Source organism: Proteus faecis (assembly GCF_003144395.1).
GTDB classification, from domain to species: domain Bacteria; phylum Pseudomonadota; class Gammaproteobacteria; order Enterobacterales; family Enterobacteriaceae; genus Proteus; species Proteus faecis.
Window position 1 is genome coordinate 1 of sequence record NZ_PENZ01000047.1, and the last position, 57,671, is coordinate 57,671.

Sequence of the window (57,671 nt, forward strand, 5' to 3'; positions counted from 1 at the left end):
AGGATCAGTAATTTCCGCAGTAACTGAATAGTTACCGTCTGCTGTCACTTTATCCGCTGGAATAGTCACATCCGCTTTACCTGCAGCCACTTCATCCGCTGTCAGTGTGTGTTCAACAGTATCAGTGCTACCATCAGGTTTGGTGATTGTTAGAGTGAGTTTATCCCCTTCAGCGCTACCACCCGGTACAGTCACTTCGGTTTGCACGCCGTCTTTTAACTCATCAGCATTCACACCATCTGCCGCTTCTGGAATAGTCACTACCGGTGTTGTATCTACCACACCGTCACCGTCGGTATCCCCCGGAATTTGTTCATCAACAGCAAATTCCACTTTATTCCCTTGTTTTGGAGGATTACTTCCTTGAGTTATACTAACATCAACACTGTTTTGGCCGTTTTGTACTGCGTCTTTCGGAATATCTATTGACACTTTGCCTGCCACGACTTCATCTTTCGTAACAGTATGTGTAATAGTTTCAGTGGTGTTATCTGGACGAGTGATGGTTAGCGTAATTTCTGCGCCTTCCACGGTACCTTCTGGCAAGGTGACTTCTGCTTGTAAACCGTCTTTCAGTTCATCCGCATTTGCATAGCCATCCTCTACTTCTGGAATACTTAAAACTGGTACATCTGTTACAGGATCTGGTTTTGCTGTTACAGTAACGTCATCACTTTTATTACCGCTCGGATCTTTTGCACTTGCGGTAACGTCGCTATTATCTTTTATCTTGTCATTAGGAATAGTGACATGATCGTTATCTGTATCAGGAATTAAGTCCGGATTGCTCGATGTCCAGCCATTATCATCTTTCTCTAATGTGACAGTATTTGAGTTACCATCTTCATCTTCAAAAGTAACATCTACAGAATCACCTTTGTTTGCATCTTTTGGTAAATCGATAGAAACAGAACCATCATCTTCAGCAGTTAATCCCGGTTTACTTGGTGCAGTGACATCTGCATCATTACCTTTATTGTCACCACCATGATTTTTATTAGCTAAAAAGATCGCTAATGCACTACCGATAGAACCCGCAACCCATAAAAATAGGCCAATTCCATCATCATTATCAGAAAGAGTACCTGTTTCACCAGCAACTAAATGCTCTAAAACAGGACCATCTTGAGTAATAGTGGCTTCCCCCATTACCCCATTTTGATCTAAGACATTTAAAGTTGCATAACACTGTTGCTCTCCTGGTTTGCATTCTTCCCAGAAATCTTTAATTACAACTTCAAGATCTTGTTCTTTACTAGATAAAATAAGATCATCCGATTTACGAAGTGCTTTAATATCTAGTGGTGAAAGATTTGTTTCAGAATCAAATAATTGATAAACCTCATTTGGCTTTGCCGTTATTACATGCTTTGCATGCGGATTTAACTGCACTTGTATATCTGAATTTTTTTCAGAAAAGATAAATTTCATAATAATTACCTAGCATTAGAATAGAACCTCTAAACAGAAGATACTTGCTGTTTATTTAAAAATTTCTTTATTAAGAATTAGTTACAAAACGATATTCTTTCCTTTTTCATTCTCCTTACATTTACATTTTTTTATCTTTATGAATATATTCACAATTACAATCAATAATTATTCTCTTTTTACTGTCTAATATTTTTATAAAATGAAGGATGGAAATATTTAAAATAAAGCAAACTTCTACTAGTGTAGAAACACTCCATTTAACATCACCTCGTTCTAGGCGAGAATAATGTTGTTGACTTATATTCATTTTCTTTGACATATTAATCCCTGTCAGTTTTTTAGCCTTCCTTATAGCTTTAACCTCGTTTCCTATTACATAATTAATATTCCAGCCATACATCTTAATTACCTAATTCAGGGATAAAGATAGAAATACTACAAATACAATTTCACTTAAGTTCAGTGTATCACCTAGCCTCACGCCCCAAATCAAACAAACAAATAAATAAATGCCACAAAATAACAAACAAGATATCTATCAACAAAATAGCTCACAGAAAAAAAGATAAATTGCCACAACTTTTAATTAAATCGCCAAAAATGTTAAAACAGATCCTTATAATCAAAGTTATACTCACATTCATGTAAGTAACCTTGAAAAAATTAGTCTTTAACCACGCTGCTTTACACAAAAAATAACACTAAAAGATAAATAAATATCACTATTTGCTACCCTGCGATAAATGTAATTTCATTTATAAAAATAAAACCATAGACTGATCATTAATATTTATCATTACTATTTAACTAATTTAATTTGGATTAAAGTGAGTCTATTTACATGAAAGATTACTATTTTCATTTAAAAAACTTAACCCTATCTAATTACATTATGCTACTAACAAAAGACAGCGAAATACGAATAGAAACAAATAATTTTAAAAAATCAATAAATAAAAACAGTATTGCTCTAATATCAAAAGATATAAAGTTCGATGTATATTTTTCTAATATAAATAAACCAACATTACTTTATTTATCTTGTGATGTTCTTAGAGATGCGTTAAAAATAAATCTTGCCTCTAACCATCTTAGATTAAAAGAGAATGCGCAGAATATTGAAAATAATATTTTAATAAAAAAGGCTCAACCAGAAGATATTCTATTATTTAATAAATTAAAAAGTAAATTTAACAATGAAATTGTCACGTCTGATAAAATAGAACATGAATATATATTAAAAATAGCATGCTTATTGAGTGGATTAGAAATAAATATGATGGGTTTTATCTATGAGATGTATAACTCATCATATACAAATAAAATCATCAATATCATTAGTGAAGATTTAAGTTATGAGTGGACAATAAAAGATATTAGTAAAAGGCTATATATTGGAACATCATCTTTAAGAAAAAAACTCGAGGCTGAAAAAACAAGCTTTACTAAAATATTAACAAAAACAAGAATGGAACATGCTATAAGTTTATTAACAACAACAAATTTAAATATCAATACTATATCAAATAAATTAGGGTATAAAACAACTTCATATTTTATAAAAAAATTCAAAGAATATTACAATACAACACCTAAAAAATTACTAAAAAATCATACTACAGGAACGAAATAATCTAATGAACATATATTACTTTTATCTTTCATATCGTTGATATTAAAAACTTCAATATCATAGCTATCTCTTTTTTTAGCCTTTAACTTTGGTAGCTCTCTAAAATAAATAACATTAGATAATATGAGATATTCATCCCATGTACCATAAAATGAAAATTTATAATACCTATCACCATTTGTAGAAACAAAGGTTTCATGTTTATTAGTAAATTCAAAAAAATTATATACAGCTAAAATGTTCTTAGTGGAGGTGGTTCTTTCACATCTATAATATACGTTTAAATAAATTTCAGAACTATTTTTTATTAAGTTTTTTAATTTATCTATTTTATTTTTATTCTTAAAACCTAATCCCGTTCGAGCAACTTTTGCCTTAAGCTCAAAAGGAATATCAACATAAAAAACACTTTCCTCATTTTCAGAAGGTAACAGACAAACAAAGCTCTCACTATTCATTAAGTTAGGGAAAGTTAAATATTTGTGTTGCGGTATATAATCAGTAAAATCCCAGTATGCACAGCTCCGGTAAGCACTTGGTGTTATTTTAAAGTATCTTTTAAAAGCTCTTGAAAAATTCTGTTGAGAATTAAATTGATAAGTGATTGATATCTCTAACACAGAGAGATTTGTTAATCGTAATAAAGTTGCAGACAACGATAACCGTCTCGCGAGGATATACTTAGCAATCGTATTGCCAGTACAACTATAAAATAAATCTTGAAAATGCCTTTTACTGTATCCTGATTTTTTTATAACATCATCTTGAGATAAAGGGCTATTTAAGTTTTCTTCTATCCAATCTAGGATAGTCTGCAAAATATTTTCTTTCAAAATTTAGCCTTATACTAGCTATAAGATAGTAATATTCATTACATTAGCACAATAATTATTTTTATCATGCAAAATAAATAAAACAAATTACTTATTGAAGTATCCTTCACATATATTCCGTCATTGTGATAAAAAAGTCATTAAAATTTCAAGATTTTCCTAAAAAATCCGTTCTAGTGATACCTAACAGGAGCAGATAGCCAAGAGCTGATTGATAAACGCAACTTAGGGGTAACAACGTGATGCTGTATGTGGATAATACTCTACGCTAAAGGTAGAAAATAGCTCTCTTCAGCCCACTATTTTAGTGGGCTGTGTTTATCTAGACTATTTTATAAATTAAGTAATTTAATAAACTAATATAGTTAATAAAAATTAAAATTTAAAAAACTCGTCACTATTAACATTTAATTATGATAAAAAAACAAATCTGTATATAATATACCACTGCATTAATATCAAAAACCAATAATTATATAATTAAACCTAATTACTCATTATATTTTAACCATAAAATATAAAATATTTTAACAATCAATTATATTCAGTACATAAAATCCATATTAACTCATACTCTGAAAAGAATGAAATAAATGAGATATTAATAAGAATCACTCTTAATCTATTTATGCGATCTCTCTCTAAAGATAGGAAATTAACTTAGGATTAATAGTGTAGAAATGATAGCATAAAAAATGCTATAAATTAACTTTATAATTTACATGACTTTAGTTTAAATTAATTAAAAAATTTTAAATACATTGTATTCAATTTATTAACAAGCAAGATAATACATATCTTCATTAATAATTATTTAAACGTACTACTCTAATGTTTAGATTAAAGTTATCGAAAAAATTATTCTATTTCTGTCTGGGTTAAGTCATTTTTATACTCGACAAGTAGCTACACAACAAAATACTTTCAATAAAAGTGGGCGTACTATGAAAAGCATGTTTACGACTCGGGAGCTCCCTGACGTAGATCGGTTTTCCGTATTCAGGGATACAATAAAAGACCGCTTTTTATCGTCTTATGAATGCAATGAAGTCGAATTACCTCCTCATTCTCGATTTTATGCCAATATTGTCGAGCAGAAGGTGAAGAATATTCGCTTTATTCAGTTAGAGTCTAATGGTCACTGGGCAAGTAGCACCCCTTTAAGTAATAAACTCAGTCTCGAGGAGCATTTCCAAATAGAGCTACAACGCTCTGGTACAAGCCATCTTACTCAAGATGGAAGGACGGCATTTCTACGACAAGGTGACTTTTGTATTTTTGATATGGCAAGACCCGTATCATGGTCTTTTGATAACGATTACTCATTATTTAAAATTTTGATCCCAAGAGAAAAACTGGCTCCACGTTTAGGAAATACCCAAAATCTTACCGCAAGAGCAATACGAGGAAATAGTATCACTGGCTCATTAGTGTATAGCTTTGTGATGCGTTATATTCCCTTCTTAGATTCAATGCCACAACAACATGCACAACAACTTGCCGATATTTTATTAAATTTAATTACGTCAGCTTTCAGTGAATACAGTATTGCAACGCCACCTCAAAGCTTAGGAAGATCTACACTGTTTTATTTTGCTCAGCACTATCTCGAGCAACATCTTTCTGATCCTGATCTCAGTGTGAATGAATGCGCAAATGCCTGTGGGATCTCCGTGCGCTATTTACAGATGTTATTTAAAGAACAAAATACATCTGTAGTTCGTTGGATCTACCAAAAACGTCTTGAGAATTATAAAGCAGCTTTAGTTAATCCTCTCTTGGCAGAAAAAAACATTACACAATTAGCTTATGAATGTGGATTTAGCGATATTTCCAATTTAAGTCGAAAATTTAAATCCGAATTTTTTATGACACCATCAGAATATCGAAAAATACATTCTTTAAGATAAATGAATTAATTATCGCCCCCCTCTAATGAAAATTTTGGAGGTTATTCTAGAGGGGGAGGATAGCGTTATCACATCAGCCGTAACGAAATTCAATGCCTAATGTTCCACACGGATATTCCCATTTTTTTAAAATCGTCTCGCCACATAACACACGGCAAGTACCGCATTCTAAACACCCAGCATAATCAAAAAGGTATTGTCCTTTCTCATCTTTTTTATATAACCCGGCGGGACAAGCTTTCATTAAGATTTCAAATTGTGCAGGATCAATATCATCCTTTAAGATGATATGCGGGTTTTCTTCGTCCACATTAAATTTATTGACGCCTAATTTAACGTCTACGTTAACTTGACTCATAAAGAACGTACTCCCTTAAATCCATCTTTAATTAAGTTCATGACACCGACTTTCTTAACTTGAGACAGTATTTTCTTACGAACAGGTTTTTCAGGGCCATTAATCACGAATAAGTCGTGCATCACGTTAGCTGCCATTTGCGGATAATCGGTGAAGAATCTGGTGTTATCAAGGAAAGATGGTAAATCTTTGTATAGCTTCATATCTTTCATAACAAAGCTGTCATTTAATAAAGATTGATAGCAACTTAATTCTTTTTGACTATAGCTGTTTTGCTCTTTCGCCATTAATACCGCTTTTGCAGCCGCCTCACCTGACGCAATCGCTAAATCCATCCCTCTTACGGTATAGCCAACATTAAGGCAAAATCCAGCCGCATCTCCCGCAACCAATACGCCATCTTTGACTAATTCAGACACCATATTCATGCCACCTTCTGGCACCATATGCGCTGAATACTCTAATAATTTACCCTCTTTGATAAGTGGCGCAACAACAGGATGCTGTTTAAAATCTTCTAATAATTGAGGAACCGTTTTTTCGAATTTATCGACATTATGTAGCCCCAAAACAAGGCCTAAAGAAACGGTGTTTTTGTTGGTATATAAGAATCCACCACCTAAATATCCACCTGATGGAGCACCGGCAAAAAGCCAAGCTAAACCTTCATCATTAGTACAACCAAATCGGTCTTCCATTTGTTGTGGTGTGAATTCTAATAACTCTTTAACCCCTACAGCCACTGTGTGAGGATTAACTTTTTGTGTCATTCCTAACTGTTTTGCTAATAACGAGTTAACACCATCAGCAAGGATAACCACATGGGCTTCAATTTCATCATCACCCGCTTTTACACCGCACACCTTGCCCTCTTTCACCAGCACTTCATCCACACGAACACCGGTGATCACTTGTGCGCCAGCGTCTTCTGCTTTTTCCATTAACCATTGGTCAAATGAAGAACGTAATACAGTATAAGAACGCGCGGCTTCCTCTTCTTGCTGAGTATGTTGATAATCTAAAGTGACCCCATCAGTTTCCGTTAGCATGGAAATTTTTTCACGTGTCACAAGGCGTTCAACTGGCGCTTCTTGGGCAAAGTTGGGAATGATTTTTTCAAGACTATGCGCGTATAAACGTCCCCCAGTCATATTTTTACTGCCAGCGAAATTACCTCGCTCTACGACTAAAACATCACACCCTGCTTGTGCTAATACATAGGCAGCAGTACCACCAGCAAGTCCACCACCCACAATAATGGCGTCAAAAATATCGTCTGACATATATTCCTATCCTTTTATTATGTGTGGTCGCTTAGCAAATTATCACTAAGCGACCTACGGTGATTAGCCGCCGAGCTTCGCGGTTAATGCAGGTAACACTTTATAGAGATCGCCAACAATACCGTAATCCACCATATTGAAAATTGGGGCATTTTTATCTTTGTTGATACCAACAATGATTTTTGCTCTATCCACCCCCACCATATGTTGAATTTGTCCTGAAATACCGACAGCAACATACACATCCGCACCTAAAGTCACGCCTGAAACACCAATGTAGCGATCATGTTCCATCCAACCTTCGCCTTCAGCAATTGGACGAGAACAACCCACTTCACCTTGAAGCGCCTTCGCTAATGCTGACGCTAATGTAAGATCATCTGCCTTACCAAAACCGCGTCCAACGCCCACAACACAATGCGCTTTACCTAAATCAACGGTACTGCCTTGTTTAGGCTTACGAGCTAATACTTTTAATGTATGTGCGGGGGCGATAAAGGCACTTTGCACCACTTGTGCATTGGGTGCTTCTTTGATGGCTTCTACATCTAATGCACTGCCCACAGTGGCAATAGCATAAGGTGAGCGAATTTCTGCTTTCGCATGCGCTAAACCGCCATAGACTTGATGTGTAGCAATCACACTATTATTTTCAATCGCAAGACTTAATGCATCACTAACAACGCCCGCTTTTAACGTCACACCTAAACGAGCTGCAATCACTTTTGCACGTTTTGATGCAGCAAGTAGAACCAATGTATTCTCACCTGCCTCCTTAATAATTGCGGCAAAAGAGGCTGCATAATCTTCAGCAATCACACCGTCTTGAGGAGTAAAGCAATAAACACAATCAGCACCTAAACTGACACACTCGCGCGTGCTTTCATCATCACCAATAAACAGCACATTAACCTTTTCACCAAGACCACGAGCAAACGCAATCAGTTTTGCTAAATCATCCGCTTTTTCGGCATAAACAAAGGTAGTAGGTAGTAAACTAGCCATTTTTAATCTCCTTATTGATTAACCGCTTGGCGTAAATATTCAGCAAAAGTGGCAATGTTTTCATCTGAATCACCTTCTAAAATAATACCAAGACGTTCAGACTGTTCTGGCACACAAACTTGTGTTTGCACAACTGTCAGAGCAGAAATATCAACACCAATATCGCCTAATCCTAACTTTTCAACTGGCTTTTTGTTCGCCGCTAAAATGGCTTTCATTGAAGGGAGTTTTGGTGTGTTTATACTCGAAGTTACACACACAACAGCGGGTAATGTAAGTTCAAGTTCTTCAGTGATATTTTCTAAATCGCGTTCAACAATGATTTTGTTGCCTTCAACGGTGATTTTGTTTACGGCATTCACACAAGGTAAACCTAAATATTCACCAACAGCTAAACCTGTTTGTTGTGCATATAAATCGCCAGAACCTTCACCAAAAACTAATAAATCAAAACCTACTTTTTGTGCAGCTTGCGCAATAATATTAGCGGTATCCGTCGAATAGAGCGCATGACATGCATCATCAGCGACCAGTGTTAATGCATCAGGGCCACGCGATAAAATATCTTTTTTGATTTTCGCGTTTTCAACCATGGCACCTGTTCCCACACTTAATGCCGTTACAGTGCTATCACCAAGGGTAGACGCAATTTCTACCGCGGTTTCAATTGCATTTAAGTCATACAAACTAATTTTTAACCCCGCATTATCGGTTGCGAGTGTACGATCAGGCCGTGTTGTGATGTCTTGTTCGTCATGAACAACCTTACAGCAGGCAATAAGTTTCATAATTCACATTCTCCGTTTTGCACAATGCAACAAATTAATAAGCTCAAATCTCATTACGCTAAAATATGTTTAGCAATAACCATGCGTTGCACTTCACTTGTGCCTTCAAAAATCTCAGTAAGTTTTGCTTCACGCATCAAACGTTCAACAGGATAGGATTTGGTGTAACCCATACCGCCATGTAATTGAACGGCTTTTTGAGTCACATAAGTGGCGGCTTCTGCTGCATAGAGTTTGGCTTGAGCAGATTCACGAGTATAAGGAAGCCCCGCCATTTTGGCGGCAGCTGCGCGATAAACCAACATACGTGCGCAATCAACACGAGTTGCCATATCCACTAATACCCATTGGATCCCTTGATTAGCAGCAATAGGTTTACCAAATTGAATACGTTCTTTGGTGTAAGCAATCGTGGCATCTAATGCACTTTGCGCGATCCCCAGTGCAAGCGCAGAACAACTTAAACGTCCACCATCTAAGGTTTCCATCGCGATATTAAAGCCTTTACCTTCTTCGCCTAACATCGCGCTAGCTGGAACCACACAATCACTGAAACTTACAGAGCAGGTTTCTGAGCCGTTCATTCCCATCTTGTCTTCAGGTAATCCGATGCTGATACCTGGGTTATCACGCTCAACTAAGAATGCAGTGATCCCTTTTACACCTTTGCTTTTATCTGTCATCGCAAATACGATAAAGAAAGCACCTTGAGGCGCTGCGGTGATCCACAATTTAGAGCCATTAATCACATAGTTATCACCTTGGCGAACGGCAGTGGTTTCTTGAGCCGCAGCATCACAACCTGCACTAGGCTCTGACAAACAGAAGCACCCTAACTTTTCACCAGAAACCACTCCCGGTAAAATGCGGGCTTTAGTCTCTTCATCAGCATATTTTTGAATAATTGGCCCGGTTAAAGAACATTGTGATCCCATTATCATGGCGTGAGAGGCGCTCACTTTTGCCATCTCTTCTGTGGCTAATACATAGCTAATTGCATCGGCTTCTGTACCGCCATAAGCTTCATCAATATTGAAACCAAAGAGTCCTAATTCAGCCATAGGGGCGACGCTTTCACTTGGAAAACGGTGCTCTTTATCAATTGCACCCGCAATTGGTTTAATCTCGTTTTCAACAAACTCTCTGACCATATCGCGGATCAGGACTTGTTCTTCTGTTAGCTGAAAATCCATGTTTATTTTCCTCTGAGAATATTTATGGTTATCTCTATGGCGTGCGATTTCACGTTTGTCGCCTTATCGCACGCATTAATCGGTTAACGCTATTGCTACATCGTCGCTATAGATGCGGGTAAAAAGGTGTACAGCAGCAACATAAACATCATGGCTAATAAAGGGATAGCGAGGGTTAATGTCCCCACAGGGCCGTATCCCTCTTTATGGCTGACACCGCAGACGCTAAAGACCGTAATAATCAATCCGTTAAATGGTGGTGTTGTACTCATAGATGCCATTGTGGCGACACGGTGTAATGAACCTTGATCAACGACGGTGGCAGGGAACATCGCAGCAATCATTGGCATGGCGATACTTAACGCACCCGAGCCTGAGCCACTGATAAATACCAGAGCACCAACGGAAATCGCCGTCACGACAAGGGGATTAAGACCGGATTGCGCAATCGCTTGGAATGATTCTTTGAACGCAGGTAGCGTCATGACTAACGCCCCAAATCCAACAATCACTGCCGTGTTAAAGAGGGAGGTCACCCCTTCCATCGTCCCAGCGGCCAAATTAGGGACAAGTTTTTTCCAATCGAGATAGCGTATGTACACAATCAAGGCTGCAATAATGGCGCAGAACAGTGCAATAGCCGGATCCCATTTCAGGATATTCAGCACAACAAGCAAGATCAGCATAGGGAGTAATGCAACGATCACATTTGGTAATTGACGATCTTTTTTACCCTCTTCTGCTTTCGCTGTTTTTTCGTCTTCAACCCAGCCTTCACCTTTTGCTTTTACACGCTTAAATAACCAAGTGAGATAAATAATCACTAAGGTGACTTGGAACAACGCGGTCAACATCCCCGGTACTAAACCGGCTGTTGCTGATGTACCTAAGAACTTCATTGGGATAAGGTTTTGGATCTGAGGCGATCCCGGCATTATCATCACAAACGTACCCGCACCTGCAAAATAGACGGCCGGAATAAGTCTGCGAGGAAGATTCGCTTTGCGGAATAAACTCACCATCATTGAATAAACGGTAAACAGTGCAACAAACACAGAAACACCGCCGTAGGCTAAAATGGCACAAGCCGCAACTAATGAAGGAATAACAGCTCTTTCACCAAATTTACCAATAATAAAAGAGGCAACACTATCAGCAGCGCCACTGATAGCGGTTAATTTGCCAAAAATCGCACCAAGTACGAAAATGAAGAAGAAGCTACCAAAATAACCACCTAATCCGCCGGTATACACTTGTAATAGTGCGTCAACAGGATTAAGCATATCTGGTGATACAAGCCATGCAGTCACAGCAAGAAATAGGCTGGTAGTAAAGACAGAAATGAAGATATGTATACCTTTCATACACATGATCATTAATATCGCTAGCCCAATGATTAAACAAATAATACCCATGATTGCCCCACTTATATGTGTTAGGGTTCAATTGACCTGCGTCAATCACGCAGGTCTTTTGTGACTATTAATTAATGTTGTTAAGCAGAAAGCACATCAGCAAAAGTTTGCAGCGCCGTTCTTGCCTGTTCATATGTTTTAGTTTGCTGATCGATTTCGATAATGATGGAAGGAATGCCTTCTCTATCGAGGAATTTCTTCACAATAGGGGCATCAAACTCTTCAGGATCACAGAACTTCGTTAGTAAATAGACGACACCATCAGCACCCGTTTTTTTCACCATATCGGCAATTAAACGACCACGTTTTTTCTCTGGATCATACAAAAGTGAGCATCCTTCAAGCTGAGCAATTTGCTCAGCCATCGCTTCATAAGGTGCTTTGTTTTCAGGGATATCTTGGCGAAACTGACGAGATTCGTGCGCCACTTCATCAGCCACAATGGCCATCTTGTTATCCGCTAAGATTTGTAAAATAGAAGGGCTATCGGCAATAATGCCTGTCACGACAATTTTGTGCCCTTTCCACGGTTCAGGAGATAAGGCTTTGCATTGTCTAACGATGGTTTCAACCACTTTCGTATGTTCAACAACATCCATAAAATAACCACTTTTGATCACGGTATTACGACGTTGTGGTGTGATTAAGTTAGGATGAAGCGCCGCCATCTCTGAAAACTCGCGTAACGCAGCGCGACGCTGATTAAACAGATGAATGGCATTTTTTAGTGCCTCATCTGTCACAGGTTGACCTGAAATTTCCCCTAATTGCAGTGCAATTTTTTTGTATTGTTCGGTTAAGAAAGCAATACCTGCTGGGGTTTTACGATTTTGTGGATGCACCAATTGGATAAAGGGCACGTGTGGCACACCGGCTTTCCAGTTTTGTCCTAAGCATTTTAAGGTGTCACAAAGAGAAGGAATTAAGGCAGCAGACAATTTATTTAATGCCCCATCTAATCCCATCTCAAGTGAAGAAAGTGCCAATGCGCAATAAAATGGAGGAAAATATTTCTTCGCTTCTGAGATCTCACGTCCTTCCGCGCCCCAAATACCAAAAGGCACCATACCTGCCGCATAGACAATTTCATTTGGGGTATATTCAGGAAAACAACCAACAACCTTTTTACCACTACGAATAAAATCATCTAATTGAGCAACAGGGTTATCCACCACGGCTTGCAATTCATCAAACAATTCCGTTAATGTTTTCATTAGATGTCTCCCTTTTTCATTTCTGCTTTGTTAGCAGCCATAATTTCAGTCAATGCTTCAACACGGGTGACATACTGCGCTTCAGAGAAAACTCGAGGATCTGCTTGGTCGCCATCAAAAGTCACGGTTGGGATCTTAAGTTCATGACGAATACGGCGCTCAATTTCAGGCATAATGCCACTCCAGAGCTTGCAACTACGGTTAACGTGAATAATCGCACCATCAACTTTATTCTGACGGCTCACATCAATACGCATATCAGCTGCACGCTCAACAGAAACACAATTAGGGACGTAAGAGTAAGCACGCATCATCTCGTCACTGTTTTGATAAATCACCCCAAATGCGGTGGCGTAAACAGTGGCAGTCACGTTAATACCTTGTTCTTTTAACGGGGTAGATGTAGCACGCAAGTAAGGCCAGCAGGCAATACCTTCAAAGAGAACGCGGTATTTTTCTTCACCGCGATAAGTTGATTTTTTCTCTTTGATATTCTGTTCCATCTCTTCACACAGTTGCTCAAAAGCCAGTGCGGCTTCTAATTTGCCGCGCGCACAAACAGCAACAGCCATGTGATTAAACAGATCAAAACCATTCATTGGAGAGGGCTCATATTGGCAATATTCTGCCGCTTTTAACCATGCACGCCCTGTACGTTGTGAAATTTCACAGACTTGTTTAAATTTCTCTTCGGAGAACACTTTGCCAGTGACTTTTTCAAGTTGTTTAATCGCATCATCAAATTGAGCTTGAACGTATTTCACCGTGACATCATCGGTGTCATAGTCATTTTTATAAGGAATATCGATCAGGATCATCGGGATATTCAGCTCATAAGCGATATTTTCATACCATTTGATCATGCAGTTACAGATGTTGTTACAGCACAGTAAGAAATCTGGCTGTGGCATATCCATCTCTTCACACTGTTTAATATCCATGTAAGAGAGACTGATACGAGCATAAGCACAGATATCGTTGGAATATCCCATGCTTTCTGCATGCTCACACATTTTTAAACCCGCGCCTTTCGCTGCAATCGCAGCTGCTTGGTTTTCAGGGTAAACTACACATAAACCTAATGTTTCAGCGATTTCTTGAGGGAAGTTAGAGGCACACCACCCTATTTTTTCACCGCTATTTTTTGCATCCCACGCACGCTGATATGCATCAGCGGCAATTTTTTGCAGTCGTTTTTTCGCAGGAATATAATCCGGCGCATTCATATCTACATTGCTCATTTTGATGTTCCTATTGTTAACGCATCGTCTTCCAGTTGATGGCGGTACGCTTCAAAGGCATAAATGGCGGCACCTATCGCCCCGTTGTATTGTGATAATGGTGAGGTGGCGATAGAGGCGTTCAGCTCTTCGCTAACATAACGAACAACTTCAAAATTACTGGCAACACCGCCTGTCATAACAACAGGGGCTTCAACGCCGACTCGTTTTGCAAGACCGGCAATACGACTAGCCACAGAGCGGTGAATGCCATTAATCACGTCGGGTATTGTTTCGTTATTCGCGAGATGGGAGATCACTTCCGATTCAGAGAACACGGTACAGGTTGAGCTAATCGTGACTTTTTTCGTGGACTTAGCGCCCTCTTGAGCGAGATCGGAAATCTTGGTTTCTAATACTCGCGACATCACATCTAAAAAGCGTCCTGTACCCGCAGCGCACTTGTCATTCATCACAAAGTTTAATAAGCGACCGGCACCATCCATATGAAGTGCTTTAACGTCTTGGCCGCCGATATCAATCACCGTTTTCACGCCCGGAAAAAGAAAGTGCGCGCCTTTTGCATGGCAGCTCAGTTCACTCACTTCTTTGTTGGCTTCTTTCAGAGAATTACGGCCATATCCTGTTGCGCAGATCCAGCTGATCTGACTGAGATCGCCACCAAATTGACGCAATACTTCAGCAATCGCTTTTTCAGGCCCAGACGTTCCTGCACCCACTGATGCCAGCGATTTAGCGACAATTGCGTCACCATTTTTCATGATGATGCATTTTGATGCAGACGATCCGATATCAACGCCCATTGTGAAAATGTCTTGTTGCATGCCTTTGCTCTCCTGAAAATTAAAAAAATAAGTGGGTTATTCTTTCCACGTCATCACATCTTTATTGGCTTCAAGGTTGGCAATTTCTTCTGCGCTATACCCTAATTCAGCTAATACAGACGGAGTGTCTTCACCCAACAAAGGACCACGGCGGTATTCAGGTAAACCACTTTCTAAGAAATCAATCGGTGGACGAACTAAGGCTTTTTCACTGCCATTTTTGTATTTCATGTTGTAGAAGGTGTTGATTGCCCAAGCTTGTTTATCTTCCAACACCTCTTCCCAAGTTTGCGCAATACTGAATGGAATATCGTTTTGGGTGAAAATATCAGCCCACTCTGACGCCGTTTTTTGCTCAACTTGTTGCCAAATCAGGTCATATAATTCAGGGGAACGATTATTTTTCGCTACTTCCTGTAGACGTGTATAACGAGCGTCTTCCGCTAAATCTGGACGACCAATACATGAAATAAAGGTTGGATAATAAGCATCGTAAACAGGCATACAGACTTGAATAAAACGATCATCTTTCGTTTTATAAGCCAAAATAAATGGACTGGTTGTTGTACGACGATCAATTGGATAAGCTTGACCATAATCTGGGTATTGTGCCGCTTGGATCATAATCGCTTGGGTGTAAATAGAGGTATGCAGCAAGTTTGTTGAAACGTACTCGCCTTGGCCGATATTTTTAGCGCGAATATAAGCGGCTAAAACACCTGAAACCAAACCTAATGCACACTGGTGATCACCAAGACCGGGGATCACATTCATCGGTACTGTGCCCTTTTGGTACAGTGAACCTAAAATACCGCCACGAGCAAAAAATGCGGTGTAGTCAAAACCGGGTAAATCTTTGTCTGGCCCTTCATCGCCATAACCCGTCACGCTGGCATACACTAATTTGGGAAAACGTTTTTTCAGTGTTTCATAATCAAGACCGGCACGTTCTCTCGCGCCAGGACGCCAGTTAGTTAAGAAAATGTCTGCTTTTTCTAACAGTTCAAACAGGATTTTTTTCCCTGCTTCTGTTTTCGTATTTAACACAATCCCACGTTTATTAGCGTTTTCTAAATCAAAACTGGTGTTTTCATGTTGATCTAATGGGCGACCTTCTGTTGGTGCTGTATAACGTAAGTTATCGCCACTTGGAGATTCGATTTTGATTACATTCGCGCCCATATCAGCTAAAATACGTCCCGCTGCAGGTACTGCGATAAAGGTCGCCAACTCAACTACAGTGACGCCTTCCAGTGCTTTATGACTTGTCATTTCTTCTCCTAATTATTTTTAGACTTCATACTGCTGTTGTCAGAATGTGGATAAATCCGTTGTCACTTAACTCGCTACTTTGTTTTTTTCATCCTTGATTGAAACGCGATAACCCAGTTGCGATTTCAGCGCTTGCACATCAATTTTTCCGCAAGGGGTATGAGGAAATTCTGTAAAGAAATGGAGCTCTTTGGGGGTTTTGTAGCGAGCAAGTCGCTCTTGTAGAAATTCACGTAATTCACTTTCACCAATGCTGTAGCCTTTTTGCACACAAATGGTGGCAATCACCTCTTCACCTAAATCAGCAGATGGGATCCCAAAGGCTTTTGTCGCATCAACACCCGCATATTCAGCAATGGCTTCTTCTATTTCACACAGGCTGATATTTTCGCCACCGCGCACCACAATTTCTTTCATACGATAGGCGTAGTGATAGTTGCCTTGTTCATCGACATAACCGATATCACCCGTATGTAACCACCCCTCTTCATCTAATGCCTCTTTGGTTTTTTCAGGTGTATTGTCGTACCCCATCATGACGTGAAAACCACGCGTGCAAATTTCCCCTAATGTGCCAACGGGACAAGTTTTTCCACTCTTAGGATTGATAATTTTCATTTCAACAAAAGGCAGGGGTTGCCCTATGGAGCCACGTTTTATCGCTAAAGGATCGTTAGGTAATGTTTGTGTACAACAAGGTGAGGATTCTGTTTGGCCATAAGAGACAGTGATCCCTTTCATACCGAGGGTATTTTCAATGTCATCGATTAATGCGGGAGGAAAACTCGCGCCGGCAATAATGCCTTTATTAAGGCTAGATACATCATAGTGAGAAAATTGTTCATGTTTCATTAAGCGACTAAAAATTGTCGGCACACCATGCATAACCGTGCAACGATAGTTTTGGACGGCTTTTAAAACATCTTCAGCACAGTAATTATCTAACAGAACTAATTGGCATCCCGTTGTTAAGGCAAAAAAGAGGCAAGAAGATAGCCCAAAGCAGTGGAACAGAGGAACAGCAAGACAAATCACATCATCATGTGTAACGCCTAAACGCTGTGCTGACAGCATTGCATTATTAATGACATTATATTGGCTTAACATGACCCCTTTAGGCATTGCAGTACTACCTGAGGTCATTTGAATAGTCAGTAAATCTTTTACGCTAACTTGAGCAACCGCATGTTGATATTCTTTATCTGATATTTGTTGGCTAATTACTTTTAATTGAGATAAAGAGAGACTTTTTTCTGCATGTTCATTTCCCATGCTAATAAATAATTGAGGTAATACATCTTTATTTTCTGATGCTTTTTTAGAAAGACAATTAATCACCTCAACAAAATGATTACTTTTAAAACCATCAGAAAAACAGAGTGCTTTAATTCCTGTTAATCGACATAAATCTAATAACTCTCTTTTTTTAAAATGAAAGTTAATACAAACAACGGGCACACCAATTTGAGCCGCGGCAAGGAAACAGATTATCCATTCTTTACTATTAGCAGACCAAATACCTAAACGATCACCTTTTTTTAAACCAATCGCTAAAAATCCACGAGCAACGCTTTCCACTTCTTGTTGTAATTGTTGCCAAGAAAGTGTCTTTTTACTTTGATTTTCAATTAAGGCAGTTTGTGAAGCATATTGCTTCACTACATTGTTTAGACATTCTTTAACTGTCGTTTCTAATAAGGTCATAAATACCTACTCAACCGCTTCTTTGCTAGTGTTTACTTCTGTAATGACCTTATTCTGGGTAGGGGAAATTATTCATTCTTGGTAAATAACGAACTGTTTTTCGTCATTTGAATAGTCTGAGAGAGATTTGTGATTGAGCTCTAGATTTGGTGAGTTAAATATAATTTGTAATTGGAGAGTAATTAATAACAATGAGATAAATTTGAAACTAAGGCGTTATAAAGGTGTTATTATTAATAAAGAAAAAAGAGAGCGATTTTATTTAAATAGAAAAACAAAACCACTCTCTTTTTAATATAAATATACTCAGATAATTTTAAGATATAAACAAACCTTATCAATAATAATTAATGTAATAATTAAATAAAAATAATTTAAAAACAAATACAATAATGATTAAGTTTGATAACATCTAAATAAAAAATAATTTAAATCACTTAACTTATTTTATTAATCATGGATTAAAGCGATTATTTACCTCGTCGCATTGGCATGGTTGAGGTTTGATTAAGCGTTAACCCTTTGGTTTCTGGTGCAAATAACACGGATACCATCATACCAAATAAAGAAATTGCAGCCCCCACTAGCATCGTGGTGTTAATACCATAAGTAGCAATAAAAGCAGGAAGAGCACACGTTGAGATAACTGTACCAATACGGCTTATTGACATAATAATGCCCACTGCCGACGCACGAATATCTGTCGGAAACAATTCATTAGGATAGAGCCATTGTAAAATTCCGGGGCCACCAGAAAAGAACGCGTAAGTCGCAAACGCTAAGATAACAAATAAGATAGGTAGATCAGGAAAGACACCTAGCACCAATAATGCCAATGTCATCATGCCAAAACTACCAATCAATAATGGACGTCGACCTGTTTGGTTTAGCCAGAACATAGCGGGAATACACCCAAACATAAAGAACAAGCTGATCACGACATTACCCAATGCCGCACTTCTTCCCGCATCCCATCCTAATAAACCGACAATTTGTGGTCCAAAGGTATAAATGGCAAACATTGGGATAACTTGGCAAGTCCAAATCACCGCAACAAATAGAACAAAAGAGAAGTGACGTTTATTAAATAACTCGATAAAACGTGTTGTTTTGGCATCTTCCGCTTCAAATACCACTGGTTCACCAAAGAGTTTTATCATCATCTCATTACACTCTTTAATACGCCCTTTGCGTATTAACCAAAGCGGAGATTCAGGTAAATCAAAACGACCAATTAAAATAATAACACAAGGAATAAAGGCACTGCCCAACATCCAACGCCAACCATCTTCAATATCATATAGAAGATAACCAACTAAGTTGGCACAAGTTGCTCCGATATACCACATCGCAGCAATAAAACCGACAGCAAAAGCACGCTGTTTTTTATTGGAAAACTCAGTGATCATTGAAGTCGCAATAGGATAATCGGCACCAATCACAATCCCAATAAGAAATCGCATAATCAACAAGCCCACTGGCGTTGAAACAAACATCGTTGCGATAGAAATAATGGCAATAGCCACAATATCCACAAGGAACATTTTACGGCGCCCGACTTTGTCACAAATATAACCAAAGAGGGATGTACCAATAAAAAGCCCTGCTAATGTTGCAGCCCCAAGCAGACCAATCCATCGAGCATCAAGTTGTAGTAATGGTGTGAGTTGCTCTAACGCCACACCAATAATCACTAATACATAACCATCAAGAAAAGGGCCACCACTCCCCCATAACATCACCCGACGATGTACAGAGGTAAAACGAATATCATCAAAGTTTCTGGGTTGCATGACTGCGTCCTGGTATTTTTCTAAATAAAACAAAAAAGAAAAGCTCCCAGGCCGGAGCAGCACTGGGAGAAAAGTAGCGATACATCATCCGTAACGATATTCCACGCCAAACGTGCCACGTGGGTATTCCCATTTTTCAAGCGCACTGTCTAAACCGAGAATTCGACAAGTTCCACATTCCAAACAACCTGCATAGTCAAAACTGATGGTGCCATCTTCTTGTTTTTTATAAAGACCGGCTGGACATGCTTTGACTAAAGTTTCTAACACCTGCATATCAGGCTGCTCTTTAACGACGATATGTGGATTTTCCTCATCGACATTAAATTTATTGATGCCTAATTTGACATCGACATTGACTGGAGAACTCATATTGCTTTTACTCCTTTGATCCCATCTTTAATCAGATTCATCCAACCTACTTTTTTGGTATGACGTATCATGGTTTTACGCATTGGTACTGGTGCTTCACCCGTTACGGTAAAGAGATCTTTTGCAATACCAACCACCATTTCAGGGTAAGCAGTGAACATACGAGGGTTATCAAGTAAATCAGGCATACGCTGATAGGCTTTCATATCGCGTAACGGGCCATCTTCTAAATGTTTGAGATATTCATTTAGCGTTTGTTGGCTAAAATCGTTTTTCTCCATTGCCGATAGCACGGTTTTGGCTGCAGCCTCACCGGATGCCATCGCTAAATCCATACCTCGGATAGTAAAGCCGAGGTTCATGCACATTCCTGCAGCATCACCGGCAATCAATACACCATCGCGTACTAATTCGTTTTGCATTCTTAATCCAGCTTCAGGAACGACATGCGCCCCATATTCCACCATTTTTCCGCCTTCAATTAGCGGAGCAACAACAGGGTGCTGTTTAAAATCTTCCAGCATTTGTGGTACTGATTTTTTCGCATCTTTAATATGGTGAAGCCCACACACAAGGCCTAAAGAAAGTGTGGTTTTATTGGTATATAAAAAACCGCCCCCCATTAATCCATCAGTTGGCGAACCGGCAAATAACCAAGCGGTACCTTCGTTATCTTTTAGGTTAAAACGATCTTTAATGACACTTTCAGGCAGTTCGATGATCTCTTTTACGCCCACAGCCACATTTTCAGCCGCAACACGTTTTGTCATACCTAACTGTTCAGCCAAAATAGAGTTCACGCCATCGGCGAGGATCACCGCTTTCGCCTCTAGCACATCGCCATCGGCTTCAACACCGACAATCTTGCCATCACGCTCGACGAGCTTATCAACACGAATACCTGTAATACACTGCGCACCCGCGTTTTCGGCTTGCTCCATTAACCATTGGTCAAATTCACCCCGTAATACAGACCAAGAGGCGGTTTTTGGGTTCTTCTCTTCACTATTTTGGTAATCAATCGTCATTGCACCTGTTTCGGTCATAAATGACAATTTTTCATGAGTAATAACACGTTCAACAGGCGCTTCTTGCGCAAACTCAGGAATGATGCGCTCAAGAGTATGTGCATACAGACGCCCACCGGTTACATTTTTCCCGCCAGCGTAGTTACCTCTTTCTATTAGCAATACTTGTGCGCCTTCCCTTGCCAAAACAAGTGCAGCCACAGATCCAGCTAATCCTGCGCCAACAATAATGGCATCGAAAATATCTTCGGAATCGGACATAACATCTCCAGAATTTGCGATAAACAGCAGAGAAGTCTCCTTCCCTGCTTAAATAAATCAGTTAGATAATTGACGAGTTAATGCAGGTAAAATCTTCATTAAATCACCGACAATACCGTAATCAGTAAATTGGAAGATTGGTGCATTTTTGTCTTTATTAATAGCAACGATCGTTTGTGCGCCATTCGCGCCAACCATATGTTGAATTTGCCCTGAAATACCGGCAGCCAAATAGAGTTCTGGTTTCAGCATCAGGTTAGAGATACCGACATAACGCTCGTGTTCCATCCACTTCTCATTTTCAGCAACAGGACGAGAACAGGCAATTTCAGCACCAATGGCTTTCGCTAACGCTTCTGCAATAGCAATATTTTCTTTACTGCCGATGCCACGCCCCACGCTGACAACAAAACGCGCCTTGTCTAAATCAACGGCATTGATTGCACGTGGTTGTACTGAATGGTGAACAATAGTTTGAGCAGGGGCAACCCATGAGACTTTTTGTGCATTCCCCGTAGCGCCAGTTTCTGGTGCAACATCAAAAGCCCCCACGCTTGCAGTGACAACACAGTAAGGGGTTTTTAGGGTTTCATCACCAAAAGCAAGGCCACCGTAAACCATGTGTTTGGTGACTAATGCATCACCCTCTACATTTAAAGATTGTGCGTCGTTAGAAACAACCGCGTCTAAACGATGACCTAAACGTGCTGCAACTAGTTTTCCGCGACGTGTATTAGGCAGTAGCACTAAACCTGCATCACCTTTTTGTTTGATGGTTTCAACCATGCTTTGTGCATAGTCTTCAATAATGCGATCGTCAGGTTTACCTTCTAATTGAAAAACTTCAGTTGCACCTAATTTAAAAGCAGCCACACTTTGTTCATCATTCAATGTAAATACATTGATAGATTGTCCTAATGAAGAAGCCCCCCCCATTAATTCTGGTAAACGGGAAAGTGCATCACTAAATACCCAAACAGTTGAAAACTGGCTCATAACTCCCCCTATTACTTAAGAATTTTGCGTAAATGTTCTGCCAACTCAGCAATCTGATCATCGCCATCACCTTCAATGATGATGCGTTGACGAACTTTCTGTTTCGGCGCTGCCACTGTTTGCTCTGAACGCACAGTAATTGCATCTAGACCAAGATCGGCAACACTCCATTGCTGAACAGGTTTCTTGGCAGCGCCAAGAATGGCTTTCATCGAAGGAATTTGAGGTGTATTAATATCGGTAGAAACCGCAATAACAGCAGGTAATGGAATGATCAGTGTTTCGATTTCATTTTCTAATTCACGCTCAACCGTTATTGAATCAGTAGAAAGAGAAACAATTTTGTTAACACCATTGATCGCAGGTATATTTAAGACCTCACCCAGCAGCAAGCTAACTTGTTGTGAACTGAGATCCGCAGAGCCGTCACCACAAAGAATTAAGTCATAACCTTTTTTAGCCGCAGCTGCAGCCAATGCAACCGCCGTTTGGTAAGGCAAAGAGGCTTCAAATTGGTCATCAACTACTACCACTAACTCGTCAGCACCACGAGAAAGAACGTCTTTACGTGCCTTCGCATTTGTCAGTGCTTTGCCACCAACACTCATTGCCGTGATGTGAATACCATCAAGTTGAGCCTTAAGCTGATTAGCGGTTTCAATCGCATTTAAATCATATTGGCTAATTTTGGTGTTAGCTCGGGAAAAATCTAGCGAATTGTCTGCGCTATTTACCGTAATATCCTGCTCATCGGGAACACTCTTATAACATGTAATAATATTCATTACATCTCCTGAAATTAATAAATAATGTCATTTACTCTGGCAATGTAATATAGAATTAACATAATTAAGCGATTAAAAAATTAAACCTAGGTCACCAATATTGAACATAGATAAATAAAGAATGGATAGCTTTCAATATTGCTAAACACATCACCAATATTGAAATTAGTTTTAATTGAAGTGAACAACTTTCAATATTGCTACATCGATCAACAATATTGAAAATAATAAATACAATGCTATTTAACGTTCAATATTGCCACTAAGATCAACAATATTGAAAGACGTAATATAACAACCCTATTACATACAGCAATATAGATATAATTTTCATGCAGTTACAATGAAAACAAAACGTTATAAAACGTAACATAAAATAGACAAAAAGAATAGTGTGAAGTGAATAACAGAATGGATTTCTTATAATATCCATTATTCATCATCATTAATCAGTTTGTGAATTAGCCAATAACTTTATTTTTCTATTATGATGAAACACCAATAGACGGAATACTCATAAATAAACTTAAATGCTTTATTAGATATTAGGAATTAACACTACTTAAACTTCTGCGTTAAATATATTTGGAAAATTTACCTATGAGCAAAGATAATAAAAAGGCAGGAATAGAACCGAAGGTTTTTTTTCCTCCATTAATCATTGTTGGTATTTTATGCTGGTTAACGGTACGTGATCTTGACGCTTCAAATGAAGTGATTAATGCCGTATTCAGCTATGTTACCAATGTCTGGGGTTGGGCTTTCGAATGGTATATGGTCATTATGTTCGGAGGTTGGTTTTGGTTAGTCTTCGGTCGTTATGCCAATAAACGCCTAGGAGAAGACAAACCTGAATTTAGTACCGCAAGCTGGATCTTTATGATGTTTGCGTCTTGTACTTCTGCTGCCGTCCTCTTCTGGGGTTCGATTGAAATATACTACTACATTTCAAGCCCGCCTTTTGGAATGGAAGGTTATTCGACTCAAGCTAAAGAAATTGGCCTTGCTTACAGCTTGTTTCACTGGGGTCCTCTACCTTGGGCTACGTATAGTTTTCTTTCTGTTGCATTCGCTTACTTCTTCTTTGTTCGCAAAATGGAAGTTATCCGTCCAAGTAGTACCTTAACCCCATTAATTGGTGAAAAACACGTTAATGGCTTATTCGGTACTATTGTTGATAACTTCTATTTAGTCGCCTTAATTTTAGCTATGGGGACAAGTCTCGGGTTAGCTACCCCGCTTGTGACTGAGTGTATTCAATACTTATTTGGTATTCCTCATACCCTGCAATTAGACGCCATTATTATCTCTTGCTGGATCTTATTAAACGCAATTTGTGTGGCATTCGGTCTGCAAAAAGGGGTGAAAATCGCCAGTGATATTCGTACTTACCTGAGTTTCTTAATGTTGGGTTGGGTGTTTATCGTTGGTGGCGCGAGCTTTATTGTCAATTATTTTACCGATTCTGTCGGTACATTGCTGATGTATATGCCTCGTATGCTGTTCTATACAGATCCAATTGGTAAAGGTGGATTCCCTCAAGGCTGGACGGTCTTCTATTGGGCTTGGTGGGTTATTTACGCCATCCAAATGAGTATTTTCTTAGCGCGGATCTCTAAAGGCCGTACTGTTCGTGAATTGTGTTTAGGGATGGTTTCAGGTTTAACCGCAGGGACTTGGTTAATTTGGACAATCCTTGGTGGTAACACCTTACAACTGATTGACCAAAATATTCTCAACATTCCACAACTAATTGAACAATATGGTGTTCCACGCGCCATTATCGAAACATGGGCGGCATTACCGTTGAGCACAGCGACAATGTGGGGCTTCTTTATCCTCTGCTTTATTGCCACTGTCACTTTAATTAACGCCTGTTCTTACACACTGGCTATGTCCACTTGTCGCTCTATGAAAGAAGGCTCTGAGCCCCCTTTATTAGTGCGTATCGGCTGGTCTGTGCTGGTCGGTATTATCGGCATCATCCTGTTAGCACTTGGCGGTTTAAAACCGATTCAAACCGCCATTATCGCCGGGGGATGCCCGCTATTTTTCGTCAATATCATGGTCACCTTGTCCTTTATTAAAGATGCCAAAGTACATTGGAAAGAGTGATCCGCTATACGCAAAGAATGACATATTAAGAGGTTATTAACATGGATTTTAGATTGAATGATGAGCAGGAACTGTTTGTTGACGGTGTCCGCGAATTAATGGCCAGTGAAAACTGGGAAGCGTATTTCGCTGAATGCGATCGCGAAAGTAAATACCCAGAACGTTTTGTCAAAGCCTTAGCGGATATGGAAATTGACAATCTGCTTATCCCTGAAGAGCACGGTGGTTTAAATGCTGGTTTTGTTACTGTTGCTGCAATCTGGATGGAATTAGGTCGCTTAGGTGCGCCAACTTACGTGCTTTATCAATTACCAGGTGGATTTAACACTGTCTTGCGTGAAGGGACTCAAGAGCAAATTGACAAAATTATGGCGTTCCGTGGTACAGGTAAACAGATGTGGAACTCTGCTATCACAGAACCCGGTGCAGGCTCTGACGTTGGTAGCTTACAAACCACTTATACCCGTAAAAATGGCAAAGTTTATCTTAATGGTAGCAAATGCTTTATCACCAGTAGTGCCTATACCCCTTATATTGTTGTGATGAGCCGTGACTCAGCATCTCCAGATAAACCTATCTTTACTGAATGGTTTGTCGATATGAGTAAACCCGGTATCAAAGTCAACAAGTTAGAAAAACTGGGTTTACGTATGGATAGCTGCTGTGAAATCACTTTCGACAACGTTGAACTTGAAGAAAAAGACATGTTTGGTCGTGAAGGAAACGGCTTTAATCGTGTTAAAGAAGAGTTCGATCACGAACGTTTCTTAGTCGCACTCACTAACTACGGTACAGCAATGTGTGCATTTGAAGATGCGGCTCGTTATGCCAATCAACGTGTGCAATTTGGCGAAGCTATCGGCCGTTTCCAACTTATTCAAGAAAAATTCGCTCATATGGCGATCAAACTCAATTCAATGCGCAACATGTTATATGAAACTGCATGGAAGAGTGACAACAACTTAATCACTTCCGGTGATGCGGCTATGTGTAAATACTTCTGTGCAAATGCGGCGTTTGAAGTCGTTGATAGTGCAATGCAAGTGCTTGGTGGTGTCGGTATTGCTGGCGAGCACCGTATTTCTCGTTTTTGGCGTGACCTTCGTGTTGATCGTGTATCTGGTGGTTCTGATGAAATGCAGATCCTGACATTAGGACGCTCAGTACTTAAGCAGTATCGATAATTTATCACGAGAAACGCTCTTATCATTCGGTGGGAGCGTTTTCACTTAGACCACTTACGAGGTAACGCTATGACAGAACATTTATCAATGCCACAATTCGGCCCACTTTCAGGGGTTCGTGTTGTGTTTTCAGGAATTGAAATTGCAGGGCCATTTGCAGGACAAATGTTTGCAGAATGGGGTGCTGAAGTGATTTGGATTGAAAACGTTGCATGGGCTGACACCATTCGCGTTCAACCTCACTACCCTCAACTTTCTCGCCGTAATTTACATGCTCTTTCACTCAATATTTTTAAAGATGAAGGTCGTGATGCATTCCTAAAATTAATGGAAACAACCGACATCTTTATCGAAGCCAGTAAAGGCCCTGCCTTTGCACGTCGTGGTATTACCGATGAAGTGTTATGGGAACATAACCCTAAATTGGTTATCGCGCATTTATCAGGCTTTGGTCAATATGGCGATCCGCAATACACCAACTTACCGGCTTATAACACCATTGCTCAGGCTTTCAGTGGTTACCTTATTCAAAATGGTGACAAAGATCAGCCTATGCCGGCTTTCCCTTATACCGCTGACTATTTTTCAGGGATGACAGCAACCACTTCTGCGTTAGCTGCACTGTATAAAGTTCAGCAAACAGGTAAAGGCGAAAGTATTGATATCGCCATGTATGAAGTGATGTTGCGTATGGGGCAATACTTCATGATGGATTATTTCAATGGTGGTGAAATCTGCCCTCGTATGACCAAAGGGAAAGATCCGTACTACGCAGGATGTGGGCTTTACCGTTGCCAAGATGGTTTTATCGTAATGGAAGTGGTGGGTATTACCCAAATTGAAGAGATCTTCAAAGATATCGGTCTTGCACATCTTTTAGGTACACCAGAAGTGCCAGAAGGCACTCAACTTATTCACCGTATCAATTGCCCTCATGGTCAATTATTTGAAGACAAGTTAGATGAATGGTTAGCAAAACAGCCTATCACTGATGTGCTAAAACGCCTGTCTGAACTCAATATTGCCAGCGCTAAAGTGCTGACTATTCCAGAGCTTGAAGACAATCCGCAATATATCGCGCGTGAGTCTATTACCGAGTGGCAAACCATGGATGGCGAAACCTGCAAAGGGCCAAATGTGATGCCTAAATTCAAAAACAACCCAGGGAAAATCTGGCGCGGAATGCCATCTCATGGCATGGACACTAATGCAATTTTGAAAAATATCGGTTATAGCGACGCACAAATCAAGGGGCTAGTCGATAAAGGACTGGCTAAAATCGTAAAGTAACACTGTAAAATTCGGACGTTGTATAGACATAAAATACGTCTGAATTTACAGCAAAAGAATAGGGTAACAGTTTAATGGATGTGATTGGCAAACAAAACTTACGTCAAATGTGGGATGATTTGGCAGAGGTTTATGGTACAAAAACAGCGCTAATTTTTGAATCCGCACAAGGAGAAGTGAGACAATTTAGCTACTGTGAATTAAATGAAGAGATAAATAGAACCGCAAATCTTTTTCATGCTGGTGGCATAAAAAAAGGCGATCACGTTGCCTTACATCTTGATAACTGTCCTGAGTTTTTCTTTTGCTGGTTTGGCTTGGCAAAAATTGGCGCGATAATGGTGCCCATTAATGCGCGATTTATGTATGAAGAGAGCGCATGGATAATCAATCACTGCCAAGCTCATTACGTGGTAACTCGTGATAATTTCTATCCGATTTACCAACCTATGTTACAGGATGAACAAAACCCTTTAACGCAACTGTTTTTAATAACAGAAAACAGTCTCCCTACTGAAAAAGGTGTTACCGACTTCTTAACAGAGAAAGCCAAGCATCCTGTTACGCTTAATCATTACACACCATTAAGTGTGGATGACACTGCTGAAATTCTTTTTACCTCAGGAACGACCTCCCAACCTAAAGGTGTCGTTATCACTCACTATAACCTACGTTTTGCGGGTTATTACTCATCATGGCAAAACGCATTACGTGAAGATGATATTTATCTTACCGTTATGCCCGCATTTCATATTGATTGCCAATGCACAGCATCACTCCCTGCTTTTTCTGTGGGAGCCACCTTTGTTTTACTTGAAAAATACAGCGCAAGAGCCTTTTGGAAACAGATCCTTAAGTATCAAGCAACAGTAACAGAGTGCATTCCAATGATGATGAGAACCTTAATGGCACAACCTGTTTCATCAGAAGAAAAACAGCACAAATTACGTGAGGTGATGTTTTATCTCAATCTTGCCGATGATGAAAAAGATGCCTTCCTTGAACGCTTTAACGTGCGATTGCTCACCTCTTATGGCATGACAGAAACCATTGTTGGTTTAATTGGTGACAGACCCGGCGATAAACGTCGCTGGCCTTCCATTGGTAGACCCGGTTTTTGCTATCAAGCACAAATTAGGGACAAACAAAACAACGAAGTCCCTGATGGGGTTGTAGGCGAAATTTGCGTAAAAGGCGAACCCGGAAAAACTATTTTTAAAGAGTATTACAACCGACCTGATGCAACAGCAAAAGCATTAGAGCCAGATGGTTGGTTACATACTGGCGATTATGGTTACCGAGACGATGAAGGCTTTTTTTATTTCGTTGATCGCAGTTGCAATATGATCAAACGCGGTGGCGAAAATGTCTCTTGTGTTGAGATTGAAAACATCATTTCTTCACATCCTAAAATTCAAGATGTGGCTGTGATTGGTGTGCCTGACAATATTCGTGATGAAGCGATTAAAGCGTTCGTGGTATTGGTTGAAAATGAGAGCTTGAGTGAAGAAGCGTTTTTCCATTTTTGTGAGCAAAATATGGCAAAGTTCAAAGTCCCCTCTGAAGTTGAATTTAGAGACGACTTACCTCGTAACTGCTCAGGAAAAGTGATTAAAAAGCATTTGAAATAAAGCATAGGTTGGTTTAACCACAAATTAATAACCTCAATCATAACTGCTTATTTTTGATGACGAAAAGGAATACAACATGAGCCAGTCATTACATCTAACAACCCGTGGTTCAGTGCTTGAGATTGTATTGGATAGACCCAAAGCCAATGCTATTGATGCAAAAACAAGCCATGAAATGGGCGAAGTTTTCTTACGTTTTCGTGATGATCCCAACTTACGTGTCGCGATTATCACTGGTGCTGGTGAACGTTTTTTCTCTGCGGGATGGGATTTAAAAGCTGCCGCAGAAGGTGAAGCCCCTGATGCAGACTTTGGTGCGGGTGGTTTTGCGGGTTTAACTGAACTTTTTGATCTAGATAAACCTGTCATTGCTGCCGTTAACGGCTATGCTTTTGGGGGCGGTTTTGAATTAGCACTCGCCGCCGACATGATGGTTTGTTCAGACAATGCTTCTTTTGCTTTACCTGAAGCGCAGTTAGGAATTGTACCTGACAGTGGTGGTGTTTTGCGTTTACCTAAACGTTTACCACCAGCTATCGTCAACGAAATGCTAATGACCGGTCGTCGCATGAATGCCGACGAAGCACTACGTTGGGGCATTGCAAACCGCGTTGTCAGCGCCGCTGAATTAATGGACAGTGCACGTGAACTTGCAGACCAAATTGCCAACAGTGCCCCACTCGCTGTGGCTGCATTAAAAGAGATTTATCGTGCTACCAGTGAACTTTCCATTGAAGAGGGTTACAAGCTTATGCGCAGTGGTGTACTAAAACATTACCCAAGTGTTTTACATTCAGAAGACGCTACTGAAGGGCCATTAGCTTTTGCTGAAAAACGCGCACCTGAGTGGAAAGGCCGGTAATTATCGTTCATCTTGATAATACAACAAAGAGGAAAACTGATGAGTATCTACGCGTTTGAAGGTCTTGTTCCTGTGGTTCATCCAACAGCTTATATTCATCCATCTGCTGTATTAATTGGTGATGTGATTATTGGTGCTGGCGTTTATATCGGCCCTCTGGCTTCACTAAGGGGCGACTATGGACGCTTGATTGTTGAAGCAGGCGCAAACCTTCAAGACGGTTGTATCATGCACGGTTATACCGATATGGATACGATCGTAAGAGAAAATGGCCATATTGGGCACGGTGCGATCCTTCACAGTTGTATTATCGGGCGTGACAGTTTAGTTGGTATGAACAGCGTAATTATGGATGGAGCAGTCATTGGTGAGGAAAGCATCGTTGCCGCTATGAGCTTTGTAAAAGCCGGCTTTCAAGGACAACCTCGACAAATGTTAATAGGAAGTCCTGCAAAACATGTGCGTGATATTACCGATCAAGATATGGAATGGAAACGGATGAATACTCGTGAATATCAAGATTTAGCGGTACGTTGTCGCCAAAGCTTAGTAGAAACAACACCATTAACGGCTCCTGAACCTCATCGCCCGCGTTTACGAGGCACAACAGGCGTTAAGCCAAAAGGCCAGTAACAAACAGCGACAGGCGTTACGAGCGCCTGTCGTCATTATTCAATTTGTTTTGTATGCAACGAAGTTACTTATATTAGCGACGTTGAGATTTTGACAACATCCATTGCCATTTTTGCTCATGGTTCAATCCACGAGGGATCATCGCCGCTAATTTTTCAGGAGAACGCTGACTACTTTTTTCTTGAATATGGCCTTTTAAACGCGAATAGACTTGAGGATCAATATGACTGACTTTGATCATTCGTTGGCACTGACAGCCTCTACCTTCTAATTGGTTAGGTACACTTTTCGTTTCACACTCAATCTCTTTTACATCAGAAAGAATATAGGAAACAATATTAATTGCATTGCATTGAGGAATATCGAATTCTTTTGCAATTTCCTTTGCACTTACCCAACGTTCTTGCTCTTGAACCCAGTCTGCAATTGACAAATAGAGTGGCTTATTCATGTATTCTTCACACATATTTACTCCAGTATCACAAATAAAGTTTTATTTATCGCTAAATAAAGATAATAACTGAATATGTTAATTATCATTGCACCGCGGAGTATCGGTTTTCCCTGTTAATTAGGTATTTTAACTACCTCATCAATATAATATTAATTTATTTCTTAACAACCAAACCCTTTAATTAACATGCTAGTCACAATTTATTATTTTGTTATTAAATTCAACTTAATAACAACTAAACCGAGTAAAAACAAAAAATTAATTAAATTAAAAAAATAACAACTTTATAAAAAATAAAATATAAAAAATTGATATATAAGCTATTTATAACAAAAAAATAAAAAACAATAGATTATATTAATAATCCATTTCTAGACTAACATTATAATAATAGATTTGAATTTGAATTGCCAGAAAGGTGACTTATTATTAGATATAAATCAATATTCATTTATTTTAAGCTATATTATCCTTATTATTAATACATTAGTAAAAGTGAAGATTAATATCTCTGTATACCTAAATAGGTAAATTAAGTGCTATATAACGTTATAGCACTTAATCTTATGTTCTTCATTTGATTATAAAAAACGACGCTCAAATGTAGTTTGCCAATCATCAGCGAATCTATTTACAGCATCGTCCACCACCGGTGAGCGAATAATAGAGTAAGCAAGTTCTATCGGTAATGTCACCGAAGATGCCCCCGCTAATAAACAATCAACCACTTGGCGTGGTGTTTTAAAACTCGCGGCTAAGATTTTTGTTGGTAAATTATGCATGGTGATCAGCGTTTGTAACTCTTTTACCACTCTTACACCATCAGAGCCCTGCCTATCCATTCGATGCACATAAGGCGCAATATAATCGGCACCTGCTAATGCGGCCATTAACCCTTGAGACACGCTGTAAATTGCCGTGCCTAATACCAGCATATTTTTTTGTTTTAATTGTTTAATAGCAATAAGCCCCGCTTCTGTAACTGGGATTTTAATCACGGTATTATCGGCAATATTGCCAATGCGCAAAGCTTCTTCAATCATGGTATCGACATCACTGGCAATAACCTGTGCAAATACCCGACCTTTTCCTCCCATTGCCGTTTTTAATTCAGGCAATAGCGTTTCAATATCTTGTGCGGATTTAGCAATAATGGAAGGATTGGTGGTGACACCAGCAATAGGAAGAACTTGAGAGAGTTTTCTGACTTCTTCGATATCAGCGGTATCTAAATAGATTTCCATAATCGCACCTCAATGATGTTGGTTTTAAGCTAAATAATTATAGGTATAACGTAGAAAGTAGCATTGTACGCGAGGGATTTCTAGTCGATTCAATGAAAATAGCGCCCATGTAAAGGCGCTATTAATTAAATTGCTAAAAATAAATAGCAATTATCTCTATTTAATAAAATAGAAATAATCTAATTTTATATTTTTAATTCAAGACTTAAATCTGATAATATTTAAATTAAATATAATCAATATCATTATTAAAATTAAATAATCATTTTAATTAAATAGATTATTTTTTAAAATCAGCATCAATAACTTGATAAAAAGCATTCTTTGTATCGGCAATATCCCAGACACCTAAAATAACCTGATAACCTGAACGCTCTGGTATATTACAATTTAATTCTACGATTTCTTGAGGTATTTTACCATCATCATCTCGTTGACAAAAAGGTGTTAAATCAAAAGAGCTTCGAGTAAGTGGTTTATTGACATCCCAGTTTTGTTTAGTAATAAAAAATCGCCATGATGCTGTACTATGTGGCGCTGTTAATTTCCACTTAAAGGTATAAGGTCCGCTTTTCATTGCCACTTTATGCCAGCGATCAGCACTCTGCTCATTTAAAGCAGAAAATGTTTCATTTCCACCACTGGCAATTTTACCATCTTCAGGTCCACCGTTAGGGAAACCTTTAAGCCCTTCAACTGATTGAGGCTCATATTCTACAGGGCCACAATTTTTATTAAATTTTATATTATTACTATTAGGAATAGTCATTTTACATAATACTGCACGGCTTGGTGGAACATCAATATAGCCATGCTTCAATGTGACATCAGCTGACACTGTTGAAACAAAACCCGCTGATAATAATAACGTTGCAGTAAATACCATAAGTTTATTTTTCTTCATAATAAAGCCTCAATAATTATTAAAAAATTTTAAAATATAATGATTGCATCAATCACATTAGATATTAGTAAAAAAAAGATAATTAAATATCAATTTATTAAGAACTGTGAGCAATATCGCGATTTAATTTAATATTAAAATGGGACTAACACTGTTATTTAATATTTATTAGATGACTATTAATAATAAAAATAATAAATTAAATTATTTTTATTACTTTTTTTATGTTTTATTAAAAGAAATAAAATTATCGATATAAAATAAAAACAACCCAAATAAGACAGAAATGCTGTCTCTCTGGGTTGTGTATTTTGGGTCTGCTCTAAATAGACATTATTATCTAATCACTCATATTCCATGAGTTGAGTAAAAATGATGGTGCCTTAATCAACTTTATATACCGATAAGGATTTGTTTTTATCAAAAATTGCTTTGGCTCTTTTATAAGTTACTTTTTTTAGCTGAGGATATTCATCCGTGTACATATCACGGGCAAGCTCTTTCCATTCACTTTCACTTTCAAATATACCAGCCATATAATATACATACTGTATTGCCTCCTCTTGATCCTCCGGAGGGCGTGACGTAGGATTTTTTGTGAACTCTGCTCGAGTAACTTCTGGGTCTGCAGCCTTATTCATCCTCATAAGTAACTCTACTGCTTTTCCTGTCGGAAGACGCTTCTGTTGTTTATCGATAACATGCTCAGTCCATTTATGTAAGTCTGAAGTTACATTTTGGAGGCAAAAATTTTCAGAATCTACATCTCTGGTAACGTAAGGAGTCATAAAATCATATAAATTTCCTCGTTCTTTGTTCTGATTAACTAAACCTTTACCTTTAGGTGGTTGCTTGAAACCTTTTGATTTCTTCATGATCTCGTGTCCACCGGACAGAGCGCCCTCAGGCTGTAAGTCAATATACAAAGAAGCTAATTTAGTCATTGTTTCGTTAAACTGGTCTCCTTGTAACGTGCGCATTCCACCTCTCCCTGTTTCAACAATATCCACCAGACGTTCAATAATGTTACCAATGAGGTCGTTTTTAGAATTAGAAATATTCAACTGGGATTGTTTGCCTGATCCAGATGCGCCAATAGCACTACTAGCGGTGGATATATCGTTTGAGGAATTATGCTCTCTTCTGTTGGCTATACTTGCACTTAATTTTTTGAACATCAAACCATTGTCATCAATATAAGATGTCGGATTCCCTTTCACCATGCGATATAAATTTAGCCCATCAATCGTACCTGCGGGGTCTGCACTTAACCAACGACCAATCCACGGTTGATAATAACGATAACCATAGTAATACATCCCCGTAGAATCTTTTTCTTTACCGGAATAACGAATGGTTTTGTAATCTGCTTCTACCACATTTTCGCTAGACCAAATGGCGGTACCGCCATAAGGGTAATACTCTTCATAACTGACTAATTGCCCTTTACCGTCCGTTTCTAATCCGCTGTTGCCAATACCGTCATCATAGCTATAACGCAGTGAATTATTTTCAATCCCTTTCGGTGAGCCAATTTCCCAACACAGCGCCCTGACTTTTGCACTAGTACCTGTTTGAATTTGTACAACGACATATTTCTCTGTCACAGAACGTGTGCTCACTTCCCATTGTTCAATATTCGGTAAATAGTGCGTAGTGACTTTTTCTAAATCACCGTTAGCAGTTTTGCGCCCGCGTATTTTCGTCATACGTTGGCTCGCACTGTTATATTGATAGGTTTCTCCCTCAGATAATTGCCCATTTTCCATTATCTCTTTGGTGGCTTTCAGATGATTACGGCTATCCCAAATAATGGCATCCCCATTAAGAAGTTGGGTTAAATTACCACTCTCATCAAAATAGCTATCCACGTTTTTTGGATCTGAACATTGTGACTTTAATAAAGCGCGATTGGTTTTATTTGAAACGATAATATCTTGAGTAAAGCTTTGTTGCGCAATAGCGGAGTGATGGCGAATTTGCGTTAAATTACCACCGCGATCATAAGTGTATAAACGCGTGTAATTGGTATAGCTTTGTACATCTTTCACTAACGTAGTAATGGTTTGAGATTGGATTGATGCAGGTGTTTTTTGATTGGCGGATTCACGCCCTGTTGCACTGACCAATTGATACAGTGAATCATAAATATAGCGATTTTCAGGCACCACTTTCTGATTGCGCCAATAACGCGTCGCTTCTGCATCATTTTTCAAACAAATAATGTTGCCCACCGCATCGTACTCATAACGCAGATCTTGCATGACCTTCGCCCCTAACGCATGACCTTGAGGGCGCTCTGTTTTAATATGCAATAAACGTTGCGTTTCTGGCTCATATTCATAGGTGGTGACTAAACCATTACCCTGCTCTTCACGCAGTTTTTGCCCCGCAGCTGAGTAGGTTAAAGCACGTAAAATCGCTTGCTCTGATTGTCCTTTTAACGTCAACCAAGTTTGTTTTACAAAGCCTGCAATATCATAGGCAATACGGCGTTTATTTCCCTTTGCATCGGTTTCTTCTAATACAGCCCCTGTCGCATCATAAGTATATTGAGTAGTAAATTTTTCAGCTTGTTGAATACTTTGCTCACTGCCGGTACTCCAATTAATGTTATTACCTACAATGAACTGTTGTGTTTCTGATATTACCGCACCTTGTAACGAATAATGGCTATATGTTTTTTTACCTGCCGTATCAAAGTGTTCAATACATTTTCCCACTTGGTTGGTCTCTATTAACTGACTCGCGTTTCCTTGTCCCCATTTAAATTTTTGAATAACCTTCGTGTCTGAATTCCCTAATTTTCCTTCTTCTACTTTCTCTAAATATCGTTCAAACCCAGACTGACTATATTTATAGATTGTGACCGTTCCTTTGGCATTAATCTGCTGTGCAACCGTGCCTTCAATATCATTAAAATTAAAGCTATTCCCATTATCAACACCTTGTGAAAGTGATAATGCCTTCCCTAAACTCACCGTTTGTTGAATATTAGGCTGAATGCTGGCGTCTAACTGTTGTGAGTCATACAGTCTTGCATCAATACTGCGTTCTAAATAACCGCGAGCATGATAGTGATGACGCGTAATACGCTCATCGGTTTGGTTTACCATATCAGGATGACGGCAATAGCTAATTTCGCGAATAGCCGATCCGCGATTATCATGAACCACAACAGTCGGGGTTCGTGTATGTAATTGTTGATTTGACATATTTCTATAATTCCTTAGTTTGCTTTCTTTTATGATCCAACTCATAAGTACCAAGCTGACTTTTTGTTGCCAATATTTCTGCCACCGCTTTTTTATCGGTATTACATTTTTCCAATACCAACATTAAACGTGCCACATAATCAGGATAATCCCCCCATACTTGCACATTAAAAAACGGTGCTGAACAGGGCTGTAGTAAGTGTGTTGGTACAAATTTTTCAGGTGCTTTAACGACGGTTAAGGGTGTTTTGCTGCAACTGGATAACAGCGTCAGGCACAGACTCATTAGCACAAGGCGTTTGAGCCAGAAGTAGCCGTAACTCTTGGCGTATTGCATGATTTTCTTCCTCTAAATAGTGTTGCTCCTCTTGTTGATGTATAAGCGTTTCAGAGATTTTTTCCGCTTGTTCGTGCCATTGCATTAATTGTGATTGCAATGTCCGTTGTTGATATTCAAGCTGACTATTTTGTTCTGAAAGTCGCTTAATTTGGTTGTGTTGATAGCGGATCACCAGAAGCGTGGTCAGAATGACTAACAACACGCCTCCTTTTGATCCCCAGCGTAGAAGCCAGGTTATACTCATGAATATGCCTCTCTAGACAGCTCATAATGAGGGCCATCACGAAACGATACCCAATCACCGCCCCAATTCATTGAAACACCCAATTGATGTGCTGCTTGTTTCATCGCTTTTGATACGGATTCAAACGCAGACCAATCTTGCCAAGGGATAGCGCCATTCACTAACGGTACTATATCTACAGCATGACCTGTTAAATGACGGCTATTGAGTGTTTTGCTTTTGCCTTCGTTCATTAACGCTTTTTGACGCGCAAATGAACGTAGCCCTTCGATGACAACAAAATCATATTCACTCAATGTCAGCGCCAAATTAACCACTCGGACTAAATCTTGATGCACATCCTTTAAGTTATTTTGACTTCGTTGACTCAATGTATACGTATTCATTTAGGCTCCTTAAGGCTATTCATGCCAAAAACACGGTTCCATAGCCAAATCAACGTGGTACTCCCCATTGAGCCAAAAAGCCCTGCAATCATGTAAGACATATAGCGACTTGCCCCACTTTCAAAACTCAATAATCCACCGAGTAAGCCTGTAAATACTGAAATCACGATCTGGCTACCAATGCCACACCAAGACCACTTAATTTGTTTTTGTCTAATTTCCATTAAATACCTCACGATACCTCCCCAGGCTGAAAATCCACCGATAATCATCCAAGCGAGTGCATCACTTTCAGATGGGATTGAGACCAGCATAATAAAATTCCTACGTTAAGCGGGTTAGAGAAAGAAGAGTCAATAACCCGCATTTCATCACCTTATGTTAAAGTGTCATTTTCATCTTCCTGCACAATAAACCAAGGTGTCACAAGGGTATTACGCTGATAACCTTTGGCAGTAATAACCCGATATAAACGCCCCAATGCGTCATAGTAGTGAGTATCAGCAAAACGATTTTGCTGAGCTGAACTATCAGCGAGATAACGCCAGTCATTAAGAAAGTAAGGTTGATAAACTCGCTTTACATTCCCTTTGTTGTCATATTCTGTTTCGCCTGAAATAGCCCAACGAATCGTGGTGCTCTTTTGTTGCGCTCGCTGATTTTTATCAACCCTCAGTGTGGCATTATCGCTACGTAAAAAGGCTTCACCGGCTTCTACTCTGACAGAAGTTTGCAATAGGCGTCCCAAACCATCGCTAAAGGCGATTTGTTGGCGAATTTGCTGTTGTGAATCGCTGTCATAACGATCTGTCATGATTTGCAGAGCGTGCGGAGGTAGCTTTGACGATGTTGACATCCAACTGTCTGTTACATACACAAAACCCGTTGCAATCGGCAGTGGCGCGGTTAATGCTAAAGCCCCATCGATGGTTGTTGGCATAGAAAACGCTTTATCGCTATAACCGCTTTGTTTGCCGTCTTCCGTTCCTGAAAAACGCGTCGTCGTCACACGACCTAAACCATCAAAAGTGACTTGATGAATATTATGATTGGCATCAGTAATCGAATTAGGCGATAAAAAACGCCAATCGTAAGTGAGATGGAAATCTTGTGTATTCTGAGGGGATCCTTTACCCATTAATGCGCAAAATTGTTTATCCCATAACAGTTTGTAATCACAAGAAAGCGCAGACTGTTTATACACCAGCGGTTTGTGAAACTGAGCTAAAGTACCGTAGGTTGTGACGCCTAATAACTGTTTTATCCACAGCTGTTTCTCTTTCTCTTTTTCATCAGCAAACTGATAATTTGCTTGTGAATAACCCGCATCTTTCAGTACGTTATCAAGCTGTAATTGAGGATAAGGCTGCGATAATACTCTTGCTGTCTCTTCATCCAATTCTGCGGTTTCTGTATAAGCCAAACGAATAGGAAAATCAGGTGTTTCCAAGGTTGCTTTATTATCAGCATCCATATAGGCAAACTGCTGTTGACCAGCAAATACGGATGCGGATTTTTGTGTGAGCAAATTATTGGTTGCTAATAATGCTTCGACACTTAAGCCCTCTTTAGGCTGTTTTTCAGCACCAAAAGTCCAAATATCGTGACGACTTGCTTTCACAACGCCGAGCTGATAAATCTGCTTTTCTGAAATATCAAGATGATGACAAGTTTGACGCGATAAGCTTAAACGTAAGCTTTGTTGCTGTTGATCATAGCTAGATCTCCATAATGTATCAGGTAGGCTTTCATAATGCTGATACGGATTTTCCGCTGTATTATGGCGTCTTGGGTAATCAACAGAGACTGCTTTAGAGACAACGCCATAGCCATCTTGCTCTAAGGTGATTTGTTGATGGCAAGTGGGATCAGACGCAATACGCTCATAATGATAGGCACGACTCTCAACCACAGATGGCATCACCACAGGGGAACTTCCTTGTGCTTCAATCAAACGTACTTGTGAGCGTTGTTCTGTTACGGCATAAGGTACGGTTGATACCGTTGAATTATCCAATCCATAGACTTCACTTCTTATTAACGAGCCTTGCAATCCACGCTCAAGCCAATAATTTTGTTGTTGACGTAAATCGCTATCGCACTCTTTTTCTGCACTCCCTTCACCTTGCGTAAATCGAGGAGAAAACTGTGGAAATGCCGCGTTATCGCCCTGCCAGAATTCATCAGCAAATTTGGCATCAACAGACAATTTACCAGTAAAAAACCACTGACGCGTTAATGCATTTGGGGTTTTATCTGCGCTGTTTTCTTCGCTTTTAAATGACTCCGCATTAGTGACTTCAACACAACCAAAACCACGAAACTCTTTCTCTTTACCATCCCACACACCGTGGCGATAGTTATAAGTTTGCGTTAAACGGCTTTGTGTTATTTCATCAACGGTTTCAATTTGCCACAGAGTATGCAACGCAAAAGGCAGATAACTAACGGCTTTTTCTTTACCTTGTTGTTTTCTTGCTAATTTTTCATCCAACCAACATTGCGCTGAACTGCGGTAATGTAGATGTTGAACCATGCCCATATTGTTATTAATCGAGCTTAACAACCACGGTTTTTCATTCTGTAAAGAGAGCACCCAATGTTGTGCTTTAGGTGTCAATTTGGTCAGTAAAATACTGGCAACACCTAAACCTTGCACATCGGCAATCTGTAATTGGCAAAGGTTATCGAAATGCATCCCTTTAGGTAGCGCGATATCATCGCCACGCACAAATTTATTACCACTTTGGTTAAAATAGACCTCTAAGTGAGTGGATTGAGCATAAATAATATCCGTTGTACCACTGCCATCTAAATCCGCCAAATAGAGCTGATTAGGATTAAATTTCACGCGATCAGCAGAAAAACCCGTAAGAGTGATAGGAGTACTAAACTTACCATTACCTAAATGCACCCAACACGTCACACCTTGATAATCCACCTGAATCAGATGTTGTTGACCGGAACCTAATACATCACTAAATGCCACTAAAGTTCGTCGATTAACGTTTTTAATCGGCAAAGTGACGCCATCAGCCTGCATAATCTCTTTACTTTTTTTCCAGCCTTGCGCTGAACCGGCATAAAGACGAATACTACGAGGACCAATCAACGCTAAATCAGCAAAACCACTGCCTGTTAATGAGGTTATTTCTGCTCGAGGATGAAAATATTCCATCGGAAAGGCATTAAGAGGCACAAAATTTAGCCAATTTTCTGCTTTTTCTTCATCTTGCGTGTAATAGCCATTCACATTGCCTTGTGTCACTAACCACTCTAATTTGCCGTCACCGGTAATATCCGTCAGCATTGCCGAACCGCGTAATGAAGGAATAATCGGCAATGGCTGCGCTTTATCCCATGTCATTGCATTTGGGTTTTGCTGATCTTCTTTTCTAATCGGTGCGCGATACCACCAAGCGCCGCTGTCTTGATACAGTACGCCAGCAAGTCCTTCACCTAATAAATCAACATATTGATAAGGCTGTTGTGGTGAAAATTGCGCCAATTCATCTAATGATTGCCACTGTGCTTGTGTAGGAGAACCCACTTTTTGCCAATCAAAATTTACAGGTGGTAATGTCATCAGCGATTGTGCATCTTTATTGTTATTAAATGCCGATTGCTGTGCTGAAACTAACATGCTACCTGATGCTGATTCATCGTAAGTCAGTGTTAATCTTGAGACTAACTCTGGCGTTTCCGCTTTGGCACTTTGCTGCGCTAAGCTTTCTAAACGGTGATACATCAGCACTTGGCGACATAAACGACGAGTACGCACTTCAAAACCGTAATTAAATTGAGAAAAACAGTCTTTACGCACTGCCCACGCTGAACCACTTTGCCATTGCGGATACGTTGCTAATGCACTGCTACGTTCACCGTAATCAAATACCAGTGTAAATAATGCATTATCAGGTAATGTGTTATCGGTTTTAATACATGAAAAGGCTCTTTCACCAATAGGATTACCGTAATACACTTTTTCTAAATAACGTTGTGTATTGGCATTCTTGTGTGATTGAATTTCTTGCTTATCGCACCCTTGTTCATCTTCAGCGCGATAGTGATATTCAATTTGCTCACCGGTTGCTGAAACAGACGCATTGAGGTTCCATTGCGCAATATTCGCACTGTTTTGACTATCCACAATCTGCGCTGTGGTTTCATAACCAAATAAATGCACATCACCATTTGCACTTAACATCACCCAAAACTGTTTTGGGGTATTGGCAGGTGCATTCTTGTCATTAAGTGACCAACACTCAAAACGGCTAAAGCTTTTTTCAATACGAGAGCGATAAACGGTCACTTGATATTGATGTGATAAATTCACACCTAATAATTCACTACGTTGTAGGGTTTCAATGTCGCCCTTTTTATTAACAACCGGGACAATCACTTCGCCTTCAGGACCAACAAATTCATCTTGTTGAGTATAAGTAGGAACACCTTTTGAAGTACGACGACGAATCGACATCACTCCTACAGACCAACCAAAACCAAAAGCGCCATTACCAGATTGATTTTGATAAGTTAAACCTAAAGAAGGGGCGTAACCACGGCCTTGACTAATGGGCAACGGCAAACTAAAAGTAGCGGCACCATCAGGGCCAACAGCGCCCATATTGCCAGTTAACCCTGTGACAGCACCACCGCCTTTCGGTAAATTAGGTGCATCAAAGGTCAATTTCTCTGAATTTTGCATGTAGAACTCCTGACAGGCTCCCTAAGGAGCCTGTAATTAATTAAGATTTAGATAATTAACGAATGGTGTAATTAATGTGGAGAATGATGTCGTTCAGTGTCAGTAACATCTCTTTTTGCTTATCTGTGGCATCAGGGAAGCTTAAAGTCAGTGTACTGGTGTCATTCACTGGTAAACCTTCAAAGGGTAGATAACGCTCATCATTAAAGTTCAGTTGGAACTGACCACTGTCATTCATGCCATGAGAAATCGCAATTGCATTACAACCACGTGGTTTCACTGCACTACCGCCATAATTCAGTACGGCTCTAATATTCTGATAACTGCCTGTTAATGCTGGTAATGTCACACTAATTTGCTTAACGCGACGCAATTTACCTAAATCAGCAGGGTAATCTTTGTCAATAGCTAAATCAGATAACTTAATAGAGGCTTGCAATTGACCATTTTTCAGCGTGATACCATTTTCTGCTGTACCTAGCTGAGTTTTCGATTTGTTAATCACATCAGCCACTTGGTCAAAGCCAAACTTATTACTACTTAAACCTTGATACACATCGGCCAACGATACAATCTTGGTGATTTCCAGTGCACGTTTGTCTTTTTCAAGGTAGCTATTTTCCATTTGAGTCAGGTTATGCATTAAGCTTTCACCCGCCATCAAACCAGAATAGTTACCTTGCCATGCCCTTGGACGAATAAAGGTTTGTGTTTCACCTAAGTCGTACTGATAAGCCAATTCTGCCATACGACAACGAGAAACAGTTAAGTCGTAAAAAGGTTTATAAATCGCCATTAATTTACCGCGTAACCAGCTATACAGGGCTTTATTGGTAAATTTATTTTGCAAGAAGGTTAAGTGCTCTTGTGTTTGCTGTTGTTGTAACTTCATGCTATCTAACTGCAGTCTCGCCGCCTGTTGACGAACCTCTAATGCAGCAAGCTGAGCATCAAACTGATCTAATTCGGATTGTGCGGTATCACATAATGAGCCCCACTCTTCATAGCGTCGACGATAATACTCTGATTGACTTAATCTATCTGCAGAAATACGGGTGGCTGAACTTGATAATTGCAGACAAATTGATGTTGCATTAAAAATAGCGCCTAAACGTGATCCCCCGACAGCCATACCATAAATATTTGGCACAAGATCTGCAGCCGCTGCTGCCATATTGAGTCCTTGGCTTGCGGTATTTAGCACAGAAGAGCTCAAATAGAGATCCATGGCTTGTTGTTCTCGCGTGCTAATATTCTGGTTATACAATTTTTTATAATAAGTAAGGCGTTTATCAGCACCTGAACGTAAATCCTGTAATGCTTTTTTATTATGCTCAAATTCTTCCAGCGTTTTCTGCTGGTATTTGATATTTTGCAGAATAATTTCGCTACCTTGAGTGATCAATAATTCAGACAATGCTTGTGCATCTTGGCGTTCTGTAATGCTAAAAAGTGAGCTACCAAATTGCATTAGCTGATTTACCACAGATTTTGCGCTATTTAAAATAACAGGGAAGCGCTGTATTGGCATCACTGCATTTGGCAAACCACTACCACCTTGTGATTGAATCACGGCAGCATTTTGCAGTGCTTTAGGATCTGCTGGTGCCGTATAAATTGGCAGTGACAACGGTTGTCCATCAATCGATAAATTGTGACGTAAGTTAAACAAACGAGCTTTTAATATGTCTCGATACTGCGCTAATTTTTCATTAATTTGCGGTAAAAAAACCGAAGTTAAGGTATTTGCAGTACGCGGTAACTCCCCATCGTTACACACTTCATGAATTACGCGTGTTGAGGTTGTTTTTGATGCTGCATCAATTAGTTTTGGCGCAGACCAAATAGCGTCACTGACTGATTCCGTTTCAGCACCTAACAGTTTCAGTGCCTGCACATACCACATTTTAGCTTCATTTAAAGAGTCTCGTTCAAGTAGACGATAAGCGCTGTCTCCCCTCGCCATAACAATATCGAGGTACTTCATAAACGTAGCCAGCTTATAGTGCATTGGATCAGCTTGTGCCACAGCATCAGGATCGGTTGAATCCAATTGGTCATTATCCCAAGCTATATCTGCTAACAATGGCTGCGAATTCCAAACACGATGAGTATGAGTATCACTATCAATATAACCAATTGGACTAAAAACATAACGTAGCCAACGATTAGCTTCATCGTAATTTTGTCCTTCTAACATCACATTTGCTAACATCATCGGAGTGTAATAGAACAGTTCCCAAAAATAGAGGGCATTAGCACCATTAAAATCCATCGGTACGTCAGCACCTTCATCCAAAGCAGGTTCAGGTAGCCTCTGAGAACTTAATGTTAAAATAGCATCAATTCCTTTATTCGCACGTTTGACTAATTGGCGTGCAAATAACGTATTTAAACGTACTAACAAAGGTTTATTTGCTACTGTCATTGACATATATTGAGCATGCTTTCGATTTGTTTTTAAGCTAATAACACTTTCATTTATATGTTCCAATTCACTAACTTTGAAAGAACATAAGATTTCAGAAATAACTTTTTGTTTCTTATTAACCGCTATTACTTTTGTAGTTAATATTAATTCACCATCATCATTAAATTCTCTTAGCGGCAGATCAAGCTTAAGTACATTATTTTTACTATTGAAGCTATTACTGCCTTCATTTAAAGAAGTATTGGCTTTAGACCATTGTTCAAGAGAATAGGTGGCTTTATTATCTGGATTAGAAGATAATGTTATCTTAATATCTTCAATCATTTCATCATCAGTATAGATAACTTTATTTAAATCACTCTCACTAATAGTCAATGGGTAAGATATCATTTTCCCATATGCACCCAGAAGCAAGTCACTCTTTGTTTCTCCTGAAACAGAAAAAAGAAATCTTGGCGTTTCTGTGTTTAAAAATTTTTGTAACGATACATCGCCTAACTCATTAGAAAGCGTAAAGGCGATTTCATTTTTCGATGTATAAGTTAATAATTTATTTGACTGTTTAGTAAAAAAAGCCAGTTCTACGTTATAATCTTCTCCGTTATTAATATCTGAGCCTTTAATTATCGCATTTTTATTATTATCATAAATAAAGAAGTAAACTGTATCTGTCTTAATATCAAAACCCAAATAATAACTATAATCAGTTTTTATATTAAAAGCCAAAGTTTCTAACTTACCGACACTACCAGAAGTATAAACAATATCCTCTAATATAGCCCCCTCTTTTAACAAACCTTTAAAAATATCTTTAATAGATGCAGGAGCAAGATGTCCATAATTAACATCACAGTTAATAAAAGCGGAAAGATAACAAGATAACATTTCATTTTTCGATTCTATACTTACGCCATTAATTAAACTGCCTGAAAGAGAAACATTTTTAGAGTCAGTCGTTTTTATATTATCAATAGGATCATGAGAGATAGAATAAGCAAATTTTCCTCTCAACATAAATTTATTATTAACATTATTAATGGATTCTTTACCAACTATATCAAATTCAGATTTCACATTAATATAAATGTTTTCTGCATTTTCTTCATTTGAGTCCGATATATTAGAAAATATCATTTCATTATCAATAGAATAAACATTATACTCCTTATTTCCATCATCATAGGTATCCTTAGTGATATAAGTTAAAAAGTATAATTTATCAAGCTCTTGATCATAGCTTAAATGAAAATTCCCTTCTTTTTTCTCTATGATATTATTAGAAAATTGGAAATCAATAGGTGAACTCCAAGTTCCATCATAACGGATATGTGATAAATTTAAACTATAACGTGCCTGCGTAGAAATTGGTACAGACATCGTTTTTTCTTTATTTTCAATTTCTCTATTTTCAGCTTCTTTACGTTCAATCCAAGCAACATATAATCGATTATTAAAAATAACAGGACGAATTAAATTATTGTAAGGGCTAGCACCATTCTCAATTTTCGTCCACTCAGTCCAGGCATTGGATGCCATGACACCTTTTTTTATTTTACTATGATCTGCACTACGCCAATAATAACTTGCTTTTTCTGATACATTATGACCAATAAAATAAGTCTTTCCATCTTCTAATGTCACACCATCATGGTAACCACTAATTACATCTAAATTAGCAATTTGTTCAAAAGAAGTTAAATATGTTTTAAATGCATCATCAATTGTATCACTGTTAATGCTATTTTGACCGATCGTCTGTAACAGCGTATCCATCATTTTAGTTTGACCAATACGTACTGTAGGATCAATATAATTTTCAGGATAATAAGTTAATAAAGAAACGCTACTCCAAGTGCTATAACGCTTATTATATTTATCCCAATCTATAAAAAATTGACGAGATTTAATAGGTGTGTGATTAGCTTTTATATCTAAGGATAAAAATTCATTGATATATAGCTGTATACTTGCAATAGCTTGCTCTATCTTTGTGGTTTTTATTTCAGATGAGATCTTATTATCAATCAGTAAATAATAATAAACATCATCACTAGTTACTAAATTTAACTCACTAAACTGATTAATATAAAATGAACATAATGCAACATTCTTTTTTTCATCCATTTTATTTTTTAGTAAAATAGCTTGTTGAGCATTTAATCCACTTTGTAAGTTTTTACTGACTCTATCCCAATTCAAATAATCTTCTTCTTTATTACCACTTATGGAAAATTTTAATTTAGTTAATAAATCAAAATTATTTGGTGTAATATTAAAAACTTTAACCATATCAATATAGCTAGAAATTTCTTTGATATTATCAAAGTGAATCACATCATCAAGTTTCAATAGAGAGATTATTTGATTAATAACATCTTCACTAACTTTATATATTTTTGATAAAGTTGAAGCTCTATCTCTACCTATAATAATGTTTGACAGATCCTCTTTATTACTTATTTTATCTAAATAAAAATGATGAAAATCAGATAAATCTTTTATTGACTTGATATTTGGAAGGATTGTTCCATTACCAATCACACGTTGCCACCCCAATATATTTATCTCATCTTCATTTAAGCCTATTTTAGTAAAAATAGCGATCATTTGACATAAATTTTGTATATAAGTAATAACATTATTTTTATCCTCTTGTGTTTTATCTTCCTTATTGATTAAATCAACAAAATCATAAATAGTTGAATTTAATGAATCTGTAGATTCCAGAGTCATCCATACAGAACCAGCTTGGTTTAAAGAAGAAATATGAAAATAAGAAGATATTATAGGTAAATAAGATTCTAATATTTTCTGTGGAGATAATAAAACATCATTAACTAACTTAACATTCATTAATTCTTCAATAAGATTTTTTATTTCATCTGTATAGCGCAAATCATATTTATTTGCCGTCATTACATATAGTTCCGGAATATTCAATTTATAATCTTTAATAAATTTTAAATAATTATCTATTGTATAAATTAAATTAGCCGCATCATCTGATGAAGATTGTTGATTAATGGGTTTACTAAAAGGATCTGACAACATATCGAGTAATAAAGAAAGAGTATAAATATCTAGGCCATGTACTGTTGCCAATAAATATACTCGATATAACAGTGAAATATTTTCTATAGAACAAGTAAATTCCGTTGTTTTACCAGAAGCTAATTTCCACATAGCAACAATACCAATATCATCGGCATGAAATGCTCTTTTTAAGGTATTAATACGTATTATATCATCTGGAGATGATGAATTAAAATCAAGTGCTTTATTATCTGCAATAAATTTTAATTCACCTAAAGGAGGAGAATTAAATAAAACATCAAATAGAGATAAGGAATTATTTAATGTTTTTTCATTAATATTAGCACCATTAAGCACTATAGATTGCTCAATATTAATATTGTATTTCTCCATAATATATTGCACATGAAGAATAGCTCGGATCACCTCAGAATCAATATTGTTATCATTATTTTTTGTTTTAATTAAAATAATTAAATTATCAACAGAGATCCCCGTTGCTTTATGCAAGCGAATAATTTTATTTAAGATCAACATACCTTTTGAAGATAATTCATTATTTACTTTAAGTGTATTAAATAATGGTAATATTTCTTCTTCTGGAATAGAATAATATTCAGATAAGAATCTTAGATTATTTTTTAAACTAATATCCTTATTTCCGAAATTTTTCTCTACTAGTTCATCAATATTATTTTCAGAAATTACTTCTGTTAAAATAGTATATAACTCAGGAGAAATCGATGAAATAATTGTTGAGATCCATTCTGTATCCAAAATATCAAGAGAATCCTTAGCTTTCACTAATTTATCAACCAAGCCATCCTGTAATAATAATGTTTCTCGAATAGTTTGATAAGGTTGATGATAAGGATTTTCACCCATTGTACGGTTTGTTGCTAGTTCTTGAAATAAATCTTTATCATTACCTAATTTATGTTGTAATGCTGTGGTTAATATTTGATTTGATAAAGACAGTGTTGAAATTTCTTTATCCATATTTTCTTGAGAAAGTACTAATTCTGCTAAATCAGGACGGCGTCTATTAAGGCGATACCTTGGGTTTTCAGCATGTATTTCTTTCGCTTCACGATAAAGTTCTGTTAAATAACCCGCAGGCGAAAACATCGATGCTACAGATTTAGAATCGACATAATAGTTGTCTCGATTTGGGATCCAATTTTCTAATGTATTACTTTGAGCAATCTGAGATCGCATTCCTAAAGCCACTGCATTTTGCACTTGTGGATTACGACGTGCTAAATAGTGCGCTTCATTAATTTTACTCTTTTTGGCGGCTTTTTGTGCTTCTTTATATAATATTTTTGCTTCATGCCAACTAAGTTTTTCTTCACTAAGTGCGTAAATTTCATGAAGTGATAAGGGAGCCAGATCATTTAACGTAATATTTTCTACTGCATCAGAATTCATTTTTGTTAAAAGCGTATTAATGTTTTTCATTAAATATTTTCCTAATATAAGTTAATTTAAAATAGAGAGAATTTAATCGTCGTTTCATCTCGAAAATTAAAATAACAAGAAAAATAAAAATGAAAATTGAGTTTTTATAACGTGATATTGAGTTTTTTTATGCTTTATAGACTAGCCACGTTTTTAATAAAAAAAACATATAAAAAAAGATATAAATAACAAATAAAATGTAGCAATAATAAAATCAATCATTTGATTTTATTTCTTATAAAAAATGCCATTATTTATTATCAAATTTAGTCATCGATATTCTTTTTTAAATTTATCTTCGATAATTTTTCACTTTTAGTCGCTGTAAAAATATTATTGACCAATATCAATATAAAAATCCCATTCAAGCAGATTATTGTTTTCAATTAATATGTCTCTGTGGAGAACACTTACATGTTTTTCTCACGAAAAATAAACCAGTTTTTTGCCGTTGCAACTTGTCAAAGCCTAGTCAAAGCAGCAGAACAAATCAATGTTACCCCATCCGCATTACGCCACGGTATTAACGAACTTGAAAGCCAAATAGGTAAATCACTGATTAAACGCTCCAAAAGCGGAATGGATCTTACTCCTGCGGGGAAAACACTCTATGAACGTTTATATCCCTATTATGAAAAAATTAGAAAAATTGAAAATCAGATACTGACCTCAAATGAGGACAAAATCTCACTCTCCATTAAATTAGATGGTCTTTATTACCCTGATTTAAAAACAAAATTGTTAGAGATCCGACAAAAAAACAATCAATACAGCCTGTCTTTAGAAGACGGTTATATCGATGATATTAAAGAGGAACTTTTTGATAAAGAGTTTGATCTTGTGATTTCTTCTCTTGAGTTTGACTATCCACAAAAAAATATCAATGCAATCAATTTATGCACACAAAAAGTCGGCTTATTAGTAAATAAGAAGCTCTATGAACAATATCCCAATACCAAAACATTTTTTGCCAAAGAAACCTTGATACAAAGAAACAGCACTTTACAAAATCCAATATTTTCAACGATTTTGAGTAAACTAAAAAATCAAGGTTATCAATACCATACTTTAGGTTTAACAGAAATGGCGGATGTTTTGCACTGCGTGGATGAGGGGGCTGGTTACTGCTTTATACCTGAAAATATTCATTATATTTCAGCCATTACAAACGATGAAGTACAGTTTATTCGTTCTCCTTTTCCTTTTGATATTTTCTTACATCAAAAAGTCTATTTTAAAAAAGAGAATAATAAGAAATTAGATGATATCGCAATGACACTACGTTAATGACTTAAAACAGAGCATTAATCGTATCAGAGGTAAACCCTCGGTATTGTAAATAACGAACTTGTTTGGCTTTCTCTTTATAATCTTTGGGTTTACCTGTACCAAATTTTTTCTCTTTAAGATCTTGGCAGAGTGCATACCAATCAGTATCTGTTTCTTCTAATACACGGTCGATTATTTCGCTAGGGAATCCTTTTAGGCGTAATTCTTGGCGGATACGTAAAGGTCCATAGGATTTATTTAAATAACTGCGAAAAAAACTATAAATAGTTCGATTATCATCAAGATATTGGCTTTCAAGTAAGCGTTCGATAACTTGAGGCAAATATTCAGGGGCGGTAGGCGAATCTTTCTCCGTTTCGCGAATTCGGCGTTCGATTCGACGTTGTAGTTCGTTTGTACTGTAATCACGGCGAGAGAGCATAAAAATAGCGTACTGATAAAGTTCTTGATAGGTCATAACGTTCCTTTATTAAAAGAGTCCATGTGAATTGACTCTTATCATAACGGTTTATCACCGAAATAGCTTATTTCGACGTTAATTTAATCAGTAATCTGGCGAGTAATAAAATTGTAATAGTTAAAAGAAGAATTATCATTCTCTTTTATAATTTAAATCGACTATCTTTATTAAGGTTAACTTAGAAAAAATAAGGCTTTTTACTTAATAAACCCTTAATAATCCTATAATGGGGCTAAATAAAAGCATCTTTTACTATATATCGCACTTATAGCTGGTGATCATTAATAAGAAAAAGATTAAAATTTCCGGCTACTCTTTTACTACTTACTTTTTTAATTTTCTGTGGGTTATATATGCACTTTTCCAATTTAAATAAGGTGGTATTAACCGCCTCCCTCCTTGCGACTGGCTTTTCTTACGCGGATAGCGATCGCCCACTACTCTCCCTAAGTGTTAGCCAATCCGGCGGTACTGCTTTAAATAGCGAAGGCTCATTAGATACTCGTACCCCAGCAAGCCAATCTCGTGTTTTACCAATCTGGGGCGATGAAGCCCGCGCCCGTGGTTATGATTTACCCGAGCCTTTTGGTGCCAGCTACAGCTATATGAATCTGCGCCAAGATATCATCGTAGATAAAATTGGTTTTGATGCCAGTGAATGGGATGCAATGAGTGAAGTTGTTAAGGTCGATGTTGGCCATACCCGTGAAAAAAGTGAAACCCATATGCTAAAACTCGATAGCTGGGTATTCCCTTTTATGAATGTCTATGGGTTATATGGTTATACAAAAGGGACATCAAAAACGGTGCTTAATGATGTGTCTATAGATTTTGGTTTTCCTGTATCTCTTGCTAAAGATGAAATGTTCGAACTTGATTTTAAAGGTAAAACTTATGGTGCCGGTTTTACATTAGCGGGAGGTTATAACCAGTTTTTTGGTACTTTTGACTTAAACTATACTAAAACCGACCTTGATATTTTAGACGGGGATATTAAAGCCTTAGTAATTTCACCTCGAGTCGGTTATGAATTTGTTTTTTCTCCTCTCGTTTCTGGTCAAGGTAATACTAAATTACAAGTTTGGACAGGTGCGATGTATCAAGATATTACTCAACGTTTTAGAGGTGACGTAAATAAGTTAAATTTACCTGGTAAACTCAATGATTTTTTAAGTGGTGACTTAGACGGTATTGGTAATATTAAATTCGATGTTGAACAGCATCTTGCTCATAAATGGAACCAAACTGTGGGTGCACGTTTAGAAGTCACACGTAATTTTAATGTCATTACAGAACTCGGTTTTAATAACCGTAATAGCTTCTTTGTTTCAGGTGAGTTCCGTTTTTAATGGTTAAATACCCTTTTATTTTTGGGCTGGCCTTTGCCAGCCTCTTTACTTCACACACCGCACAAGCACAACTCTTTCCCGATAGACAACAAATAGACCAATGGTTAGTGGGCTTAGGGGGAGAAAATAACTTCGATCGCAGTAAAACTATCGACTGGGGGATCTTACCAGGCCCTTTTTATACACCAGAATTAGAGTTTGGTGTGGGGATTGCCCTTGTTGGGCTTTATCAAGCAGATAGCCGCCCTGATAGCAAAATTTCGTCTTTCTCATTAAGTGGCTTTGGCTCATCAACGGGTGCTTTTGGGATGACCTTTAGCAACTATACCTATTTAGCCGATGATACTTGGCGCTTTTATCTGACGGGAACATTAAATAATGTCCCTACCAATTATTGGGGAGAGGGTTATCACGAAGGGCAAATTAAAGATCATTTCGGTGAATTTCGCTCTCAAGAATTGCATCTAACACCTACTTTACTGCGCCAAATTACCAAAAACACCTATATAGGCTTAGGGTGGGATTACTCCAATCTACAAGCCGCCAACCCTGATACCCCATTTAAAACGTATATGGATAAGCGTGGTTTGCCATTACGCAGCACAAGCTCTGGATTAAGTATCCGTTTTACTTATGATAGCCGTGATTTTTTGCCGAATGCTTATCAAGGCCAGGCTCTTGATATCCGTTATACCCATTATTCACCGAAGACAGGTAGTAATAACCGCTTTAATGCGACTCAAATACAATATAACTACTATTATCCTTTAAGTGACAGTGCGGTCTTAGCATTTGATAATTATGCGCGCTTTACATCAGGTGATATACCTTGGAGTCAATTATCTAAACTGAGTAATGGACAGCAAATGCGAGGCTATTACGAAGGCCGATACCAAGATAATCATGTCTTTTCAACCCAATTAGAGTACCGCCAAAAACTCGATTGGCGCCATGGCATTGCACTTTGGGTTGGAGGGGGAACGTTAAGCGATCAAGCGCGTGATTTAGGTAAAGGCCACTGGCTACCTAGTATCGGCGTGGGTTATCGATTTGAATTTAAACCACGTATGAATGTACGTCTCGATTTTGGTATCGGTAAAGAAAGTACAGGATTCTATTTTCAAGTAGGTGAAGCATTTTGATGTTTAAGCGGTTTCTTTTTATCAACACCATTGTCTTCTTCTTATTTATTACAGGTTGCACTCAAGTCACACCTGTTAAATATCTGTATGCCAATATTGATAGTGTTACCCATGAAGAAGCAACACAACTTTGGCAAACGCCTGCACCGTTAACAGCCCCCAATGGTTTAAGGCCTTGTTGTGCCTTTGGTTACGATTTAAAAGTTAAAGCGTTTGAAATTCCCATCCCGTTTTATCGTATTGATAACGTTATTGAAGCCTCAGCATTGGGCAATCACCGTTATAACGACAATTTTTGGCTCGGTACTGTAGCTGTATTAGGGATTGGAAGCGAAAAATCCGGTTTAATTTACTCTCATAAGGGTGGGTTTCTTGATATTGCCCATATTCGTGACACCGCAGATTATACTTATTATCTCTTTAGTCATATTTATCCAAAATTAGGACAGGAGTGGACATTAGCGCTAAGTGATGAATTAGCACAACGTAAGATCCACTTTAATTCATTTCCGCCACCTAAAAACGAATTAGAACGTTATACCTTAAGCGCCTATCTTGCCGCACACCTCGGTTATCGCCTTGCTGTATGGCATGAAATTGCACAATGGTATGGTTTTCGTTCTGTACCCGGTTTTTCAGAAGGTATCTCGGCATTTTCACCCGAAGATCTCTATTCCAATTTACTTGGAGCAAGGCTTTCTCTTACACTGATCCTAAAGGGGCACGCCACCAGCCTTGAACAATATAATCAATCAATGCAAGGTATTATTCCTTCTGCACTTTATCAGTTAGAAGCTCAACCACGCCAAATAACACAACAATGGTTTGATGTTATTGATGGACAATGGTGGGATAGTCAGCAGCGAGTTCCTGATAAATTTTTAGTTTTAATGCGTGATTATCATATCTCAGATCAACGCTATCCCGTGTTACCTTTCGAGGAAATCGCATCACCTCACTTTCTCACTTTACCTAGTGCTTATTCTGGTTACGTTTTAAAACAATTAGCAGAATTTCAGCTTTGGCCAACAAAAGAGATGGAGAATTTACCTCATCCCAAAACCTACTGGAGTGAAGCGGATTTTACTGATTTAACAGAAAAAGCACGTGAAATTGATAATAAAACTAGACCTAAAACAACAAAAATTGACTAAATAACAAACAAAATTGACACATTAAAAACGCTTAATTTTACTAAATTTAGGTTAAGTCACATCTTTTTTCATAAGACAAATTTAAGTTTAGAACAAAAAAGCACTTTTTGTTAAAGGAAAAAAGCGATTATAAAACGAGGCTTTCCAGTAAAACTTATACATTTATTTAACAAATCACTCGTAGTTATCCTAATGTGAGGCGATATTTTGTAGATATGAAAAAAGTAATTTGCTAGTATTCGTTCGATTTTTATCCAGTTAAACGAGGAGAAGCAATGCCCTCTCAATTGATGAGGACAAGTGCCGTCTTCGCTTTCTTGATTTCACTACTCTTTACTGGTGTAAGTTTTGCTTCAACCAGTACCGGCAGTTCCCATATACTGCAAGCGTATTCTTTCAAAAGCACGTCAACACCGTTGCCTGATTTGAAAAAATACCCTTCGGGAACACAGCGTAAGAAAGCGTTTTTAAATGTCATAGTTCCTATTATTGACAATGTTAATAATAAGATTTTGAGAGATCGTGAGTGGTTAACCACTCAACGTAAAGCCCAGCACTGGGGCAGCGCAGATTTAAAAAAATTGCGTGAAATCTGTCAATATTATGGCGTTACATGTACCAGCCCGAAAAAAGTAAATTGGGATTCGTTATTAACTCGCGTTGACATTATTCCGACACACTTTGTCGCAACGCAAGCTGCAACAGAATCTGGCTGGGGAACATCGAAGTTGGCACAACAAAATAATAATCTATTCGGTATGCGATGTGGGAGTCAGTCTTGCAATAACGTTCCAGGGAAAACCAAAGGCTATGCAGCCTACCCTGATATTGAAGGCTCAGTGATTGCTTATATGCGTAATCTAAATACGCACCGCGCCTATAATTCATTGCGCTCCTCAAGAGCACAGCAAAGAATGACGCAGCAACAACTCGACTCTCGCCAGTTAATCACTGACTTGAAAGGTTACTCAGAAATGGGCTCAAGTTATAACGATTATCTGACCGAAATGTTCGACTCAAATAAAAAACTGATCACTCAAGTTCAGTTGCAGTCGAAGCAAGATAGTTAAGCTTTAACAAGCTTTCATCCAACAAAAAGCCACTTTTCTATCTAGAGAAAAGTGGCTTTTATTTATCACAAGATAATCTTTTGATTGAAAGCCTGCTTAGAATTCATAATATATGTGGTAACACGTTTGGTATGACTTTTAAATCACACCCTTAGAGCCATTTATGAATTTTTTTTCATTCGAGTTTCTCGGAGCCTTTGTTAGCTTTTTTGTTCTATACTGGCTCTTTCAAAAGCACGTCAAGATCCAAAATATCCTACTGATTACAGTCAGTTATGCTTTTCTATTTTATGCGGATTATCGTCCTGCGATTATCTTATTAAGCTATACGCTCTTTATTTATTTACTGGCGAATATATTAACTAAGTATACATCCTCTAAAGTAATATACTGGCTATTAGGATTACTCGTTGCAGTCTATTTTACTGCCTTTAAATATTACTCATTTTTCCAAGAAACACTGACACAAGCATTCCAACAATGGGGACTCAGTATTGAGTTGCCTCTTATTGAGTTGCTTGCGCCATTAGGACTCTCTTTCTATATTTTCCATTCGGTCAGCTATGTTGTTTCTGTTTGCCGAAAAGAGATCCCTAAAGCGCCATTTTTAGATGTCGTTCTTTATTTATGCTTTTTTCCAAGCATCGTCGCGGGGCCAATTAATCGCGCTAAAGAATTTCTCCCACAAATTCAGGCGCCAACACGTAAAATCATTGATTATAAAGGGGCGATAATGCTAATTGTTTTGGCTATCGCAAAACTCTTTTGGTTAAGTGGTTGGTTCTCAACAAACTATGTCGATCCCGTATTTAATGCACCTGATTTAGCGCAAAGTGGACAAGTACTAACCGCAGTTTATGCCTATGCATGGCATATCTATTTCAACTTCTCGGGTTACACCAATCTTGTTACAGGTATTGCCTTATTACTGGGTTTTGTCGTGCCTCGTAACTTTAATGCACCTTATTTAGCGATAAACTTAGCCGATTTCTGGCGTCGATGGCACATTAGTTTATCTACCTTTATTCGTGATTACGTCTATATTCCTTTAGGGGGTAATCGTAAAGGGGTGATTAGACAAAACATTAATGCCTTTGCTGCAATGGTGATTTCTGGATTATGGCACGGTGCGGCAATGACCTTTATTATTTGGGGCGCTATTCACGGGATGGGTGTGGTGTTATTGAATATTAAACACCGCCTCTTTCCGCCGAAGAAAAATCCCCTGCCGAGTGCCTTATCGTCATTAAATATGTTGTTGTCGTGGATAATCACTTTCCACTTTGTTTGCTTTGCGTGGATATTTTTCCGCAGTCAAACCGTGGGAGATGCGTTGGTCTTAATCCAGCAACTCTTTAGTGTGGGAGCTTGGGCATCATTACAAGCTGAAGGCTTAACCCTCTTTATGTTCTGGGGACTTTTCTTACTTTATCCTTGCTTTGTGACATTAAGGGATATCGTGGCTCGTCTTGAGAAAAAAGTGCCGTGGTATGTTTATCCTCTACCACTTGCGTTGATCCTCACGATTATTTTTATGTTGTCTCCAGATGGGGTGCCAGGATTTATTTATGCCAGCTTTTGATTTCTGCTCAAATTTAAAAAAGACAGCAAAAGTCGCCTTAATGGTACTCTTTAGTACCATCTTGTTGATTTGGCTAAACCAAACATCGCTAGAGCGCTTTTGGCAACAACAATATCACCGCCCTGCACCTTGGTCTGGGCTTTCTCA

44 protein-coding genes and 1 pseudogene (1 of these 45 running past the window's edge) are annotated in these 57,671 nt (G+C 38.2%); 15 read left to right on the forward strand and 30 right to left on the reverse strand.

Annotation, left to right across the window (positions count from 1 at the left end):
* Both DK858_RS18195 and DK858_RS15970 read right to left on the reverse strand, forming a co-directional pair.
* Positions 1-1,431 (reverse strand): annotated as a pseudogene (locus DK858_RS18195) (beta strand repeat-containing protein); the annotation flags it as partial.
* 121 nt (positions 1,432-1,552) lie between these two features.
* On the reverse strand, positions 1,553-1,834 hold the full coding sequence (locus DK858_RS15970) for a helix-turn-helix domain-containing protein (protein WP_109398241.1): 282 nt from the start codon (positions 1,832-1,834) through the stop codon (positions 1,553-1,555).
* 441 nt (positions 1,835-2,275) lie between these two features.
* Here DK858_RS15970 and DK858_RS15975 point away from each other — a divergent pair, with 441 nt between their 5' ends.
* Complete coding sequence (locus DK858_RS15975) at positions 2,276-3,067, forward strand: helix-turn-helix transcriptional regulator (protein ID WP_109398242.1); 792 nt, start codon at positions 2,276-2,278, stop codon at positions 3,065-3,067.
* On the opposite strand, the gene DK858_RS15980 is transcribed toward DK858_RS15975, so the two are convergent.
* Positions 3,046-3,900, reverse strand: coding sequence for a helix-turn-helix domain-containing protein (locus DK858_RS15980; protein ID WP_109398243.1), 855 nt, complete (start codon positions 3,898-3,900; stop codon positions 3,046-3,048). The two genes, DK858_RS15975 and DK858_RS15980, sit on opposite strands and share 22 nt — an antisense overlap.
* A 944-nt stretch (positions 3,901-4,844) precedes the next feature.
* Between DK858_RS15980 and DK858_RS15985 the strand changes: the two genes are divergently transcribed.
* Positions 4,845-5,810, forward strand: coding sequence for a helix-turn-helix domain-containing protein (locus DK858_RS15985; RefSeq protein ID WP_109398244.1), 966 nt, complete (start codon positions 4,845-4,847; stop codon positions 5,808-5,810).
* A gap of 73 nt (positions 5,811-5,883) precedes the next feature.
* Here DK858_RS15985 and DK858_RS15990 read toward each other — a convergent pair whose 3' ends face one another.
* The 16 genes from DK858_RS15990 to DK858_RS16065 form a co-directional block, all read right to left on the reverse strand.
* Positions 5,884-6,168 carry a ferredoxin family protein gene (locus tag DK858_RS15990; RefSeq protein ID WP_109398245.1) on the reverse strand — a complete coding sequence of 95 codons (285 nt, stop codon included), beginning with the start codon at positions 6,166-6,168 and terminating at the stop codon, positions 5,884-5,886.
* Positions 6,165-7,451 carry an FAD-dependent oxidoreductase gene (locus DK858_RS15995; RefSeq protein ID WP_109398246.1) on the reverse strand — a complete coding sequence of 429 codons (1,287 nt, stop codon included), beginning with the start codon at positions 7,449-7,451 and terminating at the stop codon, positions 6,165-6,167. Before DK858_RS15995 ends, DK858_RS15990 begins: the two co-directional genes overlap by 4 nt.
* Before the next feature lie 63 nt (positions 7,452-7,514).
* Positions 7,515-8,456, reverse strand: coding sequence for an FAD-binding protein (locus DK858_RS16000; RefSeq protein WP_109398247.1), 942 nt, complete (start codon positions 8,454-8,456; stop codon positions 7,515-7,517).
* Between the two features lie 11 nt (positions 8,457-8,467).
* Positions 8,468-9,244: a putative electron transfer flavoprotein FixA gene (fixA, locus tag DK858_RS16005; RefSeq protein ID WP_109398248.1), complete on the reverse strand. Its 777-nt coding sequence runs from the start codon at positions 9,242-9,244 to the stop codon at positions 8,468-8,470.
* Between the two features lie 53 nt (positions 9,245-9,297).
* On the reverse strand, positions 9,298-10,437 hold the full coding sequence (locus DK858_RS16010) for an acyl-CoA dehydrogenase family protein (RefSeq protein ID WP_109398249.1): 1,140 nt from the start codon (positions 10,435-10,437) through the stop codon (positions 9,298-9,300).
* 95 nt (positions 10,438-10,532) lie between these two features.
* On the reverse strand, positions 10,533-11,852 hold the full coding sequence (locus DK858_RS16015; protein WP_109398250.1) for a GntP family permease: 1,320 nt from the start codon (positions 11,850-11,852) through the stop codon (positions 10,533-10,535).
* Between the two features lie 80 nt (positions 11,853-11,932).
* Positions 11,933-13,066, reverse strand: a complete 1,134-nt coding sequence (locus DK858_RS16020) for a 2-hydroxyacyl-CoA dehydratase subunit D (protein ID WP_109398251.1) — start codon at positions 13,064-13,066, stop codon at positions 11,933-11,935.
* On the reverse strand, positions 13,066-14,307 hold the full coding sequence (locus tag DK858_RS16025) for a 2-hydroxyacyl-CoA dehydratase subunit D (RefSeq protein ID WP_023582973.1): 1,242 nt from the start codon (positions 14,305-14,307) through the stop codon (positions 13,066-13,068). Before DK858_RS16025 ends, DK858_RS16020 begins: the two co-directional genes overlap by 1 nt.
* Positions 14,304-15,131 carry an acyl-CoA dehydratase activase gene (locus DK858_RS16030; RefSeq protein ID WP_109398252.1) on the reverse strand — a complete coding sequence of 276 codons (828 nt, stop codon included), beginning with the start codon at positions 15,129-15,131 and terminating at the stop codon, positions 14,304-14,306. Before DK858_RS16030 ends, DK858_RS16025 begins: the two co-directional genes overlap by 4 nt.
* Positions 15,132-15,167: 36 nt before the next feature.
* Entirely contained in the window at positions 15,168-16,403 is a 1,236-nt protein-coding gene (locus DK858_RS16035; protein WP_109398253.1) for a CaiB/BaiF CoA transferase family protein, read from the reverse strand.
* A 66-nt stretch (positions 16,404-16,469) separates the two neighbouring features.
* On the reverse strand, positions 16,470-18,107 hold the full coding sequence (locus tag DK858_RS16040; protein WP_109398254.1) for an AMP-binding protein: 1,638 nt from the start codon (positions 18,105-18,107) through the stop codon (positions 16,470-16,472).
* A gap of 470 nt (positions 18,108-18,577) precedes the next feature.
* Positions 18,578-19,900: an MFS transporter gene (locus DK858_RS16045; protein ID WP_109398255.1), complete on the reverse strand. Its 1,323-nt coding sequence runs from the start codon at positions 19,898-19,900 to the stop codon at positions 18,578-18,580.
* An 84-nt stretch (positions 19,901-19,984) separates the two neighbouring features.
* Complete coding sequence (fixX, locus tag DK858_RS16050; RefSeq protein ID WP_023582978.1) at positions 19,985-20,272, reverse strand: ferredoxin-like protein FixX; 288 nt, start codon at positions 20,270-20,272, stop codon at positions 19,985-19,987.
* The gene (gene fixC / locus DK858_RS16055) at positions 20,269-21,561 is read right to left on the reverse strand and encodes an FAD-dependent oxidoreductase FixC (RefSeq protein WP_109398256.1); all 1,293 of its coding nucleotides are present in this window, start codon (positions 21,559-21,561) and stop codon (positions 20,269-20,271) included. Before fixC ends, fixX begins: the two co-directional genes overlap by 4 nt.
* Positions 21,562-21,618: 57 nt before the next feature.
* Complete coding sequence (locus DK858_RS16060) at positions 21,619-22,557, reverse strand: FAD-binding protein (RefSeq protein WP_109398257.1); 939 nt, start codon at positions 22,555-22,557, stop codon at positions 21,619-21,621.
* An 11-nt stretch (positions 22,558-22,568) separates the two neighbouring features.
* Entirely contained in the window at positions 22,569-23,342 is a 774-nt protein-coding gene (locus DK858_RS16065) for an electron transfer flavoprotein FixA (protein ID WP_109398258.1), read from the reverse strand.
* Between the two features lie 600 nt (positions 23,343-23,942).
* On the opposite strand from DK858_RS16065, the gene caiT reads away from it, so the two are divergent.
* From caiT to caiE, 6 genes are all read left to right on the forward strand, one after another.
* Entirely contained in the window at positions 23,943-25,457 is a 1,515-nt protein-coding gene (caiT, locus tag DK858_RS16070) for an L-carnitine/gamma-butyrobetaine antiporter (protein ID WP_109398259.1), read from the forward strand.
* 41 nt (positions 25,458-25,498) lie between these two features.
* Complete coding sequence (gene caiA, locus DK858_RS16075) at positions 25,499-26,641, forward strand: crotonobetainyl-CoA dehydrogenase (RefSeq protein ID WP_006536200.1); 1,143 nt, start codon at positions 25,499-25,501, stop codon at positions 26,639-26,641.
* A 69-nt stretch (positions 26,642-26,710) separates the two neighbouring features.
* Complete coding sequence (gene caiB / locus DK858_RS16080) at positions 26,711-27,931, forward strand: L-carnitine CoA-transferase (RefSeq protein ID WP_109398260.1); 1,221 nt, start codon at positions 26,711-26,713, stop codon at positions 27,929-27,931.
* Between the two features lie 74 nt (positions 27,932-28,005).
* The gene (gene caiC, locus DK858_RS16085; protein WP_109398261.1) at positions 28,006-29,562 is read left to right on the forward strand and encodes a crotonobetaine/carnitine-CoA ligase; all 1,557 of its coding nucleotides are present in this window, start codon (positions 28,006-28,008) and stop codon (positions 29,560-29,562) included.
* A gap of 76 nt (positions 29,563-29,638) precedes the next feature.
* On the forward strand, positions 29,639-30,424 hold the full coding sequence (gene caiD, locus DK858_RS16090; RefSeq protein WP_100158918.1) for a crotonobetainyl-CoA hydratase: 786 nt from the start codon (positions 29,639-29,641) through the stop codon (positions 30,422-30,424).
* A 39-nt stretch (positions 30,425-30,463) separates the two neighbouring features.
* Positions 30,464-31,057, forward strand: coding sequence for a carnitine operon protein CaiE (caiE, locus tag DK858_RS16095; RefSeq protein WP_109398262.1), 594 nt, complete (start codon positions 30,464-30,466; stop codon positions 31,055-31,057).
* 73 nt (positions 31,058-31,130) lie between these two features.
* Here the strand turns inward: caiE and caiF are convergent, their stop codons facing one another.
* From caiF to DK858_RS16140, 10 genes are all read right to left on the reverse strand, one after another.
* Entirely contained in the window at positions 31,131-31,523 is a 393-nt protein-coding gene (caiF, locus tag DK858_RS16100; protein WP_109398263.1) for a carnitine metabolism transcriptional regulator CaiF, read from the reverse strand.
* Between the two features lie 569 nt (positions 31,524-32,092).
* Positions 32,093-32,755, reverse strand: a complete 663-nt coding sequence (fsa, locus tag DK858_RS16105) for a fructose-6-phosphate aldolase (protein WP_109398264.1) — start codon at positions 32,753-32,755, stop codon at positions 32,093-32,095.
* A 280-nt stretch (positions 32,756-33,035) separates the two neighbouring features.
* The gene (locus DK858_RS16110) at positions 33,036-33,659 is read right to left on the reverse strand and encodes a lytic polysaccharide monooxygenase (RefSeq protein ID WP_109398265.1); all 624 of its coding nucleotides are present in this window, start codon (positions 33,657-33,659) and stop codon (positions 33,036-33,038) included.
* A 383-nt stretch (positions 33,660-34,042) separates the two neighbouring features.
* On the reverse strand, positions 34,043-36,874 hold the full coding sequence (locus DK858_RS16115; protein WP_162556675.1) for an RHS repeat domain-containing protein: 2,832 nt from the start codon (positions 36,872-36,874) through the stop codon (positions 34,043-34,045).
* A gap of 4 nt (positions 36,875-36,878) precedes the next feature.
* On the reverse strand, positions 36,879-37,211 hold the full coding sequence (gene lysC / locus DK858_RS18580) for an Rz1-like lysis system protein LysC (RefSeq protein WP_249718257.1): 333 nt from the start codon (positions 37,209-37,211) through the stop codon (positions 36,879-36,881).
* The gene (locus DK858_RS16120; protein WP_109398267.1) at positions 37,102-37,458 is read right to left on the reverse strand and encodes a DUF2570 domain-containing protein; all 357 of its coding nucleotides are present in this window, start codon (positions 37,456-37,458) and stop codon (positions 37,102-37,104) included. The genes lysC and DK858_RS16120 overlap by 110 nt, the downstream gene beginning before the upstream one ends.
* On the reverse strand, positions 37,455-37,844 hold the full coding sequence (locus DK858_RS16125) for a M15 family metallopeptidase (RefSeq protein WP_109398268.1): 390 nt from the start codon (positions 37,842-37,844) through the stop codon (positions 37,455-37,457). Before DK858_RS16125 ends, DK858_RS16120 begins: the two co-directional genes overlap by 4 nt.
* Positions 37,841-38,158, reverse strand: coding sequence for a phage holin family protein (locus tag DK858_RS16130; RefSeq protein ID WP_109398269.1), 318 nt, complete (start codon positions 38,156-38,158; stop codon positions 37,841-37,843). The genes DK858_RS16125 and DK858_RS16130 overlap by 4 nt, the downstream gene beginning before the upstream one ends.
* Before the next feature lie 62 nt (positions 38,159-38,220).
* Positions 38,221-42,552, reverse strand: a complete 4,332-nt coding sequence (locus tag DK858_RS16135; RefSeq protein ID WP_109398270.1) for a SpvB/TcaC N-terminal domain-containing protein — start codon at positions 42,550-42,552, stop codon at positions 38,221-38,223.
* 55 nt (positions 42,553-42,607) lie between these two features.
* Complete coding sequence (locus DK858_RS16140) at positions 42,608-49,477, reverse strand: Tc toxin subunit A-related protein (protein WP_109398271.1); 6,870 nt, start codon at positions 49,475-49,477, stop codon at positions 42,608-42,610.
* A 414-nt stretch (positions 49,478-49,891) separates the two neighbouring features.
* On the opposite strand from DK858_RS16140, the gene DK858_RS16145 reads away from it, so the two are divergent.
* Positions 49,892-50,764: a LysR family transcriptional regulator gene (locus tag DK858_RS16145; protein ID WP_109398272.1), complete on the forward strand. Its 873-nt coding sequence runs from the start codon at positions 49,892-49,894 to the stop codon at positions 50,762-50,764.
* Positions 50,765-50,768: 4 nt separating this feature from the next.
* Here the strand turns inward: DK858_RS16145 and DK858_RS16150 are convergent, their stop codons facing one another.
* Positions 50,769-51,224 carry a regulatory protein RecX gene (locus tag DK858_RS16150; RefSeq protein ID WP_109398273.1) on the reverse strand — a complete coding sequence of 152 codons (456 nt, stop codon included), beginning with the start codon at positions 51,222-51,224 and terminating at the stop codon, positions 50,769-50,771.
* 356 nt (positions 51,225-51,580) lie between these two features.
* On the opposite strand from DK858_RS16150, the gene DK858_RS16155 reads away from it, so the two are divergent.
* The 6 genes from DK858_RS16155 to DK858_RS16180 all read left to right on the forward strand — a co-directional run.
* Positions 51,581-52,576, forward strand: a complete 996-nt coding sequence (locus DK858_RS16155; protein WP_109398274.1) for a hypothetical protein — start codon at positions 51,581-51,583, stop codon at positions 52,574-52,576.
* On the forward strand, positions 52,576-53,718 hold the full coding sequence (locus tag DK858_RS16160; protein WP_109398275.1) for a BamA/TamA family outer membrane protein: 1,143 nt from the start codon (positions 52,576-52,578) through the stop codon (positions 53,716-53,718). Before DK858_RS16155 ends, DK858_RS16160 begins: the two co-directional genes overlap by 1 nt.
* Positions 53,718-54,872, forward strand: a complete 1,155-nt coding sequence (locus DK858_RS16165; protein ID WP_109398276.1) for a DUF4056 domain-containing protein — start codon at positions 53,718-53,720, stop codon at positions 54,870-54,872. Before DK858_RS16160 ends, DK858_RS16165 begins: the two co-directional genes overlap by 1 nt.
* 275 nt (positions 54,873-55,147) lie before the next feature.
* Complete coding sequence (locus DK858_RS16170; protein ID WP_109398277.1) at positions 55,148-55,942, forward strand: protein bax; 795 nt, start codon at positions 55,148-55,150, stop codon at positions 55,940-55,942.
* A gap of 163 nt (positions 55,943-56,105) precedes the next feature.
* The gene (locus DK858_RS16175; RefSeq protein ID WP_109398278.1) at positions 56,106-57,524 is read left to right on the forward strand and encodes an MBOAT family O-acyltransferase; all 1,419 of its coding nucleotides are present in this window, start codon (positions 56,106-56,108) and stop codon (positions 57,522-57,524) included.
* A protein-coding gene (locus DK858_RS16180) for an SGNH/GDSL hydrolase family protein (protein WP_109398279.1) crosses the window boundary here: on the forward strand, positions 57,511-57,671 show its 5' portion. It continues 1,042 nt past the right edge of the window; 161 of the gene's 1,203 nt are visible here — the first part of the coding sequence; the start codon lies at positions 57,511-57,513; its stop codon lies off the right edge, out of view. Before DK858_RS16175 ends, DK858_RS16180 begins: the two co-directional genes overlap by 14 nt.

Bases quoted from the DNA above. Each gene is read 5' to 3' on its own strand.
- DK858_RS16000 (WP_109398247.1), bottom strand. From the start codon at position 8,456: ATGGCTAGTTTACTACCTACTACCTTTGTTTATGCCGAAAAAGCGGAT.
- DK858_RS16125 (WP_109398268.1), bottom strand. From the start codon at position 37,844: ATGAATACGTATACATTGAGTCAACGAAGTCAAAATAACTTAAAGGAT.
- DK858_RS16170 (WP_109398277.1), top strand. From the start codon at position 55,148: ATGCCCTCTCAATTGATGAGGACAAGTGCCGTCTTCGCTTTCTTGATT.
- DK858_RS16110 (WP_109398265.1), bottom strand. From the start codon at position 33,659: ATGAAGAAAAATAAACTTATGGTATTTACTGCAACGTTATTATTATCA.
- DK858_RS15985 (WP_109398244.1), top strand. From the start codon at position 4,845: ATGAAAAGCATGTTTACGACTCGGGAGCTCCCTGACGTAGATCGGTTT.
- DK858_RS16165 (WP_109398276.1), top strand. From the start codon at position 53,718: ATGTTTAAGCGGTTTCTTTTTATCAACACCATTGTCTTCTTCTTATTT.
- DK858_RS16140 (WP_109398271.1), bottom strand. From the start codon at position 49,477: ATGAAAAACATTAATACGCTTTTAACAAAAATGAATTCTGATGCAGTA.
- fixC (WP_109398256.1), bottom strand. From the start codon at position 21,561: ATGTCCGATTCCGAAGATATTTTCGATGCCATTATTGTTGGCGCAGGA.
- caiD (WP_100158918.1), top strand. From the start codon at position 29,639: ATGAGCCAGTCATTACATCTAACAACCCGTGGTTCAGTGCTTGAGATT.
- DK858_RS16030 (WP_109398252.1), bottom strand. From the start codon at position 15,131: ATGCAACAAGACATTTTCACAATGGGCGTTGATATCGGATCGTCTGCA.
- DK858_RS16155 (WP_109398274.1), top strand. From the start codon at position 51,581: ATGCACTTTTCCAATTTAAATAAGGTGGTATTAACCGCCTCCCTCCTT.
- DK858_RS16175 (WP_109398278.1), top strand. From the start codon at position 56,106: ATGAATTTTTTTTCATTCGAGTTTCTCGGAGCCTTTGTTAGCTTTTTT.
- DK858_RS16065 (WP_109398258.1), bottom strand. From the start codon at position 23,342: ATGAATATTATTACATGTTATAAGAGTGTTCCCGATGAGCAGGATATT.
- DK858_RS16160 (WP_109398275.1), top strand. From the start codon at position 52,576: ATGGTTAAATACCCTTTTATTTTTGGGCTGGCCTTTGCCAGCCTCTTT.
- DK858_RS16115 (WP_162556675.1), bottom strand. From the start codon at position 36,874: ATGTCAAATCAACAATTACATACACGAACCCCGACTGTTGTGGTTCAT.
- caiF (WP_109398263.1), bottom strand. From the start codon at position 31,523: ATGTGTGAAGAATACATGAATAAGCCACTCTATTTGTCAATTGCAGAC.
- DK858_RS15975 (WP_109398242.1), top strand. From the start codon at position 2,276: ATGAAAGATTACTATTTTCATTTAAAAAACTTAACCCTATCTAATTAC.
- DK858_RS15970 (WP_109398241.1), bottom strand. From the start codon at position 1,834: ATGTATGGCTGGAATATTAATTATGTAATAGGAAACGAGGTTAAAGCT.
- DK858_RS16010 (WP_109398249.1), bottom strand. From the start codon at position 10,437: ATGGATTTTCAGCTAACAGAAGAACAAGTCCTGATCCGCGATATGGTC.
- fsa (WP_109398264.1), bottom strand. From the start codon at position 32,755: ATGGAAATCTATTTAGATACCGCTGATATCGAAGAAGTCAGAAAACTC.
- DK858_RS16150 (WP_109398273.1), bottom strand. From the start codon at position 51,224: ATGACCTATCAAGAACTTTATCAGTACGCTATTTTTATGCTCTCTCGC.
- lysC (WP_249718257.1), bottom strand. From the start codon at position 37,211: ATGCAATACGCCAAGAGTTACGGCTACTTCTGGCTCAAACGCCTTGTG.
- caiT (WP_109398259.1), top strand. From the start codon at position 23,943: ATGAGCAAAGATAATAAAAAGGCAGGAATAGAACCGAAGGTTTTTTTT.
- caiE (WP_109398262.1), top strand. From the start codon at position 30,464: ATGAGTATCTACGCGTTTGAAGGTCTTGTTCCTGTGGTTCATCCAACA.
- DK858_RS16135 (WP_109398270.1), bottom strand. From the start codon at position 42,552: ATGCAAAATTCAGAGAAATTGACCTTTGATGCACCTAATTTACCGAAA.
- caiA (WP_006536200.1), top strand. From the start codon at position 25,499: ATGGATTTTAGATTGAATGATGAGCAGGAACTGTTTGTTGACGGTGTC.
- DK858_RS16145 (WP_109398272.1), top strand. From the start codon at position 49,892: ATGTTTTTCTCACGAAAAATAAACCAGTTTTTTGCCGTTGCAACTTGT.
- DK858_RS16035 (WP_109398253.1), bottom strand. From the start codon at position 16,403: ATGACAAGTCATAAAGCACTGGAAGGCGTCACTGTAGTTGAGTTGGCG.
- DK858_RS16130 (WP_109398269.1), bottom strand. From the start codon at position 38,158: ATGCTGGTCTCAATCCCATCTGAAAGTGATGCACTCGCTTGGATGATT.
- caiB (WP_109398260.1), top strand. From the start codon at position 26,711: ATGACAGAACATTTATCAATGCCACAATTCGGCCCACTTTCAGGGGTT.
- fixX (WP_023582978.1), bottom strand. From the start codon at position 20,272: ATGAGTTCTCCAGTCAATGTCGATGTCAAATTAGGCATCAATAAATTT.
- DK858_RS16040 (WP_109398254.1), bottom strand. From the start codon at position 18,107: ATGACCTTATTAGAAACGACAGTTAAAGAATGTCTAAACAATGTAGTG.
- DK858_RS16015 (WP_109398250.1), bottom strand. From the start codon at position 11,852: ATGGGTATTATTTGTTTAATCATTGGGCTAGCGATATTAATGATCATG.
- caiC (WP_109398261.1), top strand. From the start codon at position 28,006: ATGGATGTGATTGGCAAACAAAACTTACGTCAAATGTGGGATGATTTG.
- DK858_RS15995 (WP_109398246.1), bottom strand. From the start codon at position 7,451: ATGTCAGACGATATTTTTGACGCCATTATTGTGGGTGGTGGACTTGCT.
- DK858_RS16120 (WP_109398267.1), bottom strand. From the start codon at position 37,458: ATGAGTATAACCTGGCTTCTACGCTGGGGATCAAAAGGAGGCGTGTTG.
- DK858_RS16020 (WP_109398251.1), bottom strand. From the start codon at position 13,066: ATGAAAACATTAACGGAATTGTTTGATGAATTGCAAGCCGTGGTGGAT.
- DK858_RS15990 (WP_109398245.1), bottom strand. From the start codon at position 6,168: ATGAGTCAAGTTAACGTAGACGTTAAATTAGGCGTCAATAAATTTAAT.
- DK858_RS16060 (WP_109398257.1), bottom strand. From the start codon at position 22,557: ATGAGCCAGTTTTCAACTGTTTGGGTATTTAGTGATGCACTTTCCCGT.
- fixA (WP_109398248.1), bottom strand. From the start codon at position 9,244: ATGAAACTTATTGCCTGCTGTAAGGTTGTTCATGACGAACAAGACATC.
- DK858_RS16025 (WP_023582973.1), bottom strand. From the start codon at position 14,307: ATGAGCAATGTAGATATGAATGCGCCGGATTATATTCCTGCGAAAAAA.
- DK858_RS16045 (WP_109398255.1), bottom strand. From the start codon at position 19,900: ATGCAACCCAGAAACTTTGATGATATTCGTTTTACCTCTGTACATCGT.